40 protein-coding genes, 1 tRNA gene and 2 rRNA genes (1 of these 43 running past the window's edge) are annotated in these 48,912 nt (G+C 59.1%); 22 read left to right on the top strand and 21 right to left on the bottom strand.

The genetic code is table 11. From position 1 onward, the window contains the following. Nucleotides 1-1,026: 1,026 nt before the first annotated feature. Entirely contained in the window at nt 1,027-2,058 is a 1,032-nt protein-coding gene (locus tag HPDFL43_RS02730; protein WP_007200033.1) for a substrate-binding domain-containing protein, read from the bottom strand. Nucleotides 2,059-2,204: 146 nt separating this feature from the next. After that, entirely contained in the window at nt 2,205-3,512 is a 1,308-nt protein-coding gene (locus HPDFL43_RS02725) for an ATP-binding protein (protein WP_007200032.1), read from the bottom strand. Between the two features lie 126 nt (nt 3,513-3,638). Here HPDFL43_RS02725 and ppk2 point away from each other — a divergent pair, with 126 nt between their 5' ends. From ppk2 to pgi, 3 genes are all read left to right on the top strand, one after another. After that, nucleotides 3,639-4,523: a polyphosphate kinase 2 gene (gene ppk2, locus HPDFL43_RS02720; RefSeq protein WP_007200031.1), complete on the top strand. Its 885-nt coding sequence runs from the start codon at nt 3,639-3,641 to the stop codon at nt 4,521-4,523. A gap of 273 nt (nt 4,524-4,796) precedes the next feature. Beyond that, nucleotides 4,797-6,479 (top strand): long-chain fatty acid--CoA ligase, encoded by a 1,683-nt coding sequence (locus HPDFL43_RS02715; protein ID WP_007200030.1) that lies wholly within the window; start codon nt 4,797-4,799, stop codon nt 6,477-6,479. A 93-nt stretch (nt 6,480-6,572) separates the two neighbouring features. After that, complete coding sequence (gene pgi / locus HPDFL43_RS02710) at nt 6,573-8,231, top strand: glucose-6-phosphate isomerase (RefSeq protein ID WP_007200029.1); 1,659 nt, start codon at nt 6,573-6,575, stop codon at nt 8,229-8,231. Between the two features lie 11 nt (nt 8,232-8,242). Here pgi and HPDFL43_RS02705 read toward each other — a convergent pair whose 3' ends face one another. From HPDFL43_RS02705 to pyrC, 3 genes are all read right to left on the bottom strand, one after another. Then, complete coding sequence (locus HPDFL43_RS02705; RefSeq protein ID WP_007200028.1) at nt 8,243-9,166, bottom strand: carbohydrate kinase family protein; 924 nt, start codon at nt 9,164-9,166, stop codon at nt 8,243-8,245. Between the two features lie 28 nt (nt 9,167-9,194). Further along, the gene (locus HPDFL43_RS02700; protein ID WP_007200027.1) at nt 9,195-9,896 is read right to left on the bottom strand and encodes an orotate phosphoribosyltransferase; all 702 of its coding nucleotides are present in this window, start codon (nt 9,894-9,896) and stop codon (nt 9,195-9,197) included. A 90-nt stretch (nt 9,897-9,986) separates the two neighbouring features. Beyond that, nucleotides 9,987-11,024, bottom strand: coding sequence for a dihydroorotase (gene pyrC, locus HPDFL43_RS02695; protein ID WP_007200026.1), 1,038 nt, complete (start codon nt 11,022-11,024; stop codon nt 9,987-9,989). A gap of 120 nt (nt 11,025-11,144) precedes the next feature. Between pyrC and HPDFL43_RS02690 the strand changes: the two genes are divergently transcribed. Beyond that, nucleotides 11,145-11,933, top strand: coding sequence for an SDR family oxidoreductase (locus HPDFL43_RS02690; RefSeq protein ID WP_007200025.1), 789 nt, complete (start codon nt 11,145-11,147; stop codon nt 11,931-11,933). Nucleotides 11,934-11,987: 54 nt separating this feature from the next. Here the strand turns inward: HPDFL43_RS02690 and HPDFL43_RS02685 are convergent, their stop codons facing one another. Beyond that, nucleotides 11,988-12,875 carry a D-amino-acid transaminase gene (locus HPDFL43_RS02685; protein ID WP_007200024.1) on the bottom strand — a complete coding sequence of 296 codons (888 nt, stop codon included), beginning with the start codon at nt 12,873-12,875 and terminating at the stop codon, nt 11,988-11,990. A 211-nt stretch (nt 12,876-13,086) separates the two neighbouring features. Here HPDFL43_RS02685 and HPDFL43_RS02680 point away from each other — a divergent pair, with 211 nt between their 5' ends. Further along, entirely contained in the window at nt 13,087-14,682 is a 1,596-nt protein-coding gene (locus HPDFL43_RS02680; protein WP_007200022.1) for a helicase HerA-like C-terminal domain-containing protein, read from the top strand. Here HPDFL43_RS02680 and HPDFL43_RS21205 read toward each other — a convergent pair. The 3 genes from HPDFL43_RS21205 to HPDFL43_RS02665 form a co-directional block, all read right to left on the bottom strand. Next, nucleotides 14,626-15,354 (bottom strand): M23 family metallopeptidase, encoded by a 729-nt coding sequence (locus HPDFL43_RS21205; RefSeq protein ID WP_052093145.1) that lies wholly within the window; start codon nt 15,352-15,354, stop codon nt 14,626-14,628. The two genes, HPDFL43_RS02680 and HPDFL43_RS21205, sit on opposite strands and share 57 nt — an antisense overlap. A 143-nt stretch (nt 15,355-15,497) precedes the next feature. Then, nucleotides 15,498-16,250: a L,D-transpeptidase gene (locus tag HPDFL43_RS02670; RefSeq protein WP_052093254.1), complete on the bottom strand. Its 753-nt coding sequence runs from the start codon at nt 16,248-16,250 to the stop codon at nt 15,498-15,500. Between the two features lie 229 nt (nt 16,251-16,479). Beyond that, nucleotides 16,480-17,133: a haloacid dehalogenase type II gene (locus tag HPDFL43_RS02665; protein ID WP_007200018.1), complete on the bottom strand. Its 654-nt coding sequence runs from the start codon at nt 17,131-17,133 to the stop codon at nt 16,480-16,482. A 259-nt stretch (nt 17,134-17,392) separates the two neighbouring features. Between HPDFL43_RS02665 and HPDFL43_RS02660 the strand changes: the two genes are divergently transcribed. Together HPDFL43_RS02660 and HPDFL43_RS02655 are read left to right on the top strand one after the other, a co-directional pair. Continuing rightward, on the top strand, nt 17,393-18,259 hold the full coding sequence (locus HPDFL43_RS02660; RefSeq protein WP_040448965.1) for a branched-chain amino acid aminotransferase: 867 nt from the start codon (nt 17,393-17,395) through the stop codon (nt 18,257-18,259). 33 nt (nt 18,260-18,292) lie between these two features. Then, complete coding sequence (locus HPDFL43_RS02655) at nt 18,293-18,676, top strand: RidA family protein (RefSeq protein ID WP_007200016.1); 384 nt, start codon at nt 18,293-18,295, stop codon at nt 18,674-18,676. Between the two features lie 103 nt (nt 18,677-18,779). Here HPDFL43_RS02655 and HPDFL43_RS02650 read toward each other — a convergent pair whose 3' ends face one another. The 7 genes from HPDFL43_RS02650 to HPDFL43_RS02620 all read right to left on the bottom strand — a co-directional run bounded on the left by HPDFL43_RS02650 (nt 18,780) and on the right by HPDFL43_RS02620 (nt 25,310). After that, nucleotides 18,780-19,856, bottom strand: a complete 1,077-nt coding sequence (locus HPDFL43_RS02650; protein ID WP_007200015.1) for a DUF1513 domain-containing protein — start codon at nt 19,854-19,856, stop codon at nt 18,780-18,782. Continuing rightward, nucleotides 19,856-20,947 carry an imelysin family protein gene (locus HPDFL43_RS02645; protein ID WP_052093144.1) on the bottom strand — a complete coding sequence of 364 codons (1,092 nt, stop codon included), beginning with the start codon at nt 20,945-20,947 and terminating at the stop codon, nt 19,856-19,858. Before HPDFL43_RS02645 ends, HPDFL43_RS02650 begins: the two co-directional genes overlap by 1 nt. Then, nucleotides 20,947-22,614 carry a di-heme oxidoreductase family protein gene (locus HPDFL43_RS02640; RefSeq protein WP_007200013.1) on the bottom strand — a complete coding sequence of 556 codons (1,668 nt, stop codon included), beginning with the start codon at nt 22,612-22,614 and terminating at the stop codon, nt 20,947-20,949. Before HPDFL43_RS02640 ends, HPDFL43_RS02645 begins: the two co-directional genes overlap by 1 nt. Nucleotides 22,615-22,626: 12 nt before the next feature. After that, nucleotides 22,627-23,112 (bottom strand): bacterioferritin, encoded by a 486-nt coding sequence (bfr, locus tag HPDFL43_RS02635; RefSeq protein WP_007200012.1) that lies wholly within the window; start codon nt 23,110-23,112, stop codon nt 22,627-22,629. A 49-nt stretch (nt 23,113-23,161) separates the two neighbouring features. Beyond that, nucleotides 23,162-23,428, bottom strand: coding sequence for a (2Fe-2S)-binding protein (locus tag HPDFL43_RS02630; RefSeq protein ID WP_169743217.1), 267 nt, complete (start codon nt 23,426-23,428; stop codon nt 23,162-23,164). A 67-nt stretch (nt 23,429-23,495) separates the two neighbouring features. Next, complete coding sequence (locus HPDFL43_RS02625) at nt 23,496-24,779, bottom strand: imelysin family protein (RefSeq protein WP_007200010.1); 1,284 nt, start codon at nt 24,777-24,779, stop codon at nt 23,496-23,498. Between the two features lie 18 nt (nt 24,780-24,797). After that, entirely contained in the window at nt 24,798-25,310 is a 513-nt protein-coding gene (locus HPDFL43_RS02620; RefSeq protein ID WP_007200009.1) for a hypothetical protein, read from the bottom strand. Nucleotides 25,311-25,418: 108 nt separating this feature from the next. Between HPDFL43_RS02620 and HPDFL43_RS02615 the strand changes: the two genes are divergently transcribed. Next, entirely contained in the window at nt 25,419-25,886 is a 468-nt protein-coding gene (locus HPDFL43_RS02615) for an Rrf2 family transcriptional regulator (protein WP_007200008.1), read from the top strand. Between the two features lie 18 nt (nt 25,887-25,904). Here the strand turns inward: HPDFL43_RS02615 and HPDFL43_RS02610 are convergent, their stop codons facing one another. Further along, nucleotides 25,905-26,555: a helix-turn-helix domain-containing protein gene (locus HPDFL43_RS02610; RefSeq protein ID WP_007200007.1), complete on the bottom strand. Its 651-nt coding sequence runs from the start codon at nt 26,553-26,555 to the stop codon at nt 25,905-25,907. 45 nt (nt 26,556-26,600) lie between these two features. Beyond that, a complete protein-coding gene (locus tag HPDFL43_RS02605) occupies nt 26,601-27,578 on the bottom strand; it encodes a GlxA family transcriptional regulator (RefSeq protein WP_007200006.1) in 978 nt (325 codons plus the stop codon). Between the two features lie 89 nt (nt 27,579-27,667). On the opposite strand from HPDFL43_RS02605, the gene HPDFL43_RS02600 reads away from it, so the two are divergent. The 14 genes from HPDFL43_RS02600 (at nt 27,668) to HPDFL43_RS02535 (ending at nt 45,113) form a co-directional block, all read left to right on the top strand. After that, nucleotides 27,668-28,918: a sarcosine oxidase subunit beta family protein gene (locus HPDFL43_RS02600; protein ID WP_007200005.1), complete on the top strand. Its 1,251-nt coding sequence runs from the start codon at nt 27,668-27,670 to the stop codon at nt 28,916-28,918. A gap of 24 nt (nt 28,919-28,942) precedes the next feature. Next, entirely contained in the window at nt 28,943-29,221 is a 279-nt protein-coding gene (locus HPDFL43_RS02595) for a sarcosine oxidase subunit delta (protein ID WP_007200004.1), read from the top strand. Beyond that, nucleotides 29,218-32,184, top strand: a complete 2,967-nt coding sequence (locus HPDFL43_RS02590; RefSeq protein ID WP_007200003.1) for a sarcosine oxidase subunit alpha family protein — start codon at nt 29,218-29,220, stop codon at nt 32,182-32,184. The genes HPDFL43_RS02595 and HPDFL43_RS02590 overlap by 4 nt, the downstream gene beginning before the upstream one ends. Beyond that, nucleotides 32,177-32,728: a sarcosine oxidase subunit gamma family protein gene (locus tag HPDFL43_RS02585; RefSeq protein ID WP_007200002.1), complete on the top strand. Its 552-nt coding sequence runs from the start codon at nt 32,177-32,179 to the stop codon at nt 32,726-32,728. The genes HPDFL43_RS02590 and HPDFL43_RS02585 overlap by 8 nt, the downstream gene beginning before the upstream one ends. Before the next feature lie 133 nt (nt 32,729-32,861). Beyond that, nucleotides 32,862-33,767 (top strand): class II glutamine amidotransferase, encoded by a 906-nt coding sequence (locus HPDFL43_RS02580; RefSeq protein ID WP_007200001.1) that lies wholly within the window; start codon nt 32,862-32,864, stop codon nt 33,765-33,767. Nucleotides 33,768-33,804: 37 nt separating this feature from the next. Continuing rightward, the gene (locus HPDFL43_RS02575) at nt 33,805-34,491 is read left to right on the top strand and encodes a GltB/FmdC/FwdC-like GXGXG domain-containing protein (RefSeq protein ID WP_007200000.1); all 687 of its coding nucleotides are present in this window, start codon (nt 33,805-33,807) and stop codon (nt 34,489-34,491) included. A gap of 14 nt (nt 34,492-34,505) precedes the next feature. Beyond that, nucleotides 34,506-35,834, top strand: coding sequence for an FMN-binding glutamate synthase family protein (locus HPDFL43_RS02570; RefSeq protein ID WP_007199999.1), 1,329 nt, complete (start codon nt 34,506-34,508; stop codon nt 35,832-35,834). 80 nt (nt 35,835-35,914) lie between these two features. Beyond that, nucleotides 35,915-37,222, top strand: coding sequence for a type III glutamate--ammonia ligase (gene glnT / locus HPDFL43_RS02565; RefSeq protein ID WP_007199998.1), 1,308 nt, complete (start codon nt 35,915-35,917; stop codon nt 37,220-37,222). Between the two features lie 166 nt (nt 37,223-37,388). Beyond that, nucleotides 37,389-38,273, top strand: a complete 885-nt coding sequence (gene purU / locus HPDFL43_RS02560) for a formyltetrahydrofolate deformylase (protein WP_007199997.1) — start codon at nt 37,389-37,391, stop codon at nt 38,271-38,273. Between the two features lie 363 nt (nt 38,274-38,636). Continuing rightward, a complete protein-coding gene (locus HPDFL43_RS02555) occupies nt 38,637-39,587 on the top strand; it encodes an MBL fold metallo-hydrolase (protein WP_007199995.1) in 951 nt (316 codons plus the stop codon). 22 nt (nt 39,588-39,609) lie between these two features. After that, nucleotides 39,610-41,241, top strand: coding sequence for an FAD-dependent oxidoreductase (locus HPDFL43_RS02550; RefSeq protein WP_007199994.1), 1,632 nt, complete (start codon nt 39,610-39,612; stop codon nt 41,239-41,241). Continuing rightward, nucleotides 41,238-41,450, top strand: a complete 213-nt coding sequence (locus HPDFL43_RS02545; RefSeq protein WP_007199993.1) for a DUF2783 domain-containing protein — start codon at nt 41,238-41,240, stop codon at nt 41,448-41,450. Before HPDFL43_RS02550 ends, HPDFL43_RS02545 begins: the two co-directional genes overlap by 4 nt. After that, entirely contained in the window at nt 41,447-42,796 is a 1,350-nt protein-coding gene (gene hmgA / locus HPDFL43_RS02540; RefSeq protein WP_007199992.1) for a homogentisate 1,2-dioxygenase, read from the top strand. Before HPDFL43_RS02545 ends, hmgA begins: the two co-directional genes overlap by 4 nt. 580 nt (nt 42,797-43,376) lie before the next feature. Further along, nucleotides 43,377-45,113: an adenylate/guanylate cyclase domain-containing protein gene (locus tag HPDFL43_RS02535; RefSeq protein WP_169743216.1), complete on the top strand. Its 1,737-nt coding sequence runs from the start codon at nt 43,377-43,379 to the stop codon at nt 45,111-45,113. 264 nt (nt 45,114-45,377) lie between these two features. Here the strand turns inward: HPDFL43_RS02535 and HPDFL43_RS02530 are convergent. From HPDFL43_RS02530 to HPDFL43_RS02520, 3 genes are all read right to left on the bottom strand, one after another. Further along, nucleotides 45,378-45,454: transfer RNA gene (locus tag HPDFL43_RS02530), tRNA-Met, on the bottom strand. Between the two features lie 398 nt (nt 45,455-45,852). Continuing rightward, nucleotides 45,853-45,967, bottom strand: a 5S ribosomal RNA gene (gene rrf / locus HPDFL43_RS02525). Between the two features lie 431 nt (nt 45,968-46,398). After that, nucleotides 46,399-48,912 (bottom strand): 23S ribosomal RNA (locus tag HPDFL43_RS02520); it runs 285 nt beyond the window's last position.

Raw genomic sequence — 48,912 nt, 5'->3', positions numbered from 1 at the left:
CCAAATAAGAAGTTTTCTTCCCTAATATGGTTAAGGGCCGGAAGGTTGTGGATGCGGTTTCTTTCAAATTGGCGCGGGAAGGGGTGGTTTAAATTTAATGCCTAATGTTTCCCCAAAAGGCAGGAAAATGGGCTTCACCGGGTCCGTAAAGGCCGACTAATAATATGCGGCTGGTCCCCTTGGAAGCAATTATTCCTATCCAGGGGGTGGAAAGGCCATCCGTTTTGGCAACAACCGGCCGCGAGGAGAGAACAAATTCTGAATAATGCCCCAAGGGGGGGAAGAGCGGAATCCCGTTGCAATTAGGCGCAGAGTGATGGAGTCCGATGTGTGATTGCGGGGATTTATCTTGGGCTTCGGCTTCGCCCCAATTTTTCGAGCTAAGCCCTGGGACAAATGAACACAAAGTGTGCAAGGAAAGTCACCTCCGCAAACCGGGCTTTGCGGGAGAGCCCGCGGTTGGGCGGGAGCATCTTGCCCGGGTGGCGGGGCCAGCCCGGGGGCGAGAATCATGTGTCAATGATTATCCGTATGGAGGACACAGGGTGCTCGAGGAGCATCCTTCCGGACTAGAAATGTCGAGCATCGCGCCAGAGCGTATCTCCCCGAACTTCCGCGTTCTTGATCGATCTAGCTCCCAGTCCTTTGCCGCGATGGCCCTCCGGGCATAGGTCAAGACGTATCCAGGAAGTCCGCTCCGCAGAGGGACTGTCCTAGGAATTGTGTTCATGGCCCTGGCAGGCATGTGATGAGGAAGCGGAAGTCTGCGGTCACAGCGGATACCTCCATTGGCTGAGAGCCCGGCAACCACGTCCACCGAGTGAAGTGAGACCATGAGGTGCTATGGGCTGTGCCTTCTCGCCGAGATCGTCGAGTTGCGGCAGGATGTCCGTGGCGATCGATATTGGGTGCATCACGGGGTGAAGGATGCGGGACTGGACGCAACCTTCCTGGACCATAGTCTAAAAGTTCAGTTGGATTGGGCGGCCAAGCTGCTAATCACCCGCCCCCTTAGCGTCTAATGGATCAGTTCATCGGACCCATTGGGGTACGGTTCTTGACCATTTCCTGGGTCTTGGCCAGCTCCGGGTCGGAGACCAGGCCGTAAGCTGCCAGCGGACCATCGGGACCGGCAATTTCGTCAGACACGAAGAACTCAACATATTCCTGAAGGCCAGGGATCACATCGAGGTGAGCGTTCTTGACGTAGAAGTAGAGCGGACGCGAAACCGGATACTCACCCGAAGCGATCGACTCTACGGAAGGAACAACGCCGCCCATGGTGCCGACCTGCAGCTTGTCGGTGTTGTTCTGGTAGAAGGACAGACCGAAAACGCCGATGCCGTTCTTGTTGGCGTCAACGCGGGCGAGCGTCTCGGTGTAGTCGCCGTCGATATCGATCGAGACGCCATCGGTGCGCAGCTGCATGCAGGCATCGTCAACGTCTTCAGCGCCAGCAGCCTTGTGGGCTTCAGCGGCACCGTTTTCTTCGCAACCGGCGATGATGACCTTCTCGTCGAAAACTTCGCGGGTGCCGTGCTTCGTGCCCGGGACAAACGCCAGGATTTCCTGGGCCGGCAGGTCAGCGCGGATTTCATTCCAGGTCTTGTAAGGGTTGTCGACCAACTGGCCGTCCTTCATGACCTTGGCAGCGAGCGCATTGTGCCAGTCCGCAGGCGTGAAGGCGTACTCAGGGCCATTGATGTCGGAGGCAAACACGATACCGTCATAACCGATGCGAACTTCCTGGATTTCGGTCACACCGTTGGAAGCGCAAAGATCGATGTCGGACTGCTTGATGCGCGAGGACGAGTTGGCAATGTCGATTGTGTTTTCGCCAACGCCTTCGCAGAGCTTCTTGCGGCCGGCACCCGAACCGCCGGACTCAACAACCGGTGTCGGAAATTCAAAGTTTTCGCCAAAGGCTTCTGCGACGATCGATGCGTAAGGCAGAACGGTGGACGAGCCGGCGATCTGGACCTGGTCACGGGCGACTGCGGCGCCGGTGAGAGCCGTGGAAGCCAGGATAGCGGCTGCGGCGAATTTGATTGCGTTCATGGAAATCTCCCGTCATGGGTCAAGGTGTCTTTGCCCGTTGCGTTGGGCCGTGGATCAGCCATCTGCGGCTGGCCTGTTCTAGGCCTTTCGGGATTCTGTTTTATGACAGTTTAGACACTGTTTTATGACAGTTTATATATTTGTTTTTATTGATATAATTCTGGAGTTGGTGACAAATGACCCGGTTTTTCGTCATTGAATTTGACAATGAATGCCGATCCTTCCCCAAGATCCGAGCGGATCATCAGCCGGGCACGGTGCCGGGTCAGGATATGTTTTACGATCGCGAGGCCCAGACCAGTGCCTTTCTTTGCCCGGCTGGTCTCCACATCAACACGATAGAAGCGCTCGGTGAGGCGCGGAACGTGTTCTTTTGAGATGCCGGGCCCGAAGTCCCGCACGCTGACCTGTGCGCCGCCGGGTTCCGAACCAGAGACCGAAATTTCCACTCGCTTTCCGGTCTGCCCATATTTGCAGGCGTTCTCGATCAGGTTGGAAAAAACCTGAATTAATTCATCCACATCGCCCACGACCTGAACCGGTTCCTCGGGCGCGGTCAGAGCAATCTCGACACCGAGCTCGTTTGCCATCGGCCTGAGCGTATCGATCACGTGACCGACCGCGCCAACCAGTTCAACCTCGCCCTGCGGAGCGACATGGGCCCGCATCTCGAGGCGCGAGAGCGACAGAAGGTCATCAATCAGGCGGGCCATCCGCTGCGCCTGTTCAAGCATGATGCCGAAAAATCTGGTACGGGCCGCCTCGTCATCACGCGCCGGCCCCTGCATGGTTTCGATGAAGCCCATCAGAGAGGCGAGTGGGGTTCTGAGTTCATGGCTCGCATTTGCAACAAAATCAGTGCGCATCCGGTCCATGCGCCGGGCTTCGGTCAGGTCGCGGAAGGTGAGAACGAACAGCCGCCGACCGGTATCGCTGCGCGCATCGACCGGTGCGGCGCGGACTTCATGCCAACGCTCGGATGGCACCCGCTCCGCATGTTCAACGCTGTCGGGCTGACCGTTCAGGATGACCCTGGCAACCAGCTCCAAAATGGCAGGAGAGCGAATCCGGGCCGACAATTCACTTCGCTCGGGAAAGGCGCCAACCAGAACGGTTGCAGCCGAGTTCTGACGAATGACGGCCGTATCCTGGTCAAAAAGAACCGTGGGGAAATCGAGAGCATCGATAATCTGCATATCGCGCGCGCCGGTCGCGGCGGCTTTCTTCTGGACTTTGGCCCGCACTCGGGCGGCTGCATCGGTGGAGGGCCAAATTAACAGCGCGGCCACAAACACGCCATATCCCAGCACAGCCTCCCAGGCCTGCAATCCCGCAGGGATGGTGCCCAGGGCAATCACCGCAGCAATCGCCAACGGTCGCCAGGAGGCTGTTGCCCGCGATGCCAGGCTGTCTTGCGGGACATCCGCTTTGGGATCTTGCATCATCTCAGCCATTGCTCTCGCCTGCGTTTGGCCCCCTGAAACAGCGGGAACTCAGGCTTGTTTATACGCGCTGCTTGAAATCGCAATGACGATGTGGCCATTTCTAAGATAACAAAACAGACAAAAGGGAACTCCTTGATGGGTAAGCAGAAAGACAGCAGGGCCGTGGAGCTCGACGTGGACGGCAAGAAACGGCTGTTTGATATTGATGATCCAAACCTGCCGGACTGGATCGAGGACCGCGCTTTCGGGTCCGACAATTATCCCTATGACAAAAAGCTCGACCGCAAAAAATATGAAAAGGCTCTCGAAGAGCTGCAGATCGAACTGGTAAAGGTGCAAACTTGGCTGGCGGACACAGGAAACCGCGTTATGGCAGTGTTCGAAGGTCGGGACGCGGCAGGCAAGGGCGGATCGATCAACGCCACGCGGGCCTATATGAACCCGAGATCAGCGCGCGTCGTGGCTTTGCCGAAACCGACCGAGACCGAGCGCGGGCAATGGTACTATCAGCGCTATGTCGACCATTTCCCGACCTCGGGCGAGTTCGTGATGTTTGACCGCTCCTGGTATAATCGTGCCGGAGTCGAGCCGGTGATGGGCTTCTGCACACCGGACCAGCATGCGCACTTTCTTGAAGAGACGCCGCATTTCGAGCGGATGCCGGTGAAGGCCGGGATCCATCTGTTCAAGTTCTGGCTCAACATCGGGCAGGAGATGCAGCTCAAGCGCTTCCATGACCGGCGGCACTCGAAGCTCAAGCACTGGAAGCTGTCGCCGATGGACATTGCGAGCCTGAACAAGTGGGACGATTACACCGAAAAGCGCAATCTGTTGCTCATGGCGACCCACTCGGAGATCGCGCCATGGACAGTGGTGCGCGCCAATGACAAACGGCGGGCGAGGATCAATGTCATCCGCACCGTTCTCTCCGGCCTTCCCTACGCGGGCAAAAACGAGAGCGTGATTGGCGAGATCGACAAGAATGTGGTCGACCACGGTCCGGACGCCTTTTCCAGCTGATCCGTATCGCAAACCACGTTCTGCGGCTCCCCCTGCGGCGGGCCTTGACGCTCGCGCGGCACCAGGGCGGGGCTTCTTTCCCTGCCCGATTTCCCCTTGCTGCCTCGGTTGTGATGTGTTTTTCGGCGAAAAGTTACGTTTACGTCAAGGGAAGGTATTGCAACGATCTGCCCGCGCCTTTAATTCTTAACTGAAACCGGAATGTGGGAAGAGGAGCCCGGCGGCAGTTCGGTCTGCCGCACGAATCCGGGGTAACCAGGGAGAGAGACCAACATGACCAACTCCGCGACCGCAGACCGTATCTGGCTGTCATCCTACCCGCCGAACACCCCCGCCGATATTGCGCCCTTGCAATATGCTTCCATTGCGGCCTTGATCGAGGATTCGTTCAAGCGATACGCCGCACGGCCCGCCTACACATGCATGGGAAAGACCATCACCTATCAGGAGATGGAGAACCTCTCCACCAGGATCGGTGCCTGGCTGCAGTCGCTCGGCCTGGAGAAGGGCGACCGGGTGGCGATCATGATGCCAAATATTCTGCAGATGCCGGTGGCAATGGCCGCCGTTCTGCGCGCGGGCTATGCGGTGGTCAATGTAAACCCGCTTTACACCCCGCGGGAACTGGAGCATCAGCTCAAGGATTCCGGCGCGAAGGCAATCATCATCCTGGAAAACTTTGCGCTGACGCTGCAGCAGGTGATCAAGAACACCGGCGTCAAGCACGTTTGCGTGGCCTCAATGGGCGATCTGATGGGCCTGAAAGGCCATCTGGTCAATTTTGTCGTCCGAAAGGTCAAAAAGATGGTGCCGGACTGGTCGCTGCCCGGGCACACCAGCTTCAAGGCCGCACTTGCCGCTGGATCGGGAAGAACATTCAAACCCACTCAAACGCAGCCATCCGATGTGGCGTTCCTGCAATACACCGGCGGGACAACCGGGGTTTCCAAGGGGGCAACGCTTCTCAATTCCAACGTCTTGTCAAATGTGGCACAGAACGATCTCTGGCTGCCGGCGGCGTTTGTGAACAAGCAGCCACCGGAGGTTCTGGTCTATGTTTGCGCGCTGCCGCTCTATCACATCTTTGCGCTCACGGTGAACGCGCTGATGGGCATGTCGCAAGGCGCGCACAACATCCTTATTCCCAATCCGCGTGATATTCCGGGCTTTGTGAAAGAGCTGGGCAAATACGAGTTCCACGTGTTTCCCGGGCTCAACACACTGTTCAATGCCCTTTTGAACAATGAGGATTTCCAGAAGCTCAATTTCAAGCCACTGCTGTTGACGCTCGGTGGCGGCATGGCCGTGCAGCGCCCGGTAGCAGAACGCTGGAAACAGCTGACCAGCTGCGTCATCTCGGAAGGCTACGGCCTGTCGGAAACCTCGCCGGTGGCAACAGCCAACCGCTTCGATGCCGCCGATTTCTCCGGCACCATTGGTCTGCCGCTGCCGTCAACCTCTATCGACATCCGCGACGAGGACGGTGCCCCGGTTCCGCTTGGTGAGGTCGGTGAGATCTGCATCAAGGGACCGCAGGTGATGGCGGGTTACTGGAACCGGCCCGACGAAACCGCCAATGTGATGACCGAGGATGGCTATTTCCGGTCCGGCGACATGGGCCTGATGGATGAGAACGGCTATACAAAGATCGTCGACCGGAAGAAGGACATGATCCTGGTCTCGGGCTTCAATGTCTATCCCAACGAGATCGAAGAAGTGGCCGTCGAGCATCCCGGCATTGCCGAGGCCGCAGCCGTGGCGATGCCTGACGAGCATTCCGGCGAGGCCGTCAAACTGTTCGTTGTCAGGAAAGACCCGGCGCTGAGCGAGGCGGACGTGAAAGCGCATTGCGCCAAGGGCCTGACCAATTACAAGCGGCCCAAGACCGTGGTGTTCAAGGACGAGCTGCCGAAGACCAATGTCGGCAAGATCCTACGCCGCGAGTTGCGCGACTGACGCAGCCGGTACAGCCGGATACAATCCAATAGAGATGCGACACCCGCGGGAACTTGATTTTCCGCGGGTGTCGCCGCATAGCTGGGGCAAACAATGGAGACCCAGCCGTTGAACCCCGCCCTCCAGACTGCCCTTTCCGAACTGAAATCCCACCACACAGACGCTGCCGTCAAAGACTTGCGCGCAGCCTTTGCCGCCGATCCCGGGCGCGCCACGCGGTTCGCCGCAGGCCTTGATGACCTGCGGATGGATTATTCCAAATGCGCGGTCAATGACGAGACCATGCGGCTTCTCGCCGAGCTTGCCGCAAGTTCCAAGGTCGAAGCCAGGCGCGATGCCATGTTTGCCGGAGAGGCGATCAATTCCACCGAAGGCCGCTCCGTGCTGCATACGGCGCTGCGCGCCGGGAAAGACGCCGATATCCGTGTTGATGGCGAAAGTGTCGTGCCGGGCGTGCATGCGGTGCTTGATGCGATGGCGGCATTTGCCGAGGGTGTTCGCGGTGGAACCCTGTGCGGGGCCACCGGCAAACCGTTTACCGATGTGGTCAATATCGGAATTGGCGGCTCCGACCTTGGTCCGGTGATGGCGACACTGGCGCTAGCGCCCTATCATGACGGACCGCGGCTGCATTTCGTGTCCAATGTCGACGGCGCACATATTACAGACACCCTTTCGGGGCTCGACCCCGAGACCACGCTGATCATCATTGCCTCAAAGACCTTCACCACAATCGAGACCATGACCAATGCCGCTACCGCGCGCGAGTTCATCGTCTCGCAGCTTGGCGAAGCAGCTGTTGCAAAGCATTTCGCGGCCGTTTCCACTGCGCTCGACAAGGTGGCCGCTTTCGGACTCAACGAAACCCGCGTGTTCGGCTTCTGGGACTGGGTGGGCGGCCGCTACTCGCTCTGGTCAGCGATAGGCCTGCCGTTGATGATTGCGATTGGCAGCGAAGCCTTTGGCGAATTCCTGGCCGGTGCGCGAGCGATGGACACCCATTTCAAGAATGCGCCGGTGGCTGAGAACCTGCCGATACTGCTGGGGCTGCTTGGTATCTGGCACCGGCTGATCTGCAACCATCCGAGCCGGGCGATCATTCCCTACGAACAACGGCTGTCGCGGTTCCCGGCCTATCTGCAGCAGCTCGACATGGAATCAAACGGCAAGTCTGTTGGGATCGACGGCCAGCCGCTTGAGACCGCATCCGGTCCGATTGTCTGGGGCGAGCCGGGCACCAATGGACAGCATGCCTTCTTCCAGCTCTTGCATCAGGGCAGCGATGTCATCCCGGTGGAGTTCATGATTGCCGCAAACGGCCATGAAACGCAGCTCGCGCATCAGCATGAGTTGCTGATCGCCAATTGCCTGGCGCAATCGGAAGCCCTGATGCGCGGCCGGACCACGCAGGAAGCGCACGCCCAGCTGATCTCCGCTGGTGCGTCCGAGGCCGAGGCGGCGCGGCTCGCCCCGCACAAGACCTTCTCCGGAAACCGGCCTTCGATCACCATCGTCTATGACCGCTTGACGCCGTTTGCGCTGGGACGGCTGATTGCGCTTTACGAACATCGTGTGTTTGTTGAGGCGCAGGTCTTTGGCATCAACGCCTTTGACCAATGGGGTGTCGAACTTGGCAAGGAACTCGCCACCGCGCTGTTGCCGGTGGTCAAGGGGGAAAGCACTGGCGAGGGACACGACGCCTCAACCCTGAGCCTGGCAAAGACCATTCTGGCGATGCGCGAGAAGGGCTGAAGGGGTTGGACCTAGAAACCGATTTCGCTGGCCCAGGGCGGATTGGCGCCGGGCCGGGAAACGGTCACCGCTGCCGCCTTTGCGCCCAGCCGCAATGCATTTCCGATCGCTTCGGCTGAGAGCGTCTTGATCGCAGTCTTGCTGAGTACTCCGTCACGCTGGAGAGACGCCAGAATGCCTGCGTTGAAGGTGTCGCCAGCGCCCACGGTGTCAGCGACCGTGACCGCCTGACCGTCAACTTCGACCGTATGACCTTTGCTGAAAGCGATCGCGCCCTTTGGGCCACGGGTAAAGACCACAAGGCTTGGACCCTGATCCAGCCAGAACCGGGCCGCGGTCTCCATGTCGGGCAGCCCGAACCATTCCAGGTCCTCGTCCGACATCTTGATGATGTCGCTCATGGCGATCATCCGGTCGATGCGGGCCCGGTGCGCCGCCGGATCTGTGATGAAGCCGGGGCGGATGTTTGGATCAAGAGAGATGACGCGGGTTTCATGTTCACGCCGCATCAGGCTTTCGTAAGTCGATCCGCACGGATTGGGGATCAGGCTGATAGCACCGAACTGCAGTGCCTCCACCTTGTCATCAAGCACCGGCAAGTCTGCCTCTGTGATCATCCTGCCTGCTGTGTTTTCATCGAAAAAGGCATAGCTTGCCTGGCCATTGACAAGCCGCACAAAGGCCAGCGTGGTGTGCAGATCCAGCGTTGCGCAATAGCTGTGATCAACACCGCTGGCGGTCAACGTCTGGCGCAGGATATCGCCGAACATGTCGCTCGACAGGCCGGTGAAGAACCCCGTTTCCAGCCCAAGCCTCCCAAGCGCGATCGCGGTGTTGAAAACCGCTCCGCCGGCATAGGGCGCGAAAGCATCCTCGCCCTCGGTGGACGCGCGCGGCAACATGTCTATCAGGGCTTCGCCACAGCAGATGATCATCGGAGTTTCCTGTCCTTTAGTTCACAACCTAGCGGCTGGCCGGCAGTTCAGAAACACCGCCATGCTCGCCCGACCATTTCAGCGGCGCATCAAGGAAATTGGCAACCGATTGCAGTGTCTCAGGATCAAAGGCCTTCTGCCTCGTCGCCGCCGCCAGCACATCGCGCCAGGTGGCGAGATAATGCAACTCGACCCCACCATCGGCGAACCGCGCCTCGGCTTCATCGAAAATCCCGTAGTAGAACAAGGCGATGCCGTGATCGACGGTGCAACCGGCGGCGCGGATGGCGTCGATGAACTTGAACATTGACCCGCCGGCCGTGGTCAGATCCTCGATCACCAGAACCCGCGAGCCTTCGCGCAGTTCGCCCTCGATCTGGGCATTGCGGCCATGCCCCTTGGGCTGCTTGCGCACATAGATCATCGGCAGGCCAAGACGTTCTGCGAGGAAGGCTGCGAAGGGAATGCCCGCCGTCTCCCCGCCCGCCACGCAATCGAACTGCTCGAAGCCGGCTTCGGAGAGGATTGATCCAGCCGCAAAATCCATGACTGCAGCGCGCACCCGCGGGTAGGAAATCAGCTTGCGGCAATCGATATAGACCGGGCTCATCATTCCTGAAGCGAGCTTGTAGGGCTCGGCCGCGTTGAAATGCACCGCCTTGATTTCAAGCAGCATTTTCGCAACGGTCGCGGCAACAAATGCCTTGTCGGGGAAGGTGTTGGAAAACATGGGCGTCGCCTCCGGGTCAGCGTTGAACGCGGGGTTCGACGCGGGTCTCGCCGATCCGAATACCAGTTCGGACCGGCGGATTAAAGATCGCTAGGCAACTTCCCAGTGGACGGGGACCATCGGATCGAAAACGGTCACAGGTCCGTCGCCGGTCTCGATCTTGGCAGGCCAGGAGACGGGCGAAGAACGCTTGCGCAGGGTGACCGTATCCGTGTTGACCGGAAGCCCGTACCAGGCCGGGCCGCTGACGCTGGCAAAGCCTGCGAGCTTGTCGAGCGCGCTCTCCTCCTCGAAGACATGCGCGAGGCATGAGAGTGTGTTGATGGCGGTAAAGATACCCGCGCAACCGCAGCCGCATTCCTTGAGCGGATCGACGTGGGGAGCGGAATCGGTGCCCAGGAAAAAACGGGGATCGCCAGAGGTTGCCGCCTTGCGCAGCGCCAGGCGATGGCTTTCGCGCTTGGCAACCGGCAGACAATAGTAATGCGGCTTGATGCCACCGGCCAGAATGGCGTTGCGGTTGATCATCAGGTGATGGGTGGTGATGGTTGCTGCCAGGTTTTTGTCGGCACCACTCACATAGTCGACGCCGTCAGAGGTGGTGACATGCTCGAGCGTGATCTTGAGATCTGGCAGACGCTTGCGCAGAGGATCGAGGACAGTTTCGATGAACACGGCTTCGCGGTCGAAGATGTCGACGTCTGAACTGGTGACTTCGCCATGAATGCACAGCGGCATGCCGATCTCGGCCATTTTCTCTAGCACCGGCATGACTTTGGACAAATCACGCACGCCCGAGTGGGAATTTGTGGTTGCGCCTGCCGGATAGAGCTTGACCGCGGTCACCAGACCCGAGGCGTGTGCCGCGGCGACATCCGCGGGATCGGTTCCTTCCGTCAGATACAGCGTCATCAGCGGCGTGAAATCGAGGCCCTGCGGCAAAACCGCCATGATCCGGTCGCGGTAGGCTTGCGCATCCGTTGCCGTTACCACCGGCGGAACCAGATTGGGCATGATGATGGCACGCGCAAAATGCTTTGCGCTGAAGGGCAGAATGCCTTTGAGCATTGCGCCATCACGCAGATGCAGATGCCAGTCATCCGGTTTTGGAAGGGTGATTTCGTCCAATTTGGCTCTCCCGTTCTAAGCCGCACACTCTGTCCAAAGGTGGTTTGACCTTTCGGCAGACGGCATCAACTGATAATCACCCAGCCTTTAGCAGGCAAATCGCAGCAAGGGAAAGAGAGCATGGATCTTGGATTGACGGGCAAACGGGCGCTGGTGCTGGCGTCATCACGCGGACTGGGGCTGGGAATCGCCGAAGCGATCGCAGCGGAAGGATGCAATGTGATGCTCACCGGGCGCAGTGGCGACCGGCTGGCTGAAGCCGCTGAAGCGATCAATAAGCGGGGTGCGGGCAAGGCGCAGTTTGTGGTGTCCGACCTGTCGGACAAGGCGACACCGGCAATGCTGGCTGACAAGGTGAAAGCCGAGTTCGGTGGCCTGGACATTCTGGTCAACAACACCGGCGGCCCGCCGCCCGGGGCGATGGCCGATGCAGACCTGGAGGTGGTGCATCGCCAGTTTGAAATCATGGTGCTGAGCGTCATGGACCTGACCGCACGGGTCCTGCCGGGCATGAGGGCTCAGAACTGGGGCCGGGTGCTGACTGTTGCGTCTTCCGGTGTGATCCAGCCAATTCCCAACCTCGGGCTTTCCAACGCGCTTCGCTCGACACTGGTCGGTTGGTCGAAGTCCATGGCCAACGAAATCGGCGGCGATGGCGTGACCTTCAACATGCTGTTGCCGGGCCGGGTCGAAACCGCACGGCTCAAAGAGCTTGACGCCGCGAACGCCAAGCGCTCCGGCAAGAGCCTGGAAGATGTTGCGGCTGCAGCGAAATCGCAGATTCCGGCCGGCCGTTATGGTGCCGTCGAGGAATTCGGAGCAACAGCAGCGTTTCTGGTCAGCGCCAAGGCCAGCTACATCAACGGCTCGCTGATCCGTTGCGATGGCGGTGCAATCAAATCCGTCTGAAACGGCATGGGAACCGGGTCGATTGGGCCCGGTTCCGCATTTCAGGCCCCCGACTCAGATCGCCCGCTTGAGGCTCTCTTCGAGATAGGTCTTGCGCAGGCCGAGGGTAACGGGACCGGGCTTGCCACCCGAGAGTTCGACGCCATCGATGGAGATCACCGGTCCGACAAAGACAGAGGCCGAGGTGATAAAGGCTTCTGCAGCCTCGCGGGCCTCATCAATGGTGAATTCGCGTTCTTCGACCGGGGTTCCGCTGGCAGTAGAATAACTCATCAGTGCAGCACGGGTGATGCCCGGCAGGATTGCATTTGACAGCGGGCGCGTGACGATGGCGCCCGTTTTGGTGACGATGAAGGCATTGTTCGAGGTGCCCTCGGTCACCACGCCATCGCGAACCATCCAGGCATCATCGGCACCGCGCGATTTGGCTTCCATCTTGCCTAGCGAAGGATAGAGCAGCTGCACGGTCTTGATGTCGCAGCGGCCCCAGCGCAAGTCCGGGATCGAAACGATCTTCATGCCATTCCTGGCGACTGCGGTGTCGACCAGAGGCCGGGTCTGGGTAAACAGCACCAGTGTCGGCTTGAGTTTTTCGGTGTCGAACATGAAATCGCGGTCAACAGCACCGCGGGTCAGCTGCATGTAGACCACGCCCTCCTCGACCTCGTTGCGGCTGACCAGTTCGCGGTGAATGGCGAGGATTTCCTCGTCGCTGACATCGATCCGCATCCCGAGTTCATTCGCCGAACGATGCAGCCGGGCAATATGGGCCGGAAAATCAATCAGCTTGCCGCCCAGAACCGAGGCCACTTCATAAATTCCGTCGCCAAACAGAAAAGCCCGGTCAAAGACGGAGACCTTGGCCTCGGTTTCCGGCACATAGGCTCCGTTGACATAGACTGTACGCATGGCGATCCCCTGTTTGCTGTGTTTGGGTTTCATGCCAGAAATCCGACGGCATCGCCAATGGCTTTTTGACAGGGCTGCGTGCCTTTCCACGCGAGCTTGATGCGGACATACAGATGCGCGCCGCGGCCGCATACATTCATCAAGCATTGTTCCGGGCGCATCGCTTGCCTATAAGGATTGCGACTGCCTGCGCCCGTCGCAGGCAAATACAAACCGCCAAGACAGGCGCCATGACGAGGATCCCATGCTCGAAGACGGCAAACTCTATATCGGCACCAGCCGCAATCCCGATGACAGCATCAACAAGGGCGAGTATCTGGACCTAAAATACGCAAACCGGCACGGTTTGATCACCGGCGCCACCGGCACCGGCAAGACCGTTACGCTACAGATTCTTACCGAGAGCTTCTCGAATGCCGGCGTTCCGGTGTTTTGCGCGGATGTGAAAGGCGACCTTTCGGGCATTGCCGCGATCGGCGAATACAAGGATTTCCTTGAAAAACGCGCCCAGACAATCGGCCTGGAGCCCTATGATTTCCAGGAGTTTCCGGTCATCTTCTGGGATCTGTTCGGGGAAAAGGGCCATCGCGTCCGCACCACCATTTCGGAAATGGGACCACTTTTGCTGGCGCGGCTGATGGACATGTCGGAGGCGCAGGAAGGCGTGCTCAACATCGCCTTCAAGCTCGCCGACGATAACGGGCTGCCGCTGCTCGATCTCAAGGATCTAAGATCACTGCTTGGCTACATGGCCGGTGAGACCGAAAAACTCTCCGCAATGTATGGCAACATCACCAAGCAATCGCTGGCGACAATCCAGCGCGGGCTGCTGGTGCTGGAGCAGCAGGGTGCCGAACATTTCTTCGGCGAGCCGGCACTGAAAATCTCGGACATTATGCGCACCACCAATGACGGGCGCGGTGCGGTCTCGGTATTGGCCGCAGACAAGCTGATGATGAACCCGAGGCTCTACGCAACCTTCCTGTTGTGGCTGTTGTCGGAACTGTTCGAGGAGCTGCCAGAGGTGGGCGACCCCGACAAGCCGCGGCTGGTGTTCTTCTTCGACGAAGCACACTTGCTGTTTGATGAGGCGCCCAAGATTCTGATCGATCGTGTAGAGCAGGTGGTGCGGCTGATCCGTTCCAAGGGCGTCGGCGTTTTCTTCGTCACCCAGAACCCGTTGGATGTGCCCGAATCGGTGCTCTCTCAGCTTGGCAATCGCGTTCAGCATGCGCTTCGAGCCTATACGCCACGCGAGCAGAAGGCGGTGAAGGTTGCCGCGGAAACATTCCGGCCCAATCCGGCTTTCGATTGCTTTGAGACCATCACCCAGCTCGGTGTCGGTGAAGCGCTGGTTTCGACGCTCGGCAAGAAGGGCGTGCCCTCAATGGTCGAGCGTACCTTGATCCGCCCGCCCTCATCGCGGCTGGGCCCGATTACAACCCCGGAGCGGACCAAGGTGGTCGCCGTCAGCCCGGTTGCAGGTCAGTATGACGAAGACCTTGACCGCGACAGCGCCTTTGAAATGCTCGCCCGCCGTGCCGAGGAGGCCGCAAAAGCCGAAGAGGAGGAACGTCTCCGCGAGGAAGAAGAAGACAGAAAACAGCCAGAAAGCCGACGCTGGACCTTGCCCGGCTACGGCGATGATGATGACGACGACGATGATGATCGGCGCCGCCGCACTTCGCCCAAACGCAGGAAGTCGAGCCGATCAAGGCCTGGCTATCAGCGCCAGACAGTGACCGAGACGGTGATCAAGTCGGTGGCGCGATCGGCGGCGACATCACTGGGACGCGCTTTGGTTCGCGGTATTCTCGGTTCCATCAAGAAGGGCTTCTAAACCGCGCGCCTGACGCACATCCGCTACAGCTTCATCACCTGCACCCTGCCCGTTCCCCCGGCAGGGTGCAGGATAGGTCATCGCGAACAATGCCGTGTCGTAGGCTGCGCCAGGATCAAAGCAGGTTACGCGGCCAACACCGTCAACCCAGAAGCGATGCGGGTCAGCCGGAACCAGTCCCTCAGCGCCGGCCTGCCGGTAGAGTTCGAAGTGCAAATGCGGGATCCCGCCTCCGAGCATGCCGGTGGTGCCAAGTGTGCCGATCCGCTGGCCACGCGCAACCACGTCACCCTTCGAAACCAACCGTTTCTGCAGATGCTTGTAGACGGTTCTGGTCCGCTTGCCGCTTGCATCCGCTCCGTGGGTGATTTCCACCCTGTTGCCATAGGCCGGCTCCGAAAAGGATCCTGTGACCACACCACCGGCAACGGCGATGACCGGATCGCCGACCTTGCCGATCACATCGATCCCAAGGTGTTTCGCACCGGTGGTGGTGAACAAAAACTGCTGGGAGATCGAAGGCGCACCGGCCGGCATCACAACTGTGATCTTGTTTTCCTGCGCGGGCCGGTAAAGCGAGGCCCAACCATGATCTTGCGGAACGCATCCGAGAGCCGGCAGAAGCAATGCAAAGCCAGCCGCCATTGCAATCACGCGCTTGGTCTGCGTCATTCGCCCTCCGCCCTACGGCAATCACAAATCCAACACGAGGTGATGGCTGCTGCGCCGTTGTTTCGCTGTTAGCATGGCGGAAGCGTCATGCTCAAGCAGCCTCGCGTCCAACTGGATGCGATATGTGTTGAGCCGGCTTGGCGTCAGACGACCAGGATGGGGGTACGTGTCGGCACACGGTCGTAGAGATCGCAAACATCCTGATTGATCAGCCGCACGCATCCCGAGGATACCGCCTTGCCGATTGACTTGTATTCCGGGCTGCCATGCACGCGGTAGAGCGTATCCACTCCATCCTGAAAGATGTAGAGCGCTCTTGCGCCAAGGGGGTTGTCGAGGCCGGGCGGCATGCCTCCATTTGCCGCCGACCAGCGCTCCAGCTCCGGCTGACGCTCGATCATGGAGGCAGGCGGCGTCCACTTCGGCCATTCCTGCTTCCATTGCACAATGGCCCGGCCCGACCAGGCGAAACCGTCGCGACCAATGCCAACGCCGTAACGCAGGGCAAGGCCGTCTTCGCGAACGAGGTAGAGGAACCGGTCCGCCGTATCGACCACGAGGGTGCCGGGCACTTCACCGGTTGGGTCAGCCACCTCCTGGCGCAGGTAGACTGGATTGATCTCCTCATAGGGGATGGCCGGTAGCGGGAACTGCTCGTCAAGTTTTGCTGCATACATCGCATCATAATAGGGCGTCCGCCGCACCAGACCCGAATCGGGATTGGCTGTTGAACGAAAGAGCGGTGATGTTTCTGCGACGAATTGCTGTGTGGTTTGAGGCGGTGCGCACCCAGCCAGTGCCGCAGCGCTTCCCAACCCAAGCCCCAAAAGCCCCCGGCGCGTGTATCCCCTCTCGACGCTGAAAAGCTCCGTGTCAGGCAAACCGGCGGCAGTCATAGTGGTTTTGTCTTTGTTCGGTGCCTTCATGTGGCGGGATATCCTTGGGTCGCAGGGTCGGAAGCATCCTTGATGCGCGGGCGAATGGCGTTGTTCCTGCCCGCCTCAACATGCGAGAAAACAGTTGGGTTCCGATTGTGACCATCCCACGTCTGGCTTGTGGCTAACTTGCCACATGGAGGCGAGATGAGATGACATCGGCGTGATCGGCAGCCGAACCTGGATGCTCCTAGCCGACGCCGTTGAGGTCCGGCAGAATCAGCGATGGTGAGAGATCGAGATATTCATCCGGCATCTTGGCGCGATTGATCCAAACCGTGCGAAAACCGAATTTGGTCGCTCCCGCGATATCCCAACGGTTGGACGACTGGAACGAGACCGCATCCGGATAGAGCCGGTAGCTGGTTGTCACCAGATCATAGACCGTCGGATCGGTCTTGAAGGTCTGCAGTGAATCGACCGAAAAAACGTCATCAATCACAGCGCCAAGAGCAGCGTTTTCCACCGCCGAGGCCAGCATTTCTGTCGAGCCATTGGAAAGAATGGCAACACGGGCTCCTGCTGCCTTGAGACGCTTGAGCACTGCGGGGACTTCCGGGTAGCAGTCAAGCTTGAAATAGGCATCCAGAAGCTGTGCGCGCGCGCCTTTGTCGGCGCTGGGAACACGTTCGAACGCATGGTCGAGAGCTTCTTCCGTCAATGCCCAGAAATCGCGCCATTGTCCCATCAACGCCCGGGTCCAGGAGTATTCGAGCTGCTTGGCGCGCCAGATCTCCGACAGCAGCTGTCCGTCCGGCCCCACAGCATCGGCGTGACGGCGCACCGCCGCATGAACGTCGAACAATGTGCCGTAAGCATCGAACACGTAAGCCGCATGTGACATAAATATTTTTCCCCTATGGCCGGCACACGATGCCCTTGTTGCACTGCAACAGTCAAGCAGGCTTCCGCAACGAGCATCTTTGCCGCGGTGCCTTGGCGGCTTTGCAGTCAAACGGATTGTTGCCTGCGGCAATTGCTTGACGCAACGATCGTGCGATTGCACCGCTTAGAACTGAACAAGCGTCGCCTATGACTTGACGACCACCTTTGTGCCAGCCGATTGTCAGGTTCAGCAACAGACATCGCCTGGAGAGGACAAAATGGCCGTCAACACGCAAGCACGCACCAAGACCTGGACCTTTGTTGACGGCGAATGGCTGGAAGGGAACCCACCGCTTATCGGGCCGGTGAGCCATGCCATGTGGCTCGGGTCTACCGTGTTTGACGGCGCGCGCTGGTTTGACGGGGTTGCCCCGGACCTCGATCTGCATTGCCAGCGGGTCAACCGCTCCGCCCATGCGCTGGGCATGCGAGCAACCATGGAAGCCGAGACGATCGAATCGCTGGCGCATGAAGGCCTCAAGAAGTTCGATGGCAAGACCGCAGTCTACATCAAGCCGATGTACTGGGCCGAGCATGGCGGCTACATGTCCGTGCCTGCCGATCCGGACTCGACGCGCTTCTGCCTGTGCCTGTTCGAAAGCCCGATGATCGCCTCAACCGGATTTTCGGTCACTGTCTCGCCGTTTCGCCGCCCGACCTATGAAACCGCTCCGACGAATGCCAAGGCAGGCTGCCTCTATCCCAACAATGGCCGGGCGGTGATGGAAGCCAAGTCGCGCGGCTTTGACAATGCCCTGGTGCTCGACATGCTGGGCAACGTGGCGGAGACCGGAACCTCCAATATTTTCATGGTCAAGGATGGCGTTGTGTTCACGCCCGCGCCGAACGGCACCTTCCTCTCCGGCATCACTCGCTCGCGCGCGATCAAGTTGCTGCGCGATGCAGGAACCGAAGTGGTGGAAAAATCCCTCTCGGTTGCGGACTTCATGGATGCTGACGAGATCTTTTCAACCGGCAATCACTCCAAGGTGGTGCCGGTGATCAAGATCGAAGACCGGGAGCTTCAGGCCGGACCGGTCGCGCGCAACACCCGGGAGCTCTACATGGATTGGGCGCATGGCTGAGCATCGTGGATCAGCCAAGCGGGGAATCAGCTTATGACTGAACGCCGAACGCATGCTACCGGCTCCCCGTTCGAAAAGGCCGCGGCCTATTCCCGTGCGGTCCGGCAAGGCCCGTTTGTGCATGTGTCCGGCACCACCGGTTATGATTATGTGTCGATGGAGATGCCATCGGATGTGGCGGATCAGGCGCGCAATTGCTTCACCACGATCACAGCGTCGCTTGAAGCGCTCGACGCCAAACTGAGCGATGTTGTGCGGGTGCGCTACTACGTCACCAAGCCAGAATATTTCGAGGCCGTCGCACCGGTTCTGGCCGAATTTCTCGGTGGCATCGACCCCGCGGCAACCATGATCGTATGCGACCTGATCCGGCCCGAAATGTTGATCGAGATCGAGGTGACCGCGCAGGTCGATTGACGCGGTTACGGCAGAACATGGCTTTACATTGTTCCGTCCGTCTCGTGCTCGATATGCAGATCCGCGTCAGCAAGTGTCGCGCTTTCAACTTCCGCAAACCAATCTAGCCGATGGCTGCGATATGATTGTCCCAGTGCAGCTGGTAATTGTTGACGCCGATCCGGCCGTGTTCGCTGGAAGCGATCATTCCTGACGCGGTTGCGGCTATGCCGCTGGTGCGTGGCAATGTGGTCAGGCTTACGGTTTGTTTCGTGATCACGTCGAAGACCACATAGCCACCGCCCTTGGGGCTCGAAACACCTGCAAAGCGGCCATCTCGCGACACAGCAACTGCACCAACATAGCCCGCCAGAAGCGACCTGGCCTCGTCAGTCAATGCAACGCTTGCCATCCCTCCATCGCGACCAAGGCGCAGCACCGGCGAAACAGAGGCGAGCGCATCACCCTGATACTGCCCGCCGATCCACAGACTTCCATCGGACGCTGGCACCATATGGCGCAGTGACATGCGCTGGTAGTCCACCGGCAACACCACATTCGACAGGAGCGCTCCGGTCTCGCTGTCGAGCAGGACGATGGTTGATTTCATCTCCGGCAGGTTGAGCTTGGCGCGGCCAAAATCCGGGTGTGTGCGGATGCCACCATTGGCGATGGCCAATGTGCGGCCATCGGGCATCAGAATGACTTCGTGCGGACCGACGCCAAAGGTGTCGAACTCGCCAATGCGCCGGAAAGCATCGCGCGCATCGTAAATACCGATCTTCCCGGCACCGGCCTCAAAATCATTCTCGGCCGCATAGAGCAGCCTGCCGTTCCTGGAAAAAACGCCATGGCCGTAGAAATGCCGCTCTTCGGGCGTGTGAAACAGCGCCGGCTGCTTCTTGCCGAAAGGATCGAACGCGATGGCAAATGTTCCTGGCCGGCGGGCGAAGCCAACCGCCCAACCCGTTTGCTGAGACCAGGTGAAACCATGCGCCCTGCCCGGCATGGTTTCACGATGAATCAGCACGCCATGTTCGTTGACGATGGCAAACCCGTAGGTTCTTGTGTCATCCATGAAGGCTGTGACGAACAGATCTTCGACGCCTGCCAGGGCCTCCGCCCGTTGCGGTGACAAACCGGACAGAAAGGCAGCGCCTGCACCGGTCAGAAATGTGCGCCTGTCAAAGACAATGGCCATCAGTCGCCATCGCCGAAGGAAAAACCGGCCGCCAGACCGGCGGCGGGCGCGATCTCATTGTTGAGGCGCTGAATGATGAAACGGATGGAAAGCTGCAAATAGACAAGCCGCTTACGCGCATTTTCGTCTGCAAGCAGATCTTCCAGAGGCCCATCAAGGCCTTCTGCCGTGCGGATCGATTGATCGAACTCGAAGCGGACCTGGTCGGCCAGATCCCGATCCTGCTCAGGCAAGACCTGCTCGATGCCGCTGTCATTGAACAGGTCTTCGAGACCCTGAAGACCTGCAGAAATGGAGTCCATCGTCAGACCCGCGCGTCGGTAGACCGCGCTTCTCGGTCTGTCTGAACCAGGTTCACGCAAAAAGCCGCCAATACGGATGTCGCGAATGGCTTCGAGCCCATGGATCATGGTTCCGAGCACCAGATTGAGCGCTTCGGTGTCATCGCGAAACAACGGATTGTCGGCGCCGGGTTTCACAAAAAATGTCGCTGCCGGCGTGCCTGCTTCCCAGCCCTGCTGCAATTCGCCAACTATGGTGAAGAGATTGGACGCTACAGAATCTGCAAAGGCGCAACGGAAGGGCGCTTGATCAGTTGCCAGGGCCTCAGAGCCCTTGCCGAACACAAGAAACTCGTAAGCGCCGAGACCCTGCATCGCAACACTCTTGCCAGCAAGAAGGTCAGGCGAAACCACATCTGCCTCTTCGCGGGCCAGCGCGCGCTGAACCTGTTTCAGCCCCGTGCTCTTCCGGTCGGGATAAAACAGGATGCGCTCAAGCCGGTTGCTGGCCATCGCGGGTCCGGTGCGGAACCACTCGATCCGCGACCAAGTAAGCATAGACTTACGAAATGCAATCCGTGCCTCGGCCAAAGCCATTTCCGAGGGCTCTCTGCAGAGTGCGGCGGTGGCCTGTTCCAGCGCCTCAAACCCGGAAGCCAACGCGTCATAGGATGGTCGTATGTAGGAGTTCAGCGTGTCCGCAAGCACCGGTTCTGCGTCAGGCATAACGGCCGGGACATTCTGGGGCCTGGCCTCGGAGGACAAGACCCCCAGCAGGGCCACTGTGGCAAGGAGACAACGGATACCCATCACAGGCTTTCCAGGAAGGCGAGCAGAGCGTCGCGTTGATCGATGCCGAGAGCCGCAAACCCATCCCGTGCAGCCTGCGCTTCGCCGCCATGCCAGAGGATGGCTTCGGTCAGGTTTCGCGCTCTGCCGTCATGCAGAAAGAAGGTGTGGCCCGAAACCGTCTCAGTCAGCCCGATGCCCCATAGCGGCGCAGTCCGCCACTCCTGGCCATCTGCAACACCCACCCTTTGACCATCGGCCAACCCCTCGCCCATGTCATGCAGCAGGAAATCGGAATAGGGCCAGATCAGCTGGAACCGGTGCGCCGGGGTATCGGCTTCGCGGGAGGTTACGAATTTGGGTGTGTGGCAGGACGCGCAGCCCAGGCTGTAGAAACTCTGCTTGCCGGCAAGCACCATAGGGTCATCCACACCGCGCCGAGCCGGAACCGCGAGATTTTCCGAATAGAAGGTCACGAGCGCAAGGATCGGATCCGGTGCCTCGGTATCGCCGAGATCCGGCTGCACGCCGGTCGGCATGGTCAGGCATGCAGCTTCCGCTTCGGTGCAATCACCATGATGGCTTGGCACATCGGGGGTCGAAATTCCGATATCGCCGGCAAACGCGCCTGCTGACTGCTTGCGAACACTGGGGTTCTGGGCCTTCCAGCCAAACCGGCCGAGCGCAAGGTTTCCGGCCGCATCACGCACAAAAGACGGCTTTCCGGAAATCCCGTCACCATCAGCGTCGTCGGGATCGGCGCTCGCCAGCAGATCGGCAGGATGGATTGCCTGAATCAACCCCATACCAATCATCTGAGGCGCAATGCGCGGCGACAGCGTTGTGTCGGGATGCAGCGGGCCATAGGCAAGATCGATGACGGAGTAGGTTGGCTTGCGCAGCTTGACAATTGTGCCATCGCCAAGGGGCACCGGGACTTCCTGATAGCGGATCTGCATATGGCCCTCGGCTTTCAATCCGGGCACTGCCAGATCCTGCAACTGTCCGCCATAGGTCGGGTCCGGGTGATTGGACAGCAGGAAATTCTCGAGAGCTGCGAGGTCTGCATCACTTGATGCGGTGCGTGACACGCGCAGGAACATCGATATTGCATCGGTGTCGCCTTCGGGGGGATGGCCACGGCCATCCTTGAGGTGACAACTCTGGCAAGCCCTTGCGTTGAAAAGCGGCCCCAATCCGTCCGACGCCTTGGTCGAAGCCGGAGACGACACCCACAGCTTGCGAAACAGCGCGTTGCCGAGCTTGAAGTCCTCTTCTTCCTCAAAACTCAGGTTCTGATTGAAATGGGAGAACGCATCACGGCTGATAATCTTGGTCGAAGTGCCAGCGCCGCCCTGCATCAACTCGAAATTTTCGGGCTTAGCGAAATCCTCTGCCGGCCGGGTCACGGCCTGCACGCGCTTGCGGTCCTTGCCGGACAGGTCCTCCCGAGTGGCCCATCTATCAAGAAAAGCGGCGATTTCCGCCTTGATGTTGCCTGAGGCACCGCTTGTGTCGGGTGCCTCTCCCGCGAGTGCGTAGCTGCAGGCGAAGGCTGCGATCAGGATGCCGATCACCACCGGCACGCGACGCACCGGGACGTACCATTCCGGGCCGTTGCCTGGTTGGCTGAGGTAGGTACGGATCCAGCGAAATCGCCATTTGGTTTCAGAAGCCAGACCCGTCATTCTCAATTTTCCTTATTCTGCCTCATCCGCTGGAGCGGCATTGAGCAGGCCGTAACGTTCCTCGCCGAGCTTCGCGAGCAGGTCGAGCTGGGTTTCGAGAAAGTCGATATGACCTTCCTCGTCCTTCACCAGCTCTTCGAAGATGCCCATCGTTGTGTAGTCACCGGCTTCACGACAAATCTCGCGTGATTTGGTGTAGCTGTCCCAGGCATCACGTTCACCGGCAAGATCACACTCAAGCACTTCCTTGACGGTCTGCCCAATGCGAAGCGGCGCAACATTTTGCGCATTCGGGTGGCCTTCAAGAAAAATGATGCGTTCCATGATCTTGTCGGCATGGTGCATCTCTTCAATAGATTCGGCGCGTTCCTTGCGTGCCAGTTTGGTGAAGCCCCAATCATCAAGCAGACGATAGTGCACCCAGTACTGGTTGATCGCTCCAAGCTCGAGAAACAGCGCCTCGTTGAGCCGCTCGATAACTTCCTTCTTGCCCTTCATGTGTCACACCCTTTTCACGTTCCAATCAACACAGGATCAAACGTGACGCTCAGGCAGCCCGCATGTTGGACTTCGCAAGCCGCATTTCATTACGCCGCGTTTCCTGCTCACTTAGCACGTCACGGGTACGGGCGACAAACTGAAGAATTTCTGCTTCCGGTGTGGCATTTTCGCGATGCCAGATTTCCACGCATTTGACGATCACGGCAATGGCGTTGGGAAAACAACCGCAGCATTTGCCGCGTTTTTCCATTGCGTGATAGACCATGCCGACAGTGATCAGCTGCCAGGCATCCTTTGCAAGGAGTTCATCCACGACACTCCTGATGTCGTTCTCGGTAATGATGTTGCACTGACAGACGATCATAGTCCAATGCCCTATCTTACTGAAAAACCGAGCCTGGGTTGTCGAGCGAGTCCGATCCTTCGAGCTCAATCGACCCCAAGTCGAGTGCGGCAATGACCCGTTCGATAGAGCGGGTCTGCTTGACCAGATCATCAATGGCGGCCTGCACTGTGGCATTGCCCTCGGCATTGCCGTTGGCAATCATCTGGTCATAGGCTTCTGTTGTTTCGGCCCGGCTTGCCATGGCTTCCATGGCTTCGACCGTGGCATCCAGATCGGCCTTCAATTCAGCATCGACGTCAGGGGCGCTCGACGCTACCAGCTCGGAAAGCGATGGGCCCGTGAGTTGCGTGCCGTCGACGCGATCATAGGTCCCCAGATACGCATTGCGAATGCCAACTGCGTCATAGAGGTGGGAATTGTGGGTGTTGTCGGAGAAGCAATCATGCTCTTCCTCGGGATCGCCCAGAAGAAGTCCCAGCTTCATGCGCTCACCGGCGAGTTCACCATAGGAGAGTGAACCCATGCCGGTCAGGATGGTGACAAGCCCGCCCGAGACACCCTTGTCCATAAGATCCTTTCGTGCGGCTCCACCCTCTTGCCAGTTGGCGGCCATCTCCTCGAGATCGGCAATCAGAAGGTCCGATGCTGCAGAGAGATACTGCCGGCGGCGATCGCAATGATCATTGCTGCAGTTTTCGAGGCTGAAATCGGTGTAGGGGCGATTGCCGGCACCGGCATCGTTGCCATTGAGATCCTGCCCCCAGAGCAGAAATTCGATGGCGTGATAGCCCGAGGCCACGTTGGCCTCGATGCCACCGGCTTCCTGCAGCGTTTCGGAAATCAACTCAGGTGTGATTTTGGAAGCATCGATGGTTTCGCCATTGATTGTGATCGAAGGGTTGGCGATGACATTGGCTGTGTAGAGAGTGTTCTCGTCGCTCTCGTCGCCGTAGGCGCCAGCATCGACATAGTCGATCAGACCTTCATCAAGCGGCCATGCGTTCACACGGCCTTCCCAGTCATCAACAATGGCGTTGCCGAACCGGTAGACCTCGGTCTGCTGATAGGGGACGCGGGCGGCCAGCCAAGCTTCCTTGACGGCCTGAAGACCGGCTTCGCTGGGGGACGCAAGAAAGGCCTCAATGGCAGCGTCAAGGGCGTTCGCAGTTGCCAGCGAGTCCTCGTATTTGGCCTGCGCGATATCGGCATAGTGTTTGATAACAGCCTCCGGAGCAACATCGGCGAAAGCCGTTCCAGCAAAGCCGACCATGAGTGTCGATGCGGCAAGCAGTGACTTGGTGTAGGTCTTGATCGTCATTTGCAAACTCCAGAAGTCTTAATGCAATGTCGGATTTGGTGCGGCCTGGCCGCCCTTGATGATCCAGTGAACCGTGTCTACCGGGATGGGCAGCAACTGTTGCCCCGCAAATTTCAGCGCCATGGCGAATTCTCCGGCGGACGCAACAACTTCCGACGCGCGCGCATTGGAGGACAGGTTTCCCGCACTCAGATACGCAGCTTCGTCTTCACCATTCTGCAGTCCCGAGATGAGGCCGAGGATCAGACATTCATCACGGCACAGGTGCTGGCTCCCCTGGCAGAAGCACCGCAGCGGACAGCCCGCGCATGTGCCCAACTGCCTGATCATGCTCTCCAGCCCCGCCATCGCGACAAGCGCGGTTGGTTTTCCCAGGTGCCGGACAAACTGAGACTGGATCGTTTCGAGACTTGCAGCGTTCCTTTCGGTCACGAAATGCAACCATCCACGATAGCCGCCAACGACAAGGCTTTCCGGCGTGCGTGCCAAATAGCGCGATGCCGGGCATTGCCCATCGGGTTGCGGCCTCATCTGGTTCACCGGGTCACCTCTTGTTCTTAAGTTCAGTCCACGACTAAACAATTTGTAAAGTTCAGTCAAACACTATAGTTTAGAACGAATCCAAACAGGAAACGGTCGATGAAACTGACGAGCCAAACCAATTACGCTGTGCGCATGCTGATGTTTTGTCACTCGAAGGGCGACCGGGCGAAGGTCAAGGAGATCGCAGCCTTTTACGGATTGCCTGAGCGGTTCCTGTTCAACATCCTGCAGCGGCTGACAGCAGTGGGCCTTATGGAAACCACACGCGGGCGCGGGGGCGGCATCCGTCTGGCGCGGCCTGCCGAACAAATCATGCTCGGAGATGTGGTGCGCCTGGTTGAGGAAAACTTTGAAATGGCAGAGTGTTTCGAGGCTGGCGGAACCGACTGCCCACTGATCAACACCTGTGGACTGAACAAGGCGCTCAGCGAGGCGCTGCGCTCATTCTTTGATTCGCTCAACCGCTATTCGATCGCCGACCTTACCGGCAGCGAGTTCAACATCGATGTGTTGATGCGGCTCAATCTGGCGATGAAAGACCCGGTTCAGGGCAAGGCCAATTGAGAATCTGACGCTCCTTGCTCAGCGCTGCGGATAGGAAATGATCGAAAGAAAGCGAGCCGGCAATGTCACCAGCCGCTCGGGTCCGTGCGGCGCATCGGCATCGAAAAACAGGCTGTCCCCGGCCTGCATGGTGAAAAGTTGTTCGCCGTGCCGGTACACGATCTCACCCTCGAGCATATAGAGAAACTCCATGCCCTCGTGCTGGAAGGTGGGAAAGACATCGGAATCCGTCGTCAGGGTGATCAGATAGGGCTCAACCGTGACGCTGCTGGTGTTGTTGTCGATATGGCCGAGCAGGCTGTACTGGTGCCCGGCGCGCGTGCCACGCCGCTCCGCATTGATGCCCTCTCCCGCTTTCACAAATGTTGCGTTGCGCGGCTCTTCAAAGCCTTTGAAAAAGGCAGTGACCGGAACGCCGAGCGCACGCGACAGGGATTGCAGTGTTGTCAGCGATGGCGAGATGTTTCCATTCTCGATCTTGGAGAGCATGCCGATGGAGACACCGGTTGCTGCAGACAGGTCGGTAACGGTGATTCCAAGCTTCTTGCGATAAGCACGGACCTCGTGGCCGATGGCGCGCTCGAGATTATTCTCGCGCGGCTCGCGCACGGCATGCGGATCCTGCGACAGGATCTGCGGAAAGTCATCGCCGGGACTGGTCTTGATCATGATTGCACATCGCTCCTTCAAGACTTCTTCCTTACAGGAAAAATGTCAGGATTGAGAGGAAATTGCTCTTCGCGTCGCGTTTGGCGTCGACCCGAAGGCCTGGCGGAAACACCGGGTGAAATGTCCGGCGCTGGAAAACCCGGTGGCATAGGCAACTTCCGAGATCGACAAGGGGCTTTGCTCGAGCAAACGCCTTGCATGCCCAAGACGGATGTCGCGATAGGTCTGAAGAAATCCGGTTTTCATATGCTGTGCAAAGAGCCGGTCGAGATGGCGCACGCTGATGCCTGCGAGCCGCGCCATGGATTGCCGGTCCATCGGTTTTTCGATCGTCGCCTCCATTTTCTCAAGCATCGTCAGCAGAGCGGGATGATGTGTGCCGAAACGCTCAGCCGCCGAACCACGTTGCGGGGCTTCCGGTTCGGAAATGAGCGCGTGCAGATACCAGTCGCTGACCCGGCGGGCAAAATGGGTGCCCATCCGCTCGGCAATCAGCGTGTGCATCATGTCAAGCGGCGCCACACCTCCGGCGCAGGTGATCCGGTCCCCATCGATCACATGACGGGCCTGGCGCGGCACCAGATGCACAAAGGCTTCGCGCAACGCCGGCGCATGTTCCCAATGGATGGTGAAATCGCGATTGTCGAGCAGGCCGGCGGCAGCAAGGATATAGGCCCCGCTTGAAATGCCGCCGATGCGCACGCCCTGGCGCGCGAGTCGCCTGAGCGCGCCGTGCACCCTTTGAGGCATGACCCAATCCCGGGGCGAACCGCCTGCGCAGACAAACAGGATGTTGCAACCGCCGCCCAGTGCCGCCAGATCGCCGCACTCCACTGACACTCCGGAGGAACTGGTGACGGCATTGGCATCAATGGACAGCGGCACGATCTCATAGAGATCCGCGCCGGCGATCAGATTGGCAGCCCGCAGCGGTTCGGTCGCCGACGCGTAGGACATCAGCGCAAAATTGGGCGCAAGCAGGAACCCGATCCTGTGGACATTCCTTGTATCGGAAACACTCATGTCCCTTTTTTACCTCTAAATGTCTTTAATGTGCAATCCGTTGGTCATTTGCGGGCGTAAGCTGTTAATCTTGTTCAAAGGTATGACCGATGCGCTATTCCGCCCTTTCCATCCTGATGAATGCCCTACGCGGCAACAAGACCTGGACGCCGGCCTGGCGTGCGCCGGACCCCAAGCCGCATTACGATGTCATCATTGTCGGTGGCGGCGGGCATGGGCTGGCGGCGGCCTACTACCTGGCCAAGGAGTTCGGCATCACCAATGTGGCGGTGCTCGAGAAGGGTTACATCGGCTCCGGCAATGTCGGCCGCAACACCACCATCATCCGGTCGAACTACCTGCTGCCAGGCAACAATCCGTTTTACGAATTCTCGATGAAGCTCTGGGAAGGGCTGGAGCAGGACTTCAATTTCAACGCCATGGTTTCCCAGCGCGGCGTCCTCAATCTCTATCACTCCGATGCTCAGCGGGACGCCTATATCAGGCGCGGCAACGCCATGCGGCTTCACGGGGTGGATGCCGATCTTCTGGGTCGCGAAGCAGTCCAGGCCATGGTGCCATTTCTCGATTTTGACAATGCGCGGTTTCCGATCATGGGCGGGCTGCTGCAGAAGCGTGGCGGCACCGTGCGGCATGACGGTGTCGCATGGGGCTATGCACGTGGCGCGGACAGCCGCGGTGTCGACATCATCCAGAACTGCGAAGTCACAGGCATCCGGCAGGAGAATGGCCAGGTCGCCGGTGTCGAGACCACGCGCGGTTTCATCGGCTGCTCGAAACTGGGCTTGGCCGCGGCCGGCAATTCCTCGCGTGTCGCGGAGATGGCGGGGATGACCTTGCCGATGGAAAGCCACGTGCTTCAGGCCTTCGTGTCGGAGGGCTTGAAACCCTTTATAGATGGGGTCGTTACATTCGGTGCCGGGCACTTCTATGTCTCGCAGTCCGACAAGGGTGGACTGGTGTTTGGCGGCGATATCGACGGCTACAATTCCTATGCCCAGCGCGGCAATCTGGCGACAGTCGAGCATGTGGTCGAAGCCGGCAAGGCGATGATCCCTGCCCTGTCGCGGGTGCGGGTTTTGCGCGCCTGGGGCGGGATCATGGACATGAGCATGGATGGCTCGCCGATTATCGACCGAACCCATCTCGATAACCTCTATCTCAATGCCGGCTGGTGCTATGGCGGATTCAAGGCGACGCCCGCTTCAGGATATTGCTTCGCGCATCTTCTTGCCCGTGACGCACCGCATCCGACCGCAGCGGCCTTCCGGATGGATCGTTTCGCGCGCGGCTTTATGATCGACGAAAAGGGCCAGGGCGCCCAGCCGAACCTGCATTGACCATGCGGATCAAGGACCACTGATATGGCAAGCCTCCTTTCCTGTCCCCATTGCGGCACCCGCCCCAAGGAAGAGTTCACCATCAAGGGTGCGGCTCTCACCCGTCCCGCATCCGACGCGCCTGCCGAGGCCTGGTTCGCCCATGTCTATCTGAGGGAGAACCCCCGCGGCAACTATGAGGAATACTGGCACCATACATCGGGCTGCCGGCGCTGGCTGGTGGTGACAAGAGACACCGCAACCCATGAAGTGGACGGCGTGCGCGATGCCGCGGCTTCACCCAACCGGGAGGGCGCAGCATGACCTCCTACCGTCTCCCCAAAGGCGGCCTGATCGACCGGTCCAAGCCTCTCAACTTTACATTTGACGGCGCGCGCATGGAAGGCCTTGCAGGGGACAGCCTCGCCTCCGCCCTGCTGGCCAACGGGCGGCAACTGATTGGCCGCAGCTTCAAATATCACCGCCCGCGCGGCATTCTGACGGCAGGAGCGGCGGAACCCAATGCGCTGATGACCATCGGCAGCGGCGGCCGCACCGAACCCAATACCCGCGCCACCATGCAGGAGCTATACGAGGGCCTAGAGGCCAGAAGCCAGAACCGATGGCCGTCGCTCGATTTTGATCTTGGCGCGGTCAACGGTCTGCTGTCGCCGTTTCTGGGTGCCGGGTTCTACTACAAGACCTTCATGTGGCCGGCGCCGCTGTGGGAAAAGCTCTATGAACCGCTGATCCGCAGCGCCGCGGGCCTGGGCAAAGCGTCCTATGATGCCGATCCGGATTCCTATGAGAAATGCTGGGCGCATTGCGATCTGCTGGTGATCGGCTCCGGCCCGGCCGGTCTGGCCGCTGCTCTGACTGCAGGGCGTGCCGGGGCGCGGGTGGTCTTGATCGAGGAGCACGCTGTTGCGGGCGGTTCACTGTTGTCGGAAACTGCCACGATCAGCGGGCAGGCCGCCCCGGATTTTGCCGCGGCGGCTGTTGCCGAACTGCGCTCACTCTCCAATGTCACGACCCTCACCAGAACCACCGCCTTTGGCTGGTATGACGGGAATGTCTTCGGCGCGGTGGAGCGGGTGCAGAAGCATGTCAGCGCGCCACTTGCACATCTGCCCGTCGAACGGCTGTGGCGGATCATTGCCAAGCAGGCCCTGCTTGCAACCGGTGCGGAAGAACGCCCGCTGGTGTTTGGCGGCAATGACATTCCCGGCGTGATGATGGCCAGCGCCATGCGCAGCTATCTCAATCGCTATGGCGTTGCGCCGGGCAAATCGGTGGCGATCTTCACCACCAATGACAGCGGCTATGCACTTGCCCATGACCTGATAGCTGCAGGCGTACATCTCGAAGCCATTATCGACAGCCGGCCAGATGTGAACCACTCCATCGATCTCGGTGCGACGCGGGTTCTCACCGGTGCTGTGGTCACAGACGCGCATGGCGGCAAGAAGCTCTCATCGATCCGTGTTGCCAAGGACGGACGAACCGAGACATTGCAGGTCGACGCACTTGCCATGGCCGGCGGCTTCAGTCCCATCATCCATCTCGCCTGCCATCGCGGCGCCAGACCGGTCTGGTCCGACGAAAAATCGTGCTTCCTCGCTCCCGAAGGGTTGAAAGGTCTGACGCTTGCGGGATCAGTCAATGCGACAGACGGCATTCAGGCATCACTGGCGGAAGGCGTCACGAAATCCGCAGCGATGGTCGAGAGCCTTGGCTTCAAGCCGAACCCTCAGGAGTTTGGTCCAGTCGAAGGGGATATGGCCTGCCCGCCGTCCCGGCCGCTCTGGTCTATTCCCGGCATCAAGGGCAAGGCCTTTGTCGACTACCAGAACGATGTGCACACGAAAGACCTGCGGCTTGCGGTGCAGGAAGGTTATGGCGATGTGGAACTGGCCAAGCGCTACACTACCAACGGCATGGCCACGGACCAGGGCAAGCTGTCGAATGTGAACGCAATCGGGCTTCTGGCCGAGGTGCGCGGAACCACACCAGACGCAATCGGCACGACCACCTTCCGGCCGTTTTACACGCCGGTTTCGTTCGGGGCGCTGACAGGCACCGCGCATGGCAAGCACTTCCGGCCTGTTCGCAAATCTCCGTTGCATGATTGGGCCGCCAGGAACGGCGCTACCTTCGTCGAGACCGGGCTGTGGTACCGCTCGGCATGGTTTCCCCGTGAAGGCGAAACCACCTGGCGCGAGAGCGTTGACCGGGAAGTGCTGAACGTGCGGAAGAACGCCGGGCTGTGCGATGTGTCGATGCTCGGCAAGATCGAGATCATGGGCGCGGATGCGGCAGAGTTTCTCAACCGGGTCTATGCAAACGGGTTTCTCAAGCTGCCGGTGGGCAAGGCGCGGTACGGGCTGATGTTGCGCGAGGACGGTCACATCTTTGATGACGGCACAACCAGCCGTCTTGGAGACCAGCACTTTTTCATGACCACGACAACGGCCTATGCGGCCGAGGTGATGACCCATCTGGAGTTCTGCTCCCAGGCGATCTGGCCGGATCTCGATGTGCGGTTGGCTTCCGTCAGCGATCAGTGGGCCCAGATGGCGATCGCCGGCCCCAAGGCGCGTATCATTCTGCAGCAACTGGTGGATGAGGACATCTCCAACGAGACATTTCCGTTTCTGGCTGCGCGGACGGTATCCCTGTGTGGCGGGCAATTGCATGGACGATTGTTTCGCATCTCCTTTTCAGGCGAGCTCGCCTTCGAACTTGCGGTCCCGGCAGGTTATGGCGAGAGCATCGCCGACACACTGATGGAGGCCGGACGGGAGTATGGCATCCAGCCCTATGGCATCGAGGCGCTGAGTGTGCTGCGTATCGAGAAAGGCCATGTCACCCACAACGAGATCAACGGCACGGTGGTGCCTGCCGATCTCGGCTTTGGGAAGATGGTTTCGTCGATCAAGGCGGATTTCATCGGCAAGCATATGGTCGGCCGTGAGGGCCTTGTTGCACCAGACCGGGCGCAGCTGGTGGGTGTGGCCCCGCTCGACCCCAAAGCAAGCTTCCGCACCGGCTCGCACATTCTCGAGAAGGATGCCGCAGCGGCACTGGAGAATGATCAGGGCTATGTGAGCTCGTCCGCCTATTCACCACATGTGGGCTCGACCATCGGGTTGGCCCTGGTCAAGAGCGGGGCGAACCGTCACGGCGAGGAGATTGTGATCTGGGACGGCCTTCGCGACGCGTTCACGCCCGGTCGTCTGTGCAATCCGGTCTTTGTCGACCCAGCCAATGAGAAGCTTCATGTCTGACCAAGCCACGGGCAAGCCAGTCATCACCCACCGTCCGGTTTTGGCAGCCAGGAAACCGGTCATCGGAACCGGGGTGAGCATTGAAGCAATACCTGAGGGGCATGTGATCCACGTGCTCGCAGGGAAGGGCGCGGAAAACCTTGCGCCGTTTCTGGCCGAACACGCGCCGGAGCAGGCATTGTTCGCGGTGCGTGCCGTCTCACCCGGGCAATGGTTCATTGTCGGTAAAAAACCGCTCTCCAATTCCGAGAGCACAGCACTCATCTCCACGCTTGAGCCGAAAGCCGATTGCGTTGATCAAAGCCATGGCCGGGTGCGCATCCGTGTCAGCGGTTCGAAGGTTGAGCAGATGCTTGCGAAGGGCACGGCGGTTGATCTTGCGCCCACCGCCTTTCCATTGGGGCATGCCACCACAACGCTTATCGGCCACGTCGCGGCCCACATTACCCGGACTGATGCCGAGAGTTTTGAGATCATTGTCCTTCGTGGTTTTGCGGAAAGCCTCTGGGACGACTTCGAGACGATGGGCCGCGAATTCATCTGACCTGAGAGGCGGCTTGAAGAGCGCAATGAATTACTGTACGATTTTGCCTAATAAGAATATTTTTTTCTCTAAAGTTGATTTCCGGCAGACCGCATGATAGCGAAGTCTGAAAGTGAAATTGGAGACGCCTTGGATGTGCGGAATTGTTGGATTGTTTCTGAAAGACCCGGCGCTTGAGCCGCAACTGGGTCAGTTGCTGTCGGACATGTTGATCACAATGACCGACCGTGGACCTGATTCCGCCGGGATCGCCATCTATGGCGCAGCTGATAACGGCAAAGCCAAGGTGACGGTTCAGTCAGCAGATCCCGACACGGATTTTGAAGATCTGGAGGCTGCACTCAAGGCGGCGGATCTCGACGCCAAGGTCACCGTCAAGAGCACCCATGCGGTGGTCGAAGTGGCTGCGGCCGATGCAGCCCGCGTGCGGCCAGTGCTGGCTTCATTGCGCCCCGATGTGCGCATCATGGGATCCGGTGATTGCGTCGAGATCTACAAGGAAACCGGTCTGCCGAAGGATGTCGTTGCCTGCTTTGACGTGCGCTCGATGCGCGGCACGCACGGCATCGGTCACACGCGGATGGCAACCGAGAGTGCGGTCACAACACTTGGTGCTCACCCTTTCTCGACGGGTTCGGACCAATGCCTTGTCCACAATGGCTCGCTGTCAAACCACAACAATCTTCGCCGCGAACTTGCGCGCGAAGGGATCGCCTTCGAGACCCAGAACGATTCCGAAGTCGCTGCAGCCTATCTGACCGCGGAAATGGCCAAGGGCAAGGATCTCGGCGAAGCGCTGACTGGCGCGCTTGATGATCTCGATGGCTTCTTCACCTTCGTGGTCGGAACCAAGTCGGGCTTCGGCGTTGTGCGCGATCCGATCGCCTGCAAACCTGCGGTTATGGCTGAAACGGACCAGTATGTTGCCTTCGGCTCCGAATACCGGGCGCTGGTCAACCTTCCCGGGATCGAGACCGCCCGGGTCTGGGAGCCGGAACCGGCCACCGTCTATTTCTGGGACCACAAAAATGCAGCTTGATATCTCTCACCCCAGCCGATCGGGAGCGCTCTGATCCATGCCCGTTTTCGATTTGTCACAGACGCCCCTGCGTGATCTCAACTCGGCACTTCACGGGCTTGCTTCCGGCGCGAATGATGTCGATTTCGAAGTCATCAACCCGCGCGGTCATCACGCCGTTGCTGTCGGTGTCGACAGCCCAATCAATATCACAGTGCGCGGATCAGTGGGCTACTACTGCGCCGGCATGAATGATGGTGGCACGATCACGGTGCATGGCTCCGCAGGCCCCGGCGTTGGCGAGAACATGATGTCTGGCACGGTTGTCATTGAGGGGGATGCCTCCCAATATGCCGGCGCCACCGGCCATGGCGGACTTCTGGTCATCAAGGGCAATGCGGCATCACGCTGTGGCATCTCGATGAAGGGGATCGACATCGTGGTGTATGGCAATATCGGTCACATGTCGGCCTTCATGGGGCAGTCCGGTCATATGGTGGTGCTCGGCGATGCGGGCGAAGCCTTGGGCGACAGCCTTTACGAGGCAAAGCTGTTCGTGCGCGGCAGCGTGAAGAGCCTTGGCGCCGACTGCATCGAAAAGCAGATGCGGCCCGAGCATCTTCAAAAACTGGCCGAGCTGCTGGAAAAAGCCGGTGTGGAAAATGTGAAGCCGGAAGAATTCAAGCGCTACGGGTCGGCCCGAAAGCTCTACACTTTCGATATCGACAACGCTGACGCCTACTGAGCCGAGGGACCAAAATGAGCTACAACATTCCCCCCACCCCTCCGCGCAAGTCGGCGACCTTCGACGACGCAACGATGGCCGAGATTAGGCGCGCCGCAGCCACCGGCATTTACGATATCCGTGGCGGCGGCACCAAGCGCAAGGTCCCGCATCTTGATGACCTCTTGTTCCTTGGGGCCTCGATTTCACGCTACCCGCTCGAAGGTTACCGCGAGACCTGTGACACCTCCGTGGTGCTCGGCACCCGCCATGCCAAGAAACCGATACATCTGAAAATCCCGATTACCATTGCCGGCATGAGCTTTGGGGCGCTGTCCGGCAATGCCAAGGAAGCGCTCGGCCGGGGTGCCACGATTGCCGGCACCTCGACGACCACTGGCGATGGCGGCATGACCAATGAAGAGCGCGGTCACAGCGAGTTGCTGGTCTATCAGTACCTGCCATCGCGCTACGGGATGAACTTGAAGGATCTGCGCCGCGCCGATGCCATCGAGATCGTCGTCGGCCAGGGCGCAAAGCCTGGCGGCGGCGGTATGTTGCTGGGACAGAAGATTTCCGACCGCGTGGCCGAGATGCGCAATCTGCCCAAGGGCATCGATCAGCGTTCGGCCTGCCGTCACCCCGACTGGACCGGCCCGGACGATCTGGAAATCAAGATCCTGGAACTGCGCGAAATCACCAACTGGGAAAAGCCGATCTACGTCAAGATTGGCGGCTCCCGGCCCTATTATGACACCGCGCTGGCGGTAAAATCCGGTGCGGATGTCATCGTACTTGATGGTATGCAGGGCGGCACTGCAGCGACGCAGGATGTGTTTATCGAGCATGTCGGCATGCCCACGCTCGCCTGCATCCGCCCCGCGGTTCAGGCTCTTCAGGAACTCGGCATGCACCGCAAGGTGCAGCTTGTTATCTCAGGTGGTATCCGGTCCGGCGCAGACGTTGCGAAAGCTCTGGCACTGGGTGCAGACGCTGTGTCGATCGGCACGGCGGCAATGGTGGCGCTTGGCGACAATGATCCGAAATGGGAAGCCGAGTATCAGGCACTGGGCAGCACCGCCGGAGCCTATGATGACTGGCATGAAGGCAAGGACCCGGCCGGCATAACCACGCAGGACCCGGAGCTTGCCGCACGGCTCGATCCGGTTGCCGCCGGTCGCCGTCTGGCGAATTACCTCAAGGTGATGACGCTGGAGGCCCAGACCATCGCGCGGGCCTGCGGCAAGAGCCATCTGCACAATCTGGAGCCGGAAGACCTGGTGGCGCTGACAATGGAAGCCGCCGCAATGGCGCAAGTGCCGCTTGCCGGAACCAACTGGTATCCCGGCAAGGCAGGGTTTTAAGCATCGAGTACAAGGCGATGCATTGGAGGATGTGGTCGGCTTTTTGACAATGTGAACGAAGCAAAACAAAGGGGAATGACGTGACACTGGACCTCGCTGCATTCGCGGCCGAAAAGGGCGTGAAATACTTCATGATCAGCTTCACAGACCTGTTTGGCGGACAACGCGCCAAGCTGGTTCCGGCACAGGCGATTGCCGAGATGCAGGAAGAAGGCGCGGGTTTTGCGGGTTTTGCAACCTGGCTCGACCTCACACCCGCGCATCCGGATCTGTTTGCCATTCCCGACGCGTCATCGGTCATTCAGCTCCCCTGGAAGAAAGATGTCGCCTGGGTCGCTGCCGATTGCGTGATGGAAGACAAGCCGGTCGAGCAGGCGCCACGCGTCATCCTCAAGAAGCTGATCGCGGAAGCCGCCGAGGCCGGACTTCGCGTCAAGACCGGTGTCGAGCCGGAATTCTTCCTGATTTCGCCTGACGGTTCGGAGATTTCGGATTCCTTCGATACCGCCGAAAAACCCTGCTACGACCAGCAGGCGGTTATGCGGCGCTATGATGTGATCGCGGAAATCTGCGACTACATGCTGGAAATGGGCTGGAAGCCCTATCAGAACGACCACGAAGACGCGAACGGCCAGTTCGAGATGAACTGGGAGTATGACGACGCGCTCCGGACCGCCGACAAGCATTCCTTTTTCAAGTTCATGGTCAAATCCGTTGCCGAGAAGCACGGGTTGCGCGCCACCTTCATGCCCAAGCCGTTCAAGGGTCTGACGGGCAATGGCTGCCATGCGCATATCTCTGTCTGGGACATGGACGGCAAGGTCAACGCCTTTGCCGATGATGCGCTGCCGTTCGGGCTGTCCGAGCAGGGCCGGACCTTCCTCGGCGGGATCATGAAGCATGCCAGCGCGCTCGCGGCGGTGACCAATCCCACCGTCAACTCCTACAAGCGTATCAATGCGCCCCGAACCCTGTCTGGTGCGACCTGGGCACCAAACACCGTGACCTGGACCGGCAACAACCGCACCCATATGGTGCGCGTGCCGGGTCCGGGCCGCTTCGAGCTCCGCCTGCCCGATGGCGCGGTCAATCCCTACCTGCTGCAGTCCGTGATCATTGCTGCCGGGCTCTCTGGTCTGCGCTCGAAGGCCGATCCCGGTCGTCACTACGACATCGATATGTACCGCGAGGGTCATACGGTCACGGACGCGCCGAAACTGCCGCTCAACCTTCTCGATGCCTTGCGCGAATTCGAAAGCGACAGCGGGCTGCAAGTGGCGCTTGGAACCGAGTTTTCAAAGGCCTATGTGAAACTCAAGACGGACGAATGGAACAGCTACTGCTCCCAGTTCTCGGCGTGGGAGCATCAAACCACACTTGACGTCTGATGCATGTCGCAATCAGACAGGTCCACTGAAACAAAACAGGACATGCATTGTTCCCGGAGCTCACAGCGCCGCTGATATCCGAATGGATTCATGGTGCTGGGGCTTCTGGTTTGCCTCGGACCATTGCCCGCAGGCCTAGCAAATTGAATCACAGAAAGACTGCCGGATGACGACTTTTGTTCTGACCGTAAGCTGCCCGTCCACCCGTGGCATCGTGGCCGCCCTTTCGGGCTTTCTGGCCGAGATGGGCTGCAACATCGTTGACAGCTCGCAATTCGATGACCTGGAAACCGGCAAGTTCTTTATGCGGATCAGCTGCGTGTCCGAGAAAGATGCGACACTTGAAAAGCTTGCTGAACGGCTGAAACCGATCGCCGAAAAATTCTCGATGGAAACCGGAATCTTCGACCAGTCAGACCGGATGAAGGTGATGCTGATGGTGTCGCGCTTCGGTCATTGCCTCAATGACATTCTTTACCGCTGGCGCATTGGCGCCTTGCCGATCGAGATCGTCGGCGTTGTTTCCAACCACCTCGATTACCAGAAAGTCGTGGTCAATCACGACATTCCGTTTCACCACATCCCGGTGACCAAGGAGAACAAGCCGCAGGCGGAAGCCCGTATCATGGAGCTGGTCGACAGCACCGGCACCGATCTCATAGTGCTGGCGCGCTACATGCAGGTTCTCTCGGACAAAATGTGCACTCAGATGTCGGGCAAGATCATCAACATCCACCATTCGTTTCTACCAAGCTTCAAGGGAGCCAATCCCTACAAGCAGGCCTATCAGCGTGGCGTGAAACTGATTGGCGCAACGGCGCATTACGTCACAGCCGATCTTGATGAGGGCCCGATCATCGAACAGGATGTGGTCGGCGTCACCCATGCGCAAAGTCCCGGCGATTACGTTTCGCTTGGGCGGGATGTGGAGGCGCGGGTTCTTTCGCGCGCCATTCATGCGCATATTCATCGCCGTGTCTTCTTGAACGGCAACCGCACTGTGGTGTTTCCGCCAAGCCCCGGCTCCTATGCCTCCGAACGGATGGGCTGAGGCGCTTTTCGGCTTTCGGCCGTCTTGGTCCGCCACTGGTCGCTTGTCACCGCGCCAATTGCCGGCCTGCTGAAGCCCGACAACCAGGGCTGCGCGCTCAACCGTGCCTGCTCCGCCATCTGATCCCGATAGATCAGGTGGCGTTTGCCTTTTCAAATCCTGCTGAACGCTTCCAGACCGACACTGGCCTGCCCGGCCGGGCGGCCCTGCTATTCCTGCGCCGTATTGAAGCCGGTTTGGCTGGGTTGCTGTGAGTTTGATATTGACTTTAGTTGCAGATGTAACCAAAACATGTTTGTTGCATTTGCAACGAACTGGGTCCGTCATCGAGATGGAAAGTTCGCAAGAGGGAGAAGGATCGGCATGTCCAAGGCATTTGCGTCGCAAGGTGACCTCACCGAGAAAAAGACCAGCTTCACCGAAGTGGGTGAGGGCCTGTGGGCCTTTACCGCTGAGGGAGACCCAAATTCCGGCGTGATCATCGGCGACGACAGCGTGATGATCGTCGAGGCGCAGGCCACGCCGCGGCTTGCCAACAAGGTGATCGAATGCGTCCGCTCGGTCACCGACAAGCCGATCACACATCTGGTGCTCACCCATTATCATGCCGTGCGCGTGCTCGGTGCTTCGGCCTATGGGGCACAGCAGATCATCATGTCTGAGAAGGCGCGCGCCATGGTCGCCGAACGCGGGCAAGAAGACTGGGACAGCGAGTTCGCACGCTTCCCCCGGCTTTTTCAGGGTCATGAAAGCATTCCCGGCCTGACCTGGCCGACCACTACCTTCAATGGCCGCATGGCGGTGTATCTCGGCAAGCGCCGGGTCGACATCATGCAGCTGGGACGTGCCCATACCGCTGGCGATGCGGTGATCTATGTTCCCGACCAGAACGTCATGTTCACTGGGGACATCGTCGAATACCATTCGGCCTGCTATTGCGGGGACGGTCATTTCCATGACTGGCCCGGTACGCTGGACAGGATACGTGCATGGGATCTCGACGCCATCGCGCCCGGCCGCGGCGACGCGTTGCTGGGACGCGAGATGGTCAATGCAGCCCTCGACAGCACGGCCGATTTTGTTCGGTCTACCTATCGTCCGGCAGCCCGTGTGGCTCTGCGGGGCGGCAGCCTCAAGCAGGCATGGGACGCGGTGCGTGCCGAATGCGACCCGAAGTTCAGCGACTATGCGATCTACGAGCATTGCCTGCCCTTCAATGTCGCGCGCGCCTATGACGAAGCGCTTGATATCGATACCCCGCGCATCTGGACGGCTGAGCGCGACCGGGAGATGTGGGAACAGCTCCAGGGTTAAGGTCTGACAGGGAGGAAGGACCATGCTCGACGACCGGTATTCACTGGCATTCAAGCTTTACCCCTATATGCGTTCACCCGATCAGGATGCTCCTTCACCGGTGCGTCATCCCGTGGTGGTGATGGGCGGCGGCCCGATCGGGATCGCCACTGCACTCGACCTGGGGCTGCAAGGAATCCCCGTCGTCCTGCTCGATGATCATGAGGGCGTCGGCGTGGGCAGTCGTGCGATCTGCTTTGCCAAGCGGACGCTGGAAGTCGCCGCGCGCTATGGCTGCGGTGACGAAATGCTGGACAAGGGCGTCATCTGGAATGTTGGCAAGGTGTTCCACAAGGACCGCAAGGTGTTCGAATTCAACCTGCTGCCAGAGGACGGACACAGATATCCGGCCTTCATAAATCTCCAGCAGCCCTATTTCGAAAAATTCCTCGTTGACCGGGTCCGTGCGGCACAGGCCGAGGGCGCACCGATTGATCTGCGCGGCAAAAACCGCGTGGATGCCGTCGAGGTCAAGGACGACCATGTGGTGCTTGACATCACCACGCCTGACGGTCCTTACCGGCTTGAGGCCGAATGGCTGGTCGGATGCGATGGCGCGTCCTCGCCGCTGCGCAAGATGCTGGATCTCGATTTCGAGGGCCGGGTGTTCCAGGACAGCTTCCTGATCGCGGACATCACCATGACGGCGGACTTCCCGACCGAGCGCTGGTTCTGGTTCGAACCTTCCTTCAAGGATTCCGGTGCATCGGCACTGCTGCACAAGCAGCCCGACGGGGTCTGGCGGATTGATTTTCAGATCGGCTGGGACGTTGACCGCAAGGAAGAGCTGAAAAAGGAAAACGTCCGGCGCCGGCTTGATGCCATGCTTGGCCCGGATGTCGAGTATGAACTCGTCTGGACCTCGATCTACACCTTCCAATGCCGCCGGATGAAGAAGTTCCGCCACGGCCGGGTGATCTTCGCCGGCGATGCCGCCCACCAGGTCTCCCCCTTCGGGGCACGGGGTGCCAATTCAGGAATACAGGACGTCGACAACCTGGGCTGGAAGCTCGGACTGGTGCTCCGGGGGCATGCCCCTGAAAGTCTGCTCGACAGCTATGACGAGGAGCGCATTCATGGAGCTGACGAGAACATTCTCAATTCCACCCGCGCGACCGATTTTATCACGCCGAAGTCGAAGGCCAGCCAGATTTTCCGCAATGCGGTGCTTGATCTTGCCGCCGAATATCCTTTCGCCCGGCCGCTTGTGAACTCCGGGCGGCTTTCCGTGCCTTGCATCTATGAAGGGTTGTCACTCACGGGTGCCGATGCGCTGGCGGGCGGCCCGGCGCGCACCCGCCCCGGCGCGCCCTGCCCGGATGCGCCGCTCAATGACGGATATCTGCTTGACCGGCTTGGTGGCGGTTTCATGGTCCTGGCGATCAACACTGATGCCCCGGAAGGGCTCGAGGTTGACGGCATTCCGGTGCGGACAGTTCAGCTCGCATCTGCCGATGACCCGACCGGCAACCTTGCCGCCCGTTACCTGGGTGCGGCCAGTTCGGCTGTCTATCTGGTTCGCCCGGATCAGCATGTGGCCGCAAGATGGAACAGTCTGGACGACAACGCCCTTGCCACAGCCACGCGCCGGGCCTGCGGAAAGGAGCCTGCATGAGCGATCTGATCACCACGCCCAACATTTCCGATCCCGATGGCTTCTACGCCGAGCTTATCGCTGCACATGACGGGCTGGGCGATGACGACAGCGCCGCGCTCAACGCTCGCCTTGTGCTCATTCTTGCCAACCATATCGGGGACCGCGCCATTCTGGCCAAGGCCCTCAATGCCGCTCGCTCGTCCAGCCCCTCAGGAGATCCTTCATGAACGAGACCGCACCCATCACGATGATCCAGTCCGACGGACGTGCAACCCACCCCGGCTACATGCCCGGCTGGGCCAATGATTTCGAGACCGAAGCCTTGCCCGGCGCGTTGCCGCAGGGGATGAACAGCCCGCAAAAATGCGACTACGGGCTTTATGGCGAGCAACTGTCCGGCACCGCTTTCACCGCCAATCCGCCAGAGCGGACCTGGTGCTACCGCATCCGCCCCTCGGTCAAGCATTCAGCCCGCTACACAAAGATCGAGCTGCCCTACTGGAAATCAGCCCCCAACGTGGTTGAGGACGTCACATCGCTTGGCCAGTATCGCTGGGATCCGATGCCACATTCCGATACGCCGCTCACATGGCTTACCGGCATGCGCACGATGACAACAGCGGGCGATGTAAACACCCAAGTGGGCATGGCGAGCCACCTCTATCTGGTGACGGACTCGATGAAGGACGCCTACTTCTATTCCGCCGACAGCGAGCTTCTCGTGGTGCCTCAGGAGGGACGGCTGCGCTTTGCGACCGAACTCGGCATCATCGACATCGAGCCCAAGGAGATTGCCATCATCCCGCGCGGGCTGGTCTACCGGGTCGAGGTGCTTGAGGGTCCCGCCCGCGGCTTTGTCTGCGAGAATTACGGACAGAAGTTCGAGCTTCCGGGCCGTGGTCCGATCGGCGCCAACTGCATGGCAAATCCGCGCGATTTCAAGGCCCCCGTGGCGGCCTTCGAGGATCGCGAAGTGCCCTCGACCCTGACCATCAAATGGTGTGGCCAGTTCCACGAAACCCTGATCGGCCAAAGCCCGCTGGATGTGGTTGCCTGGCACGGAAACTACGCACCCTACAAATATGATCTGCGCAATTATTGCCCGGTGGGTGCGGTCCTTTTCGACCATCCCGACCCATCGATCTTCACCGTTCTCACAGCGCCCTCGGGGCAGCCGGGCACAGCGAACATCGATTTCGTGCTGTTCCGCGAGCGCTGGATGGTGGCCGAGGACACGTTCCGTCCGCCCTGGTACCACAAGAACATCATGAGCGAGCTGATGGGCAACATCTATGGCGAGTATGATGCCAAGCCTCAGGGCTTTGTCCCCGGCGGCATGAGCCTGCACAACATGATGTTGCCGCATGGCCCCGACCGCGAAGCCTTTGAAAAGGCCTCCAACGCGAATCTCGGGCCCGACAAGCTCGACAACACCATGTCGTTCATGTTCGAGACCCGTTTCCCGCAACATTTGACCGAATTTGCCGGCAAGGAAGCCCCGCTTCAGGACGATTACATCGACTGCTGGGACACTCTCGAGAAGAAATTCGACGGGACGCCAGGCAAGAAATGAGGCGTGACAGCTGCCGTCAGCGCCTGCAACGATTTTAGCGTATCGCTCTCACGCTGAACGGCGCAGCAAGGTTCTGTCCGGTTGTGATTGCCGGGCAGCCGATTGCTGCGCACGGAGCACAACCTCGATCTCCTCGCCCGGCACCGCCTTGCTGAACAGATAGCCCTGCAACTCCTGACAGCCATTGCGGAAACCCCATACGGCGGAGGCAAGCGCTCGACCAGGCCAGCCGATAACTCAGCGCACATAGCCCTGGCTGGCAAATCCGGCCAGGCCGCCCGATTTGCTTTGGAAGGCTTCAACATGACGGCACCGAGGAAGTGCGAGCATGGTCTGCCGCAAATAGGAAGGAATCGTTGCTCACATAGAGATTGGCTCTTGGTGCAGATTGTGAGAGATAGCCCTTGGCTCCTGACCGGGAGCGGTGCACTTGCCATTGGCGATTGGTCATGGCTTTTGGTTTTGTGTGAATCAGGATCCGCAGCGCCTGTCCAAAACAGTCAAACCGCTGACGGTCGGGAGAGAAATGTCACAACCATCACCCCAGCAAGGCGGAACCACTTGGCAAGAGCGGCTCAAAATGATGCGGACGGGTTCCGGCCTGGTTCTGTTTTTCTATGTGTTGGCGCATTTTTCCACCCACGGCCTCGGGTTGATCTCCCATGAAGTGCTGAGTGCGGCGGGCGAAATCACGGAGGAGTTCTGGGGATTCCTGCCAATCACCATCCTGCTTTACTGGGCTTTGGCGACTCACTTCGTGACGGCGCTGGTTGGACTGGCGCTTCGCCGCAACTTGCAGATCACGTTGCGCGAATGGATCCAGGCCGGGCTTGGCCTGTCGATCCCTTTCCTGATGCTTGTTCATGTCATGGGCACCAGATACGCATCAGCCCGGTACGGGTTGGACCCCTCCTACACCTATGTGCTGGTTTCCACATTCATAAGTTCGCCAATCTACATCGTTCTGAATGCCGCCGGGCTGGTCGCTGCCTGGGTTCATGGCTGCATCGGGCTCTACATGTGGTCCCGATTCAAGGATTGGTATCGCTCTTGGTTCGAGCCGGTCGGACTGGTGCTGGCCACACTTATCCCGGCGGTCTCGTTGGCAGGTTTCCTTTCTGCCGGCCGCAGAGTGGAGTTGCTTGCCCAAGACCCTGAGTTCATGGACACCTATCGTGAGGAGTTGAATGTAACCGACCCGCAGACCTGGACATCCCTGACAGCGGACATGGATGCGACACGGTGGGTGCTCAGCGGCGCGGTTCTGGCCGTGATCGTGTTGCAAATCCTCCGCCGTGCGGCGCGGCGGCGCAGCAAAGAGATCACCATTACCTATCTCGACGGGCCAAAGGTGGTGGTCAACAAGGGAGGAACCGTTCTCGAGGCAAGCCAGGGAGCCGGTGTTCCACATGCGAGCGTTTGCGGTGGCCGCGGACGCTGCTCAACCTGCCGAGTGCAGATCATCGAGACGGCAGTCCCGACCACACCGCCGCTTGAGGCCGAAAGCCGAGTGCTTGAGCGGATCCGCGCACCCGAGAATGTCCGCCTCGCCTGTCAGCTGCGCCCGGAAGGTGACATCAAGGTTCAGAGGCTGTTGCCTTCAGACGTCACTGTCAAGACCGCCCGGACCGTTTCCCCCTGGTCGAATGGGCGGGAGAAGACCGCTACAGTCATGTTTGTGGATTTGCGCGACTTCACCAAGATGACTGAAACCCGATTGCCGTTCGATGTGGTCTATCTGATCAATCAGTTCTCCAAGGCCATGGGTGAGGTGGTTGAAAGCCAGGGCGGACGCATCGACAAATTCCTGGGCGATGGATTCATGGCGCTTTTCGGCGTTGACAGCGACGTCAGGCCTGCCGCCGAAGCCGCCCTTTCCTCTGCCGGAGAGATGATCGGCCGGCTTCGAACCCTCAACGAACAACTGGTGGGCGAGCTTGATGAACCCCTGAGAATGGGCATCGGCCTGCACACCGGAACCGTCATTCTGGGCGAGATGGGCTATGGCTCGGCGCGGGGCCTGACCGCGATCGGCGACACGGTCAATGTGGCAAGCCGACTGGAAGCCGCAACCAAGGATCTCGGCTGCACCCTGTGCATATCGGAAGATGTTATCACAGCGGCCGAACTGGCTGTCCCGATCTCCGCACAACAGAAGATTTCGGTCCGCGGCAAACGTTCCAAGGTCAGCATTTTCGGGGTCAATCATCCGGACGACCTGACCGCCCCCCGCCAGGCCGCTGGCCTGCCCCAGAACGATGGCCCAGCTCATGCAGATACCACTGAACCGGCCGATTCAGGGCAGGACAAAGCCTGAACCATCTTGTGATGTGTTGCCGGGAGATGGATTTACTAGGCTCGTCTTGTTTCAGCCTCGTTGGTTGGGTTTGACCCTGCGAGCCGTTGATTAGGCCGGCGATTGCACAGCAAAAGCAAAGCGGTTTTTCTGCAAGTTACGGATTCTGGAGGTATTTCCACGGCTGCGGGCGTAGGTTTTTCACGCCATGCATTTAGTTTTGCTCAGGAACACCAAAGTCCCTGGTGTTTTACCGTTTTTTTTATGATTGTTATGTTTATGATTTGGTTGCGGGGGCAGGATTTGAACCTGCGACCTTCAGGTTATGAGCCTGACGAGCTACCGGGCTGCTCCACCCCGCGTTAAGTTCTGAGCGCTCCGGGATCTGCCCGGATTTTTTTGCTTTGCCGGTCCTCGAGGCTTTGCCTCTGCGGGTCGACGGGGGCTGCTCCATGCCCCGCGTTAAGTTCTGAGCGCTCCGGGTTTTGCCCGGGTTTTTTTGCTTTGCCGGTCCTCGGAGCGATGCTCCTGCGGGTCGGCGGGGACTGCTCCACCCCGCGTTAAGATCTGAGCGCTCCGGGATCTGCCCGGATTTTTGCCGGCCTTGGGAGCGTTGCTCCCTGGGTTTCGGCGGGGCTGCTCGGGCCCTTGGGTTGCCTTGATGATTACTCAAGGCGTTCAAAGCAAAAACGGGCCGCGATATGCGACCCGCGGCGGTTCCAATTTTCGTAATGTGAGAAGATTTTGTTGCGCTTTGCAGACCTGGCAGCGACCTACTCTCCCGCGTCTTAAGACGAAGTACCATCGGCGCTGGGGCGTTTCACGGCCGGGTTCGGAATGGGACCGGGTGCAGCCGCCCCGCCATAACCACCAGGTCGGCAAAGCGCAACATTTTTACTGGCCAATGCAGCTTGTCCTGCTCGTTGCCTCGCAGGACGCATTGGCTGACCATGTTCTAAGACAGAACATTTCAGTAAATCTGTATGAGAAGCTGGCGGGCGGCTAACCCTTTGTCTTTGAACACGTCTGTTTTGTCTTCACGCTGCCGCAATCTGACGATTGCTGCGCTGCAGACGGCGCGCCAAATGATTGGCGACGGGAACTTGCCCTTGCGAAGCGATGCTTCGAATTTCTTTCCCCTGATAGATCAGGGACAAGGAACCAGAGCAAAGCTCTGCAAGCGCGACTGCGCGCCGGCCACTTTTGGCCGCCCCGTCCGGAGGATAGTCACGTTAGTGACGCTCATCCGTGAGGACATGTCATTGTTGAAGTGCTTTGCACTTCAAGATGAGCACAAGCAATGAGAACGATCAAGCCGATCGAGCTATTAGTACTGGTAAGCTTCACACATTACTGCGCTTCCACACCCAGCCTATCAACGTGGTAGTCTTCCACGACTCTCAGGGAATACTCGTTTTTAGGTTGGTTTCCCGCTTAGATGCCTTCAGCGGTTATCCATTCCGTATATAGCTACCCTGCTATGCCGTTGGCACGACAACAGGTCCACCAGAGATACGTCCATCCCGGTCCTCTCGTACTAGGGACAGATCCTATCAATATTCCTACACCCACGGCAGATAGGGACCGAACTGTCTCACGACGTTCTGAACCCAGCTCACGTACCGCTTTAATTGGCGAACAGCCAAACCCTTGGGACCTGCTCCAGCCCCAGGATGCGATGAGCCGACATCGAGGTGCCAAACAACCCCGTCGATATGGACTCTTGGGGGTCATCAGCCTGTTATCCCCGGCGTACCTTTTATCCGTTGAGCGATGGCCCTTCCACGCGGGACCACCGGATCACTATGACCGACTTTCGTCTCTGCTCGACTTGTCAGTCTCGCAGTCAGGCAGGCTTATGCCATTGCACTCGACGACCGATTTCCGACCGGTCTGAGCCTACCATCGCGCGCCTCCGTTACTCTTTCGGAGGCGACCGCCCCAGTCAAACTACCCACCATACACTGTCCCGGACCCGGATAACGGGCCGCGGTTAGACATCCACGAAGATAAGGGTGGTATTTCAAGGATGGCTCCACGCGAGCTGGCGCCCACGCTTCAAAGCCTACCACCTATCCTACACATGCCTTGGCGAATGCCAGTGTAAAGCTATAGTAAAGGTGCACGGGGTCTTTCCGTCTGACCGCAGGAACCCCGCATCTTCACGGGGAATTCAATTTCACTGAGTCTGCGTTGGAGACAGCGGGGAAGTCGTTACGCCATTCGTGCAGGTCGGAACTTACCCGACAAGGAATTTCGCTACCTTAGGACCGTTATAGTTACGGCCGCCGTTTACCGGGGCTTCGATTCAAAGCTTGCACCTCTCCTCTTAACCTTCCGGCACCGGGCAGGCGTCAGGCCCTATACGTCGTCTTGCGACTTCGCAGAGCCCTGTGTTTTTGATAAACAGTCGCTACCCCCTGGTCTGTGCCACCCTCATCTGCTTGCGCAGAAAAGGGTCACGCTTCTTCCGAAGTTACGCGTGCAATTTGCCGAGTTCCTTCAACGCAGTTCTCTCAAGCGCCTTGGTATTCTCTACCTGACCACCTGTGTCGGTTTCGGGTACGGTCTATACGGTGGAGCTATTTCCTGGAACCTCTTCGCTGCACCTCCAATCCAATAAGGAGATACAACACACGAGATCCGTCACTACCACCAGGCCCACGATTATTAACGTGGTTCCCATCGACTACGCCTTTCGGCCTCGCCTTAGGGGCCGGCTAACCCTGCTCAGATTAACTTTAAGCAGGAACCCTTGGTCTTTCGGCGAGGGAGTCTCTCACTCCCTTTATCGTTACTCATGTCAACATTCGCACTTCCGATACCTCCAGGAGCCCTCACGGGTCTCCCTTCACAGGCTTACGGAACGCTCCGCTACCACGTGCAGTAAACTGCACATCCTCAGCTTCGGTGCATGGCTTTAGCCCCGGTACATTTTCGGCGCAAGACCCCTTATTTAGACCAGTGAGCTGTTACGCTTTCTTTAAATGATGGCTGCTTCTAAGCCAACATCCTGGTTGTTTTGGGAGTCTCACATCCTTTCCCACTTAGCCATGACTTGGGGACCTTAGCTGGAGGTCAGGGTTGTTTCCCTCTTCACGACGGACGTTAGCACCCGCCGTGTGTCTGCCGACTAGTACTCCTCGGTATTCGGAGTTTGGTTAGGATCAGTAAGACGGTGAGTCCCCATAGCCCATCCAGTGCTCTACCCCCGAGGGTATTCGGTCGACGCTCTACCTAAATAGATTTCGCGGAGAACCAGCTATCTCCGAGTTTGATTGGCCTTTCACCCCTAACCACAAGTCATCCCAATCTATTGCAACAGATGCGGGTTCGGTCCTCCAGTTGGTGTTACCCAACCTTCAACCTGCTCATGGCTAGATCACTCGGTTTCGGGTCTAATGCAACAAACTAATCGCCCTATTAAGACTCGCTTTCGCTGCGCCTACACCTATCGGCTTAAGCTTGCTTGCTGCACTAAGTCGTTGACCCATTATACAAAAGGTACGCCGTCAGGCTTACGCCCTCCGACTGCTTGTAGGCATCCGGTTTCAGGTACTATTTCACTCCCCTTGTCGGGGTGCTTTTCACCTTTCCCTCACGGTACTTGTTCACTATCGGTCATGCACGAGTACTTAGGCTTGGAGGGTGGTCCCCCCACGTTCAGACAGGATTTCACGTGTCCCGCCTTACTCTAGGACATGACTAAGGATTACGTGTACGGGGCTATCACCCACTACGGCCCGACTTTCCAGACGGTTCCACTTTACTTAATCATGCCACTGGCCTGGTCCGCGTTCGCTCGCCACTACTTACGGAG

It is taken from the genome of Hoeflea phototrophica DFL-43 (genome assembly GCF_000154705.2).
GTDB lineage: Bacteria > Pseudomonadota > Alphaproteobacteria > Rhizobiales > Rhizobiaceae > Hoeflea > Hoeflea phototrophica.
The sequence above is the reverse complement of the archived record's forward strand: the minus strand, read 5'-3'. Positions and strand labels throughout refer to the sequence as shown.

Coding starts and splice junctions, on each gene's coding strand:
- HPDFL43_RS02730 (WP_007200033.1), bottom strand. CDS start 2,058: ATGAACGCAATCAAATTCGCCGCAGCCGCTATCCTGGCTTCCACGGCT.
- HPDFL43_RS02725 (WP_007200032.1), bottom strand. CDS start 3,512: ATGGCTGAGATGATGCAAGATCCCAAAGCGGATGTCCCGCAAGACAGC.
- ppk2 (WP_007200031.1), top strand. CDS start 3,639: ATGGGTAAGCAGAAAGACAGCAGGGCCGTGGAGCTCGACGTGGACGGC.
- HPDFL43_RS02715 (WP_007200030.1), top strand. CDS start 4,797: ATGACCAACTCCGCGACCGCAGACCGTATCTGGCTGTCATCCTACCCG.
- pgi (WP_007200029.1), top strand. CDS start 6,573: ATGGAGACCCAGCCGTTGAACCCCGCCCTCCAGACTGCCCTTTCCGAA.
- HPDFL43_RS02705 (WP_007200028.1), bottom strand. CDS start 9,166: ATGATCATCTGCTGTGGCGAAGCCCTGATAGACATGTTGCCGCGCGCG.
- HPDFL43_RS02700 (WP_007200027.1), bottom strand. CDS start 9,896: ATGTTTTCCAACACCTTCCCCGACAAGGCATTTGTTGCCGCGACCGTT.
- HPDFL43_RS02690 (WP_007200025.1), top strand. CDS start 11,145: ATGGATCTTGGATTGACGGGCAAACGGGCGCTGGTGCTGGCGTCATCA.
- HPDFL43_RS02685 (WP_007200024.1), bottom strand. CDS start 12,875: ATGAAACCCAAACACAGCAAACAGGGGATCGCCATGCGTACAGTCTAT.
- HPDFL43_RS02680 (WP_007200022.1), top strand. CDS start 13,087: ATGCTCGAAGACGGCAAACTCTATATCGGCACCAGCCGCAATCCCGAT.
- HPDFL43_RS21205 (WP_052093145.1), bottom strand. CDS start 15,354: ATGACGCAGACCAAGCGCGTGATTGCAATGGCGGCTGGCTTTGCATTG.
- HPDFL43_RS02670 (WP_052093254.1), bottom strand. CDS start 16,250: ATGACTGCCGCCGGTTTGCCTGACACGGAGCTTTTCAGCGTCGAGAGG.
- HPDFL43_RS02665 (WP_007200018.1), bottom strand. CDS start 17,133: ATGTCACATGCGGCTTACGTGTTCGATGCTTACGGCACATTGTTCGAC.
- HPDFL43_RS02660 (WP_040448965.1), top strand. CDS start 17,393: ATGGCCGTCAACACGCAAGCACGCACCAAGACCTGGACCTTTGTTGAC.
- HPDFL43_RS02655 (WP_007200016.1), top strand. CDS start 18,293: ATGACTGAACGCCGAACGCATGCTACCGGCTCCCCGTTCGAAAAGGCC.
- HPDFL43_RS02650 (WP_007200015.1), bottom strand. CDS start 19,856: ATGGCCATTGTCTTTGACAGGCGCACATTTCTGACCGGTGCAGGCGCT.
- HPDFL43_RS02645 (WP_052093144.1), bottom strand. CDS start 20,947: ATGGGTATCCGTTGTCTCCTTGCCACAGTGGCCCTGCTGGGGGTCTTG.
- HPDFL43_RS02640 (WP_007200013.1), bottom strand. CDS start 22,614: ATGACGGGTCTGGCTTCTGAAACCAAATGGCGATTTCGCTGGATCCGT.
- bfr (WP_007200012.1), bottom strand. CDS start 23,112: ATGAAGGGCAAGAAGGAAGTTATCGAGCGGCTCAACGAGGCGCTGTTT.
- HPDFL43_RS02625 (WP_007200010.1), bottom strand. CDS start 24,779: ATGACGATCAAGACCTACACCAAGTCACTGCTTGCCGCATCGACACTC.
- HPDFL43_RS02620 (WP_007200009.1), bottom strand. CDS start 25,310: ATGAGGCCGCAACCCGATGGGCAATGCCCGGCATCGCGCTATTTGGCA.
- HPDFL43_RS02615 (WP_007200008.1), top strand. CDS start 25,419: ATGAAACTGACGAGCCAAACCAATTACGCTGTGCGCATGCTGATGTTT.
- HPDFL43_RS02610 (WP_007200007.1), bottom strand. CDS start 26,555: ATGATCAAGACCAGTCCCGGCGATGACTTTCCGCAGATCCTGTCGCAG.
- HPDFL43_RS02605 (WP_007200006.1), bottom strand. CDS start 27,578: ATGAGTGTTTCCGATACAAGGAATGTCCACAGGATCGGGTTCCTGCTT.
- HPDFL43_RS02600 (WP_007200005.1), top strand. CDS start 27,668: ATGCGCTATTCCGCCCTTTCCATCCTGATGAATGCCCTACGCGGCAAC.
- HPDFL43_RS02595 (WP_007200004.1), top strand. CDS start 28,943: ATGGCAAGCCTCCTTTCCTGTCCCCATTGCGGCACCCGCCCCAAGGAA.
- HPDFL43_RS02590 (WP_007200003.1), top strand. CDS start 29,218: ATGACCTCCTACCGTCTCCCCAAAGGCGGCCTGATCGACCGGTCCAAG.
- HPDFL43_RS02585 (WP_007200002.1), top strand. CDS start 32,177: ATGTCTGACCAAGCCACGGGCAAGCCAGTCATCACCCACCGTCCGGTT.
- HPDFL43_RS02580 (WP_007200001.1), top strand. CDS start 32,862: ATGTGCGGAATTGTTGGATTGTTTCTGAAAGACCCGGCGCTTGAGCCG.
- HPDFL43_RS02575 (WP_007200000.1), top strand. CDS start 33,805: ATGCCCGTTTTCGATTTGTCACAGACGCCCCTGCGTGATCTCAACTCG.
- HPDFL43_RS02570 (WP_007199999.1), top strand. CDS start 34,506: ATGAGCTACAACATTCCCCCCACCCCTCCGCGCAAGTCGGCGACCTTC.
- purU (WP_007199997.1), top strand. CDS start 37,389: ATGACGACTTTTGTTCTGACCGTAAGCTGCCCGTCCACCCGTGGCATC.
- HPDFL43_RS02555 (WP_007199995.1), top strand. CDS start 38,637: ATGTCCAAGGCATTTGCGTCGCAAGGTGACCTCACCGAGAAAAAGACC.
- HPDFL43_RS02550 (WP_007199994.1), top strand. CDS start 39,610: ATGCTCGACGACCGGTATTCACTGGCATTCAAGCTTTACCCCTATATG.
- HPDFL43_RS02545 (WP_007199993.1), top strand. CDS start 41,238: ATGAGCGATCTGATCACCACGCCCAACATTTCCGATCCCGATGGCTTC.
- hmgA (WP_007199992.1), top strand. CDS start 41,447: ATGAACGAGACCGCACCCATCACGATGATCCAGTCCGACGGACGTGCA.
- HPDFL43_RS02535 (WP_169743216.1), top strand. CDS start 43,377: ATGATGCGGACGGGTTCCGGCCTGGTTCTGTTTTTCTATGTGTTGGCG.